The sequence below is a fragment of the Paenibacillus glacialis genome (genome assembly GCF_001637205.1).
Lineage (GTDB): Bacteria > Bacillota > Bacilli > Paenibacillales > Paenibacillaceae > Paenibacillus_AQ > Paenibacillus_AQ glacialis.
Genome location: NZ_LVJH01000070.1, coordinates 461,371 through 519,041, shown reverse-complemented (window position 1 = coordinate 519,041; position 57,671 = coordinate 461,371). Strand labels below are relative to the sequence as shown.

General features: G+C 40.7%; 64 protein-coding genes (2 of these 64 only partly in view). 52 read left to right on the top strand and 12 right to left on the bottom strand.

Features of this window, described 5'->3' with window-relative positions:
- The 4 genes from PGLA_RS25175 to yajC all read left to right on the top strand — a co-directional run.
- Positions 1 to 1,855, top strand: the 3' portion of a protein-coding gene (locus PGLA_RS25175; RefSeq protein WP_068537934.1) for a SpoIID/LytB domain-containing protein. It extends 257 nt beyond the left edge of the window; the window shows 1,855 of its 2,112 coding nt (coding positions 258-2,112); its start codon lies off the left edge, out of view; its stop codon occupies positions 1,853 to 1,855.
- A 6-nt stretch (positions 1,856 to 1,861) separates the two neighbouring features.
- Positions 1,862 to 2,890, top strand: coding sequence for a tRNA preQ1(34) S-adenosylmethionine ribosyltransferase-isomerase QueA (gene queA / locus PGLA_RS25170; RefSeq protein ID WP_068537933.1), 1,029 nt, complete (start codon positions 1,862 to 1,864; stop codon positions 2,888 to 2,890).
- A gap of 77 nt (positions 2,891 to 2,967) precedes the next feature.
- On the top strand, positions 2,968 to 4,107 hold the full coding sequence (gene tgt / locus PGLA_RS25165) for a tRNA guanosine(34) transglycosylase Tgt (protein ID WP_068537932.1): 1,140 nt from the start codon (positions 2,968 to 2,970) through the stop codon (positions 4,105 to 4,107).
- A 29-nt stretch (positions 4,108 to 4,136) separates the two neighbouring features.
- The gene (gene yajC, locus PGLA_RS25160) at positions 4,137 to 4,460 is read left to right on the top strand and encodes a preprotein translocase subunit YajC (RefSeq protein WP_068537931.1); all 324 of its coding nucleotides are present in this window, start codon (positions 4,137 to 4,139) and stop codon (positions 4,458 to 4,460) included.
- 103 nt (positions 4,461 to 4,563) lie between these two features.
- Here yajC and PGLA_RS25155 read toward each other — a convergent pair whose 3' ends face one another.
- Together PGLA_RS25155 and PGLA_RS25150 are read right to left on the bottom strand one after the other, a co-directional pair.
- A complete protein-coding gene (locus PGLA_RS25155) occupies positions 4,564 to 5,406 on the bottom strand; it encodes a phosphatase PAP2 family protein (protein WP_245700318.1) in 843 nt (280 codons plus the stop codon).
- A 74-nt stretch (positions 5,407 to 5,480) separates the two neighbouring features.
- Complete coding sequence (locus PGLA_RS25150) at positions 5,481 to 5,876, bottom strand: TIGR04086 family membrane protein (protein ID WP_068537930.1); 396 nt, start codon at positions 5,874 to 5,876, stop codon at positions 5,481 to 5,483.
- A gap of 217 nt (positions 5,877 to 6,093) precedes the next feature.
- Between PGLA_RS25150 and PGLA_RS25145 the strand changes: the two genes are divergently transcribed.
- The gene (locus tag PGLA_RS25145; protein WP_068537985.1) at positions 6,094 to 6,846 is read left to right on the top strand and encodes a DUF421 domain-containing protein; all 753 of its coding nucleotides are present in this window, start codon (positions 6,094 to 6,096) and stop codon (positions 6,844 to 6,846) included.
- Here PGLA_RS25145 and spoVB read toward each other — a convergent pair.
- A complete protein-coding gene (gene spoVB, locus PGLA_RS25140; protein ID WP_068537929.1) occupies positions 6,839 to 8,437 on the bottom strand; it encodes a stage V sporulation protein B in 1,599 nt (532 codons plus the stop codon). The two genes, PGLA_RS25145 and spoVB, sit on opposite strands and share 8 nt — an antisense overlap.
- 189 nt (positions 8,438 to 8,626) lie before the next feature.
- Between spoVB and PGLA_RS25135 the strand changes: the two genes are divergently transcribed.
- From PGLA_RS25135 to PGLA_RS25110, 6 genes are all read left to right on the top strand, one after another.
- Positions 8,627 to 8,884 (top strand): post-transcriptional regulator, encoded by a 258-nt coding sequence (locus PGLA_RS25135; protein WP_068537928.1) that lies wholly within the window; start codon positions 8,627 to 8,629, stop codon positions 8,882 to 8,884.
- A gap of 149 nt (positions 8,885 to 9,033) precedes the next feature.
- Positions 9,034 to 10,287, top strand: coding sequence for a protein translocase subunit SecD (gene secD / locus PGLA_RS25130; protein WP_068537927.1), 1,254 nt, complete (start codon positions 9,034 to 9,036; stop codon positions 10,285 to 10,287).
- On the top strand, positions 10,277 to 11,173 hold the full coding sequence (secF, locus tag PGLA_RS25125; protein WP_068537926.1) for a protein translocase subunit SecF: 897 nt from the start codon (positions 10,277 to 10,279) through the stop codon (positions 11,171 to 11,173). Before secD ends, secF begins: the two co-directional genes overlap by 11 nt.
- 172 nt (positions 11,174 to 11,345) lie before the next feature.
- Positions 11,346 to 12,293 (top strand): cation diffusion facilitator family transporter, encoded by a 948-nt coding sequence (locus PGLA_RS25120; RefSeq protein WP_068537925.1) that lies wholly within the window; start codon positions 11,346 to 11,348, stop codon positions 12,291 to 12,293.
- A 52-nt stretch (positions 12,294 to 12,345) separates the two neighbouring features.
- Positions 12,346 to 14,745 (top strand): single-stranded-DNA-specific exonuclease RecJ, encoded by a 2,400-nt coding sequence (gene recJ, locus PGLA_RS25115; RefSeq protein ID WP_068537924.1) that lies wholly within the window; start codon positions 12,346 to 12,348, stop codon positions 14,743 to 14,745.
- A 101-nt stretch (positions 14,746 to 14,846) separates the two neighbouring features.
- Entirely contained in the window at positions 14,847 to 15,365 is a 519-nt protein-coding gene (locus PGLA_RS25110) for an adenine phosphoribosyltransferase (protein WP_068537923.1), read from the top strand.
- A gap of 100 nt (positions 15,366 to 15,465) precedes the next feature.
- Here the strand turns inward: PGLA_RS25110 and uraA are convergent, their stop codons facing one another.
- Positions 15,466 to 16,746, bottom strand: coding sequence for a uracil permease (gene uraA, locus PGLA_RS25105; protein WP_068537922.1), 1,281 nt, complete (start codon positions 16,744 to 16,746; stop codon positions 15,466 to 15,468).
- Positions 16,747 to 17,033: 287 nt separating this feature from the next.
- On the opposite strand from uraA, the gene PGLA_RS25100 reads away from it, so the two are divergent.
- From PGLA_RS25100 to PGLA_RS25055, 10 genes are all read left to right on the top strand, one after another.
- On the top strand, positions 17,034 to 19,214 hold the full coding sequence (locus tag PGLA_RS25100; protein WP_068537921.1) for a RelA/SpoT family protein: 2,181 nt from the start codon (positions 17,034 to 17,036) through the stop codon (positions 19,212 to 19,214).
- Between the two features lie 35 nt (positions 19,215 to 19,249).
- Positions 19,250 to 19,699 carry a D-aminoacyl-tRNA deacylase gene (gene dtd, locus PGLA_RS25095; RefSeq protein ID WP_068537920.1) on the top strand — a complete coding sequence of 150 codons (450 nt, stop codon included), beginning with the start codon at positions 19,250 to 19,252 and terminating at the stop codon, positions 19,697 to 19,699.
- Positions 19,700 to 20,120: 421 nt separating this feature from the next.
- Positions 20,121 to 20,546: a hypothetical protein gene (locus tag PGLA_RS25090; protein WP_068537919.1), complete on the top strand. Its 426-nt coding sequence runs from the start codon at positions 20,121 to 20,123 to the stop codon at positions 20,544 to 20,546.
- 567 nt (positions 20,547 to 21,113) lie between these two features.
- Positions 21,114 to 22,358, top strand: a complete 1,245-nt coding sequence (gene hisS / locus PGLA_RS25085; protein ID WP_068537918.1) for a histidine--tRNA ligase — start codon at positions 21,114 to 21,116, stop codon at positions 22,356 to 22,358.
- Positions 22,359 to 22,400: 42 nt separating this feature from the next.
- Positions 22,401 to 24,182 (top strand): aspartate--tRNA ligase, encoded by a 1,782-nt coding sequence (aspS, locus tag PGLA_RS25080; protein WP_068537917.1) that lies wholly within the window; start codon positions 22,401 to 22,403, stop codon positions 24,180 to 24,182.
- A gap of 15 nt (positions 24,183 to 24,197) precedes the next feature.
- The gene (locus tag PGLA_RS25075) at positions 24,198 to 24,953 is read left to right on the top strand and encodes a tRNA threonylcarbamoyladenosine dehydratase (protein ID WP_068537916.1); all 756 of its coding nucleotides are present in this window, start codon (positions 24,198 to 24,200) and stop codon (positions 24,951 to 24,953) included.
- 122 nt (positions 24,954 to 25,075) lie between these two features.
- A complete protein-coding gene (locus PGLA_RS25070) occupies positions 25,076 to 26,374 on the top strand; it encodes an NCS2 family permease (RefSeq protein WP_068537915.1) in 1,299 nt (432 codons plus the stop codon).
- 136 nt (positions 26,375 to 26,510) lie between these two features.
- Positions 26,511 to 28,682 carry a HelD family protein gene (locus tag PGLA_RS25065; RefSeq protein ID WP_068537914.1) on the top strand — a complete coding sequence of 724 codons (2,172 nt, stop codon included), beginning with the start codon at positions 26,511 to 26,513 and terminating at the stop codon, positions 28,680 to 28,682.
- A 389-nt stretch (positions 28,683 to 29,071) separates the two neighbouring features.
- Entirely contained in the window at positions 29,072 to 29,371 is a 300-nt protein-coding gene (locus tag PGLA_RS25060; RefSeq protein WP_068537984.1) for a CD3324 family protein, read from the top strand.
- A 134-nt stretch (positions 29,372 to 29,505) separates the two neighbouring features.
- On the top strand, positions 29,506 to 30,813 hold the full coding sequence (locus PGLA_RS25055) for a replication-associated recombination protein A (RefSeq protein WP_068537913.1): 1,308 nt from the start codon (positions 29,506 to 29,508) through the stop codon (positions 30,811 to 30,813).
- An 80-nt stretch (positions 30,814 to 30,893) separates the two neighbouring features.
- Here PGLA_RS25055 and mnmA read toward each other — a convergent pair whose 3' ends face one another.
- Positions 30,894 to 32,030: a tRNA 2-thiouridine(34) synthase MnmA gene (mnmA, locus tag PGLA_RS25050; RefSeq protein ID WP_068537912.1), complete on the bottom strand. Its 1,137-nt coding sequence runs from the start codon at positions 32,028 to 32,030 to the stop codon at positions 30,894 to 30,896.
- Positions 32,031 to 32,311: 281 nt separating this feature from the next.
- On the opposite strand from mnmA, the gene cymR reads away from it, so the two are divergent.
- Entirely contained in the window at positions 32,312 to 32,731 is a 420-nt protein-coding gene (cymR, locus tag PGLA_RS25045) for a cysteine metabolism transcriptional regulator CymR (protein WP_068537911.1), read from the top strand.
- 93 nt (positions 32,732 to 32,824) lie between these two features.
- On the opposite strand, the gene PGLA_RS25040 is transcribed toward cymR, so the two are convergent.
- From PGLA_RS25040 to PGLA_RS25020, 5 genes are all read right to left on the bottom strand, one after another.
- Positions 32,825 to 34,042: a tyrosine-type recombinase/integrase gene (locus PGLA_RS25040; RefSeq protein WP_068537910.1), complete on the bottom strand. Its 1,218-nt coding sequence runs from the start codon at positions 34,040 to 34,042 to the stop codon at positions 32,825 to 32,827.
- 18 nt (positions 34,043 to 34,060) lie between these two features.
- On the bottom strand, positions 34,061 to 34,936 hold the full coding sequence (locus PGLA_RS25035; RefSeq protein WP_068537909.1) for an ImmA/IrrE family metallo-endopeptidase: 876 nt from the start codon (positions 34,934 to 34,936) through the stop codon (positions 34,061 to 34,063).
- Positions 34,937 to 35,021: 85 nt separating this feature from the next.
- Positions 35,022 to 35,360 (bottom strand): hypothetical protein, encoded by a 339-nt coding sequence (locus PGLA_RS25030; RefSeq protein WP_068537908.1) that lies wholly within the window; start codon positions 35,358 to 35,360, stop codon positions 35,022 to 35,024.
- Between the two features lie 141 nt (positions 35,361 to 35,501).
- A complete protein-coding gene (locus PGLA_RS25025; RefSeq protein WP_068537907.1) occupies positions 35,502 to 36,134 on the bottom strand; it encodes a hypothetical protein in 633 nt (210 codons plus the stop codon).
- A 65-nt stretch (positions 36,135 to 36,199) separates the two neighbouring features.
- A complete protein-coding gene (locus PGLA_RS25020) occupies positions 36,200 to 36,616 on the bottom strand; it encodes a helix-turn-helix domain-containing protein (protein WP_068537906.1) in 417 nt (138 codons plus the stop codon).
- Between the two features lie 161 nt (positions 36,617 to 36,777).
- Between PGLA_RS25020 and PGLA_RS25015 the strand changes: the two genes are divergently transcribed.
- From PGLA_RS25015 to PGLA_RS24910, 22 genes are all read left to right on the top strand, one after another.
- Positions 36,778 to 37,017, top strand: a complete 240-nt coding sequence (locus PGLA_RS25015; protein WP_068537905.1) for a helix-turn-helix transcriptional regulator — start codon at positions 36,778 to 36,780, stop codon at positions 37,015 to 37,017.
- Entirely contained in the window at positions 37,017 to 37,289 is a 273-nt protein-coding gene (locus tag PGLA_RS25010; RefSeq protein ID WP_084411483.1) for a helix-turn-helix transcriptional regulator, read from the top strand. The genes PGLA_RS25015 and PGLA_RS25010 overlap by 1 nt, the downstream gene beginning before the upstream one ends.
- Before the next feature lie 241 nt (positions 37,290 to 37,530).
- On the top strand, positions 37,531 to 37,989 hold the full coding sequence (locus PGLA_RS25005; RefSeq protein ID WP_245700311.1) for a hypothetical protein: 459 nt from the start codon (positions 37,531 to 37,533) through the stop codon (positions 37,987 to 37,989).
- 206 nt (positions 37,990 to 38,195) lie between these two features.
- Positions 38,196 to 38,702 (top strand): helix-turn-helix domain-containing protein, encoded by a 507-nt coding sequence (locus PGLA_RS25000; protein WP_068537904.1) that lies wholly within the window; start codon positions 38,196 to 38,198, stop codon positions 38,700 to 38,702.
- A gap of 10 nt (positions 38,703 to 38,712) precedes the next feature.
- Positions 38,713 to 38,982, top strand: a complete 270-nt coding sequence (locus PGLA_RS24995; protein ID WP_068537903.1) for a hypothetical protein — start codon at positions 38,713 to 38,715, stop codon at positions 38,980 to 38,982.
- On the top strand, positions 38,979 to 39,263 hold the full coding sequence (locus tag PGLA_RS24990; RefSeq protein WP_068537902.1) for a hypothetical protein: 285 nt from the start codon (positions 38,979 to 38,981) through the stop codon (positions 39,261 to 39,263). The genes PGLA_RS24995 and PGLA_RS24990 overlap by 4 nt, the downstream gene beginning before the upstream one ends.
- 19 nt (positions 39,264 to 39,282) lie before the next feature.
- Positions 39,283 to 39,531, top strand: coding sequence for an AbrB/MazE/SpoVT family DNA-binding domain-containing protein (locus PGLA_RS24985; RefSeq protein ID WP_281197467.1), 249 nt, complete (start codon positions 39,283 to 39,285; stop codon positions 39,529 to 39,531).
- A 217-nt stretch (positions 39,532 to 39,748) separates the two neighbouring features.
- Positions 39,749 to 40,000: a hypothetical protein gene (locus tag PGLA_RS24980; protein ID WP_068537900.1), complete on the top strand. Its 252-nt coding sequence runs from the start codon at positions 39,749 to 39,751 to the stop codon at positions 39,998 to 40,000.
- 56 nt (positions 40,001 to 40,056) lie between these two features.
- Entirely contained in the window at positions 40,057 to 40,464 is a 408-nt protein-coding gene (locus tag PGLA_RS29300; protein ID WP_245700309.1) for a hypothetical protein, read from the top strand.
- Positions 40,461 to 40,793 carry a hypothetical protein gene (locus tag PGLA_RS24970; protein ID WP_068537899.1) on the top strand — a complete coding sequence of 111 codons (333 nt, stop codon included), beginning with the start codon at positions 40,461 to 40,463 and terminating at the stop codon, positions 40,791 to 40,793. Before PGLA_RS29300 ends, PGLA_RS24970 begins: the two co-directional genes overlap by 4 nt.
- On the top strand, positions 40,790 to 42,829 hold the full coding sequence (locus PGLA_RS24965; protein ID WP_068537898.1) for an AAA family ATPase: 2,040 nt from the start codon (positions 40,790 to 40,792) through the stop codon (positions 42,827 to 42,829). Before PGLA_RS24970 ends, PGLA_RS24965 begins: the two co-directional genes overlap by 4 nt.
- The gene (locus PGLA_RS24960; RefSeq protein WP_068537897.1) at positions 42,830 to 43,867 is read left to right on the top strand and encodes a recombinase family protein; all 1,038 of its coding nucleotides are present in this window, start codon (positions 42,830 to 42,832) and stop codon (positions 43,865 to 43,867) included.
- Positions 43,867 to 44,574, top strand: coding sequence for an MBL fold metallo-hydrolase (locus PGLA_RS24955; RefSeq protein WP_068537896.1), 708 nt, complete (start codon positions 43,867 to 43,869; stop codon positions 44,572 to 44,574). Before PGLA_RS24960 ends, PGLA_RS24955 begins: the two co-directional genes overlap by 1 nt.
- A gap of 195 nt (positions 44,575 to 44,769) precedes the next feature.
- A complete protein-coding gene (locus tag PGLA_RS24945) occupies positions 44,770 to 44,964 on the top strand; it encodes a hypothetical protein (protein WP_068537894.1) in 195 nt (64 codons plus the stop codon).
- Positions 44,961 to 45,245, top strand: a complete 285-nt coding sequence (locus tag PGLA_RS24940; protein ID WP_068537893.1) for a hypothetical protein — start codon at positions 44,961 to 44,963, stop codon at positions 45,243 to 45,245. The genes PGLA_RS24945 and PGLA_RS24940 overlap by 4 nt, the downstream gene beginning before the upstream one ends.
- A gap of 43 nt (positions 45,246 to 45,288) precedes the next feature.
- Positions 45,289 to 46,260 (top strand): MarR family transcriptional regulator, encoded by a 972-nt coding sequence (locus tag PGLA_RS24935; protein ID WP_068537892.1) that lies wholly within the window; start codon positions 45,289 to 45,291, stop codon positions 46,258 to 46,260.
- Entirely contained in the window at positions 46,238 to 46,582 is a 345-nt protein-coding gene (locus PGLA_RS24930) for a replicative helicase loader/inhibitor (protein WP_068537891.1), read from the top strand. Before PGLA_RS24935 ends, PGLA_RS24930 begins: the two co-directional genes overlap by 23 nt.
- Positions 46,551 to 47,960 carry a replicative DNA helicase gene (gene dnaB, locus PGLA_RS24925; protein ID WP_068537890.1) on the top strand — a complete coding sequence of 470 codons (1,410 nt, stop codon included), beginning with the start codon at positions 46,551 to 46,553 and terminating at the stop codon, positions 47,958 to 47,960. The genes PGLA_RS24930 and dnaB overlap by 32 nt, the downstream gene beginning before the upstream one ends.
- A gap of 11 nt (positions 47,961 to 47,971) precedes the next feature.
- The gene (locus tag PGLA_RS28455; RefSeq protein ID WP_169810211.1) at positions 47,972 to 48,130 is read left to right on the top strand and encodes a DUF6906 family protein; all 159 of its coding nucleotides are present in this window, start codon (positions 47,972 to 47,974) and stop codon (positions 48,128 to 48,130) included.
- On the top strand, positions 48,127 to 48,324 hold the full coding sequence (locus PGLA_RS24920; RefSeq protein WP_068537889.1) for a hypothetical protein: 198 nt from the start codon (positions 48,127 to 48,129) through the stop codon (positions 48,322 to 48,324). The genes PGLA_RS28455 and PGLA_RS24920 overlap by 4 nt, the downstream gene beginning before the upstream one ends.
- 119 nt (positions 48,325 to 48,443) lie before the next feature.
- A complete protein-coding gene (locus PGLA_RS24915; protein WP_068537888.1) occupies positions 48,444 to 48,977 on the top strand; it encodes a crossover junction endodeoxyribonuclease RuvC in 534 nt (177 codons plus the stop codon).
- Positions 48,978 to 48,979: 2 nt separating this feature from the next.
- A complete protein-coding gene (locus PGLA_RS24910; protein WP_245700306.1) occupies positions 48,980 to 50,095 on the top strand; it encodes an ICP22 family protein in 1,116 nt (371 codons plus the stop codon).
- A gap of 371 nt (positions 50,096 to 50,466) precedes the next feature.
- On the opposite strand, the gene PGLA_RS24905 is transcribed toward PGLA_RS24910, so the two are convergent.
- Positions 50,467 to 50,982 carry a DUF3231 family protein gene (locus PGLA_RS24905; RefSeq protein ID WP_068537887.1) on the bottom strand — a complete coding sequence of 172 codons (516 nt, stop codon included), beginning with the start codon at positions 50,980 to 50,982 and terminating at the stop codon, positions 50,467 to 50,469.
- Between the two features lie 171 nt (positions 50,983 to 51,153).
- On the opposite strand from PGLA_RS24905, the gene PGLA_RS28285 reads away from it, so the two are divergent.
- The 3 genes from PGLA_RS28285 to PGLA_RS24900 all read left to right on the top strand — a co-directional run bounded on the left by PGLA_RS28285 (position 51,154) and on the right by PGLA_RS24900 (position 52,170).
- On the top strand, positions 51,154 to 51,297 hold the full coding sequence (locus PGLA_RS28285; protein WP_161487997.1) for a hypothetical protein: 144 nt from the start codon (positions 51,154 to 51,156) through the stop codon (positions 51,295 to 51,297).
- Positions 51,298 to 51,443: 146 nt separating this feature from the next.
- Entirely contained in the window at positions 51,444 to 51,614 is a 171-nt protein-coding gene (locus tag PGLA_RS28280; protein ID WP_161487996.1) for a hypothetical protein, read from the top strand.
- Positions 51,615 to 51,723: 109 nt separating this feature from the next.
- Positions 51,724 to 52,170, top strand: a complete 447-nt coding sequence (locus PGLA_RS24900) for an ArpU family phage packaging/lysis transcriptional regulator (protein WP_068537886.1) — start codon at positions 51,724 to 51,726, stop codon at positions 52,168 to 52,170.
- A 207-nt stretch (positions 52,171 to 52,377) separates the two neighbouring features.
- On the opposite strand, the gene PGLA_RS24895 is transcribed toward PGLA_RS24900, so the two are convergent.
- Positions 52,378 to 53,520, bottom strand: coding sequence for a hypothetical protein (locus PGLA_RS24895; RefSeq protein WP_068537885.1), 1,143 nt, complete (start codon positions 53,518 to 53,520; stop codon positions 52,378 to 52,380).
- Positions 53,521 to 53,547: 27 nt separating this feature from the next.
- Between PGLA_RS24895 and PGLA_RS24890 the strand changes: the two genes are divergently transcribed.
- The 5 genes from PGLA_RS24890 to PGLA_RS24875 form a co-directional block, all read left to right on the top strand.
- Positions 53,548 to 53,736: a hypothetical protein gene (locus PGLA_RS24890; RefSeq protein ID WP_068537884.1), complete on the top strand. Its 189-nt coding sequence runs from the start codon at positions 53,548 to 53,550 to the stop codon at positions 53,734 to 53,736.
- A 432-nt stretch (positions 53,737 to 54,168) separates the two neighbouring features.
- On the top strand, positions 54,169 to 54,309 hold the full coding sequence (locus tag PGLA_RS28450; protein WP_169810210.1) for a hypothetical protein: 141 nt from the start codon (positions 54,169 to 54,171) through the stop codon (positions 54,307 to 54,309).
- A gap of 56 nt (positions 54,310 to 54,365) precedes the next feature.
- Positions 54,366 to 54,932 carry a hypothetical protein gene (locus PGLA_RS24885; RefSeq protein WP_068537883.1) on the top strand — a complete coding sequence of 189 codons (567 nt, stop codon included), beginning with the start codon at positions 54,366 to 54,368 and terminating at the stop codon, positions 54,930 to 54,932.
- Between the two features lie 249 nt (positions 54,933 to 55,181).
- Entirely contained in the window at positions 55,182 to 56,324 is a 1,143-nt protein-coding gene (locus PGLA_RS24880; RefSeq protein WP_068537882.1) for a hypothetical protein, read from the top strand.
- An 89-nt stretch (positions 56,325 to 56,413) separates the two neighbouring features.
- Positions 56,414 to 57,671 carry the 5' portion of a site-specific DNA-methyltransferase gene (locus tag PGLA_RS24875; RefSeq protein WP_068537881.1) on the top strand. 41 nt of this gene lie beyond the right edge of the window, so 1,258 of the gene's 1,299 nt are visible here — the first part of the coding sequence; the start codon lies at positions 56,414 to 56,416; its stop codon lies off the right edge, out of view.

Below are 57,671 nucleotides of genomic sequence, written 5' to 3'. Positions count from 1 at the left end.
CTCGCAATCTACACAAGCGCGTTTCAGTATCGATTCATTTCGAGTTAAAGTGTTAGAGACGAATGATTGGAAAACAGCGGCGGCAGCATCACAGAAGCTGTCTGCAACAAATGATAAACCGTTACTATTCAGTTCAACACTTGGAGGAAGCACGGTATATCAACTGTATACGGGAACTTATGCAACTGAACAAGCGGGTAGAGAGGCTGTAAACCGTGTAACACAAACCGCATCCGCTCAATTGAACGGTCAAGTGCCTTCTCTTAAGGGTAGTAAACATTGGTCTGCTGGTGTATATAATTCGCAAGCTGAAGCGCAGGCTCAACAAAGGGTCATTCAAACTGCTGGATATGATGCTATGACGGTTATCCAGAGCGTGCCTACAGGCGGAACTCAATATGCTGTATGGGTAGGAGAAGCTGCCAATGATAATGAACTGGCGGGTATTCAACAAGAGATGAGTCAACTTATACCTACCGTGACTTTATCGAATGTAGATCCTTCCATTCCAGCAATTATCTTGCGTCAGGATGTTGGAATTAATCTTACTTCACTCCAAACGTTAGATCATTATCAGATAAGTGGCGACTCTTCGAAACTATGGATTCCAGATCAATCGAATGGCATACAAGTCACCGAAAGATCCAAGCGTATCTATCGTGGTAATTGGGAAATAAGTTCATATAATGGACAGCTCGCGCTGGTAAATGAACTTCCTCTAGAACAATATTTGTACTCTGTTGTTGGAGCAGAAGTACCTTCATCATGGCCTAGTGAGGCATTGAAGACACAAGCAGTAGCCGCTCGTAGTTATGCTATATTTCAGAGAAATAAATATAAAGTAGCAGATGTAGTCGATACGACGCTAAGTCAAGTATATAATGGAACAAGTTCTGAAGCAGCCAGTGTTACCAAAGCTGTTGATGATACTAAGGGAGAAATCCTTATGAAGGATGGTAAAGTAGTTGAGGCCATCTTCTCATCCAATAGCGGTGGGGTAACCGCAGATTCTAGTGAGGTATGGAATAGTAACAATAATACCTTTACAAGTGTCACAAGTGAAGGTGATTTATCTGCACAAAAGAGTCTTAAAATGTGGTATCATGTTTTGTTGAATAATGGACTATCAGGTTATGTTCGTGAAGATAACGTGAAGGAATTGACCAGCACAACAGCCTCGGGACTTGCTCAGTTAACCGTAACATCCAAGGATACGAATGTTCGTGTAATTCCTTTAGTTCAATCCAATGTACCAGCAGTTAGTAAACTTAATCCGGGTAATACGGCGGTAATTCTCGATAAAGTCGCAGAATCTAATACCTATTCTTGGGTAAGGGGTCCTTATACATCAGCTGAATTACTTAAGGCAATGAAGGGGAAGGGTACATTAGTATTACCTTCTACCATTAAGACACTGGACGTTACGAGACGAGGACCATCGGGACGGGTTGTGGAACTTCAGGTAAATGGACAAATCTTGGATGTGAAGTATCCAGATATGTTCCGATCTGCATTAAATGGATTGCCAAGTACATTGTTTGATATTGCATCAACTGGAAGTTATACTGTATTAGGTTCAGATGGTACAACGGTAAGAGCATCAACATCTTCTAATACTTCTGTAATCTCAGCTTTGGGGACAAGTAGTCTTAATGGCACCGGAATGGTCATCATGAATAGTGAATCCAAGGCAACGGTATTAGATGCTAGTGATAAGTTTATTTTTATCGGGCAAGGAAACGGTCATGGTCTAGGTCTTTCTCAATGGGGAGCCAAAGGTATGGCAGATGCAGGGAATAGTTATCAGGATATTTTGAAACACTATTATCAAAATGTCACTATCGCTAAGGAATGACGACACATGGATGTAGAGTTATATAATTTTGATCTACCAGAGGAATTGATTGCCCAGACACCGCTTCTAGAACGAAGCTCATCTCGATTGCTAACGTTGAATAAAGAAGATGGCAAGACGGAACATCATACTTTTAAAGATATTACGCAATACCTTAAGTCAGGTGACACACTTGTATTGAATGATACTCGGGTTATCCCTGCAAGACTGTTTGGTGTGAAAGAGGATACGGGTGCTAAAGCAGAGGTTCTGCTACTTAAGAATCTGGGTGAAGATCGCTGGGAAGCGTTAGTGAAGCCAGGGAAAAAGCTGAAACAAGGAAATATTATTGTATTTAGTGATGAACTTAAAGCGGTAATTGAGTCTGAAAGTGATATGGGAGGTAGAGTACTCAAGTTTACTTATAACGGAGTATTTCAAGAAATCCTTGATCGACTTGGACAAATGCCTCTTCCGCCATATATTAAGGACAAGCTGGATGATCGCGAGCGTTATCAGACGGTGTATGCTCGGCATGAAGGTTCGGCAGCGGCACCTACAGCAGGGCTTCACTTTACAGAAGAATTACTCGATGCAATACGTGCCAAAGGGGTTTCGGTAGCCTTTATTACATTGCATGTGGGGTTAGGGACCTTTCGACCGATGTCGGTGGATCGTGTAGAGGACCACGTGATGCATGAAGAATATTATTCCTTGTCTAAAGAAACGGCAGATCTTCTGAATGATACTCGTCGAAATGGGGGCAGAATTATTGCTGTGGGTACTACAACATGTCGAACGCTAGAGACGGTTGGACGGCAATGCGCTGGCGGGTCTTTGAAGGAAAGTAACGGTTGGACAAGTATTTTTATGTTCCCAGGGTATGAGTTTACGGTAGTTGATGCTTTAATTACCAATTTTCATCTTCCCAAGTCTACATTGGTTATGCTAGTTAGTGCGTTAGCAGGTCGAGAACACATTCTCGAAGCTTACAAGCAAGCTGTGAAGGAGAAATACCGGTTCTTCAGCTTTGGTGATGCCATGTTTATTTATTAAAATATAGGAATGATAATATTAAGTTTCTACTTGAGACCAGAAGAAATGTTATATACGGAAAGGAATACAAATACACTATGGTAGCAGCAATTACTTACGAACATATTAAAACGTGTAAACAATCAGGAGCTCGCTTAGGTCGTGTTCATACGCCTCATGGCATTATTGAGACACCTACATTTATGCCTGTTGGGACACTGGCTACGGTAAAAACGATGAGCCCTGAAGAACTAAAGAAAATGGATGCGCAGATTATTCTCAGCAACACCTATCATTTATTTCTACGTCCAGGTCATGAGATCATTCGCGAAGCGGGTGGACTTCACAAATTCATGAATTGGGATCGCCCTATCCTGACTGACAGTGGTGGATTTCAGGTGTTCAGTCTTAGTGAAATGCGTAAAATTACGGAAGAAGGCGTTCATTTCCGTTCTCATCTGAATGGTGATAAATTGTTCCTGTCACCTGAAGTTGCAATGGAAATTCAGAATGCACTTGGATCAGATATTATGATGGCTTTCGACGAATGTCCTCCGTATCCTGCAGAATATGACTATCTGAAGAAATCGCTTGAACGGACATCTCGCTGGGCTGAACGTTGTCTAGAAAGTCATGCACGTTCGAAAGATCAAGGTCTATTCGCTATCGTACAAGGCGGGATGTATGAAGATTTACGTAAGCAGAGTGCTCGCGATTTGACTTCCATGGATTTCCCGGGGTATGCTATTGGAGGACTCAGCGTAGGTGAATCTAAGAAATTAATGTATGATGTATTGGATTATACAGTTCCACTACTTCCAAGCAATAAGCCTCGTTATTTGATGGGTGTAGGATCTCCTGATGCTCTAATCGAAGGATCTATTCGTGGAGTGGATATGTTTGACTGCGTTCTTCCAACACGTATTGCTCGTAATGGGACAACAATGACAAGCGAAGGAAGAGTTGTGATCCGTAACGCTAAGTATGCTCGTGATTACGGTCCATTAGATCCAGCGTGTGATTGTTACACGTGTAAGAATTATTCGAGAGCTTACTTGCGACATTTAATTAAGGCAGATGAAACCTTTGGTTTGAGACTGACTACATACCATAACCTGCACTTCTTGCTAGAATTAATGCGCAAGGTCCGTCAGAGTATTATGGACGACAGACTACTTGATTTTCGTGATGAGTTTTTTGAACAGTACGGGCTCTATGAGAATCTTAAAGGTTTCTAGAACGATAATTTAGTTAAGGGGGAAATAAGATGTTTGAGAGTTTTGATTTTGCAGCAGCTTCAGGTACTGGAGGAGCGGGTTCACTGGTTCAGTTACTTTGGCCGTTTGTTCTGATGTTTGCGATCTTTTATTTTTTGTTAATCCGTCCGCAACAAAAGAAACAAAAAGCACGTGCCACAATGCTAAAGGCTCTTAGCAAGGGAGATAAGGTAGTAACCATCGGTGGTCTTCACGGTACGATTGTAGAAATCACAGATGACATCATTGTACTTCTTGTTAATGATGCAACAAAACTTACGTTTGACCGTAGCGCAATTAGTCAAGGTGTACGCTCAGATTCAGACAGTAAATAATCCTTGATCCTAAACTTTCGTTAAACATAAGAAGAGGTTGTCCATGTTGTCGATTTGACAACATGGACAACCTCTCTTCTTTTATAAGTCTACTGTTTCTAGTTTAGTAGGATAGATCCACAGCTTTAGAACGTTTCTTGTGAAGGCCCTGTTCTTTATTAAGGGTCAATCTAGCCCAATAAATACCTAAAGTAGAAGCTGTAATGCCCAGTAATGATCCTGCTATCATATCAGTTACCCAATGAATTCCAAGATAGAATATACTGAATACTACAATAGTTGCACTGATTGTTGTTATTAATCTCCAATGAAGATTACCAGAACGTACTGCTAACAGCATAATTGTCACAGAGATAGAAGTATGAAGACTTGGGAAGCAATTGTCTAGACCAGAAAGGGGTCTGTATAATTTCTCGAATAAAGGAAATACATCTAACATATGAAAAGTGACTCCTGATAGTGGATAAGACCAGACCTCATTAACTGGAAAAAAGAGGTAAAAAGGGATAGCTACTACATAATTAATAACTATAGCGAAGCATGTTGCATACACGAATAGCTTATTTTTATTCAAAAGGTAAACGCCGATAGAGGCAATCAACAAAGATTGAAAAACAATAACATAGAAAAACACACATATTTCCGTAATTATTGGATTATAGAAGAATTCTTGTAGATTCTTCACGAAGTGACCTTCTATACCGAAGATCCAAGGCGTAAAATCAGCCTGAAATTTCATACTTTTTTCAATCGTGAGTTCATATTTATTAATAAATAGAATACCTGCTACTGTTATAAATAAAATTAAGAATCTTCGTGAAGAGATAAGTGTGGATGCAAACTCTTTGATTACGTGAAAGGGATTACGTAGAGACCCTAACCAGATTAGTATAATAACTGTTGCTGTTGAAGCTAAAGTAATTGTTCCCATGGATTGGTAAAGCACCGAAACAGCCTCCTCTTTATAAAATGACTTTATCTAGTGTACCACATATATAAGGAAGAGACTATTGTTGCGAATTACATATTTTGTCTTAAGTTCACACCAAACATGCCTCCAATGGCACCAAGTACAAATGCTATTCCTATCAGGAAAATATGCTCTAAAGTGATCGAATTATCTAAGGCGAGAAACCCAATAATTACAATAAATACACCATAAAATATTCCAGTTATCCCCCCGTTGTACCATCCTTTTCGGCCTGATCGCTTACCTGACACGATACCTCCTACTACTGCGGAGAAGATATGAATCACATAAGTATACACACCAAGATCATGTTCTTGCAGACCACTTAACCATAAGAACAAAGATAGAATAAATGACCCTAGCATCATCCAGAAAAAAGCATAACAAAGTCCAGCAAGGATTGGGTTGGTAATTCTGAAAGAGATAAATTGACGAATAAATTGCATATAAGAAACCTCCTTTATAGTCCACATGTTACTGTCATTGTATGATAGGGCTTGCCCCAGTAGTACAACAATGAAGCATAGGGTTATTGCTTATATGGATTGCCATTAATTAATAATGAAGAGTATTGCATGACCTTAATAAGATAAGGTGACAATAGCAATACAAACATGTCCAATTGTGACAAGGTTAAGGGAGTAGATATAAGTGACAACCGATATGACAACTCACATTTTTAGAACATTACTGATGTATTTCTTTATCTATTTCACCATTCGTATTATGGGTAAAAGAGAAATTGGAAAACTGTCCCTATTTGATTTTGTAATCTCGATTATGATTGCTGAACTTGCCGTGTTTGTTGTAGAAGATATGAAAGAACCCCTGTTGGACGGGATACTTCCTATGGTAACGCTTGTCATTTTACAGATTGTCATTGCAAAAATCAGTTTGAAGAATCGGAAACTACGATTGTTATTTGATGGAAAACCAACCGTTCTCATTTCAAATGGGAAACTCCATCGAGATGCCATGAAGAAGCAACGTTATAATCTTGATGATCTTATGCTTCAAATCCGTCAGAAAGATATTGATAATATTGCAGATGTAGAATTTGCGATTCTAGAGACAACGGGTCAACTTACGGTACTTTCCAAAGATTCAAAGCCTGATGAGGAATCGTCAGATGAAGCTTCTCCGAATGGAAGGAAAGGCAGAGGGAGGAGCAGGAGAAGAATATTGGTACCAGCAGGTAAACTAACTGAACAGGGCTTACCCGTGCCTTTAATTATGGATGGTAGAGTCCAAGATGAAAATCTACATTTGATCAAAAAGACACGATTCTGGTTGAAGAATCTGATTCTAACGAAAGGGGCAAGTGATTTCAAAGATGTTTTTCTATGCAGTATTGATCATAAAAATCGTATATACATTGATTTAAAGGAAAAAATAGGTGGCGAACCGGTTAAGTGAATTTCTGTTTGGAGCGAAACCAATCGCCGATTAAAGGTGTTTTCTCTAAATCCCGTAAGGATACGAGCTTGATACTAAATATAATGATGATATAAATTATGATACCGACAATGCTTGCTGCGATGAATTGTAACCATGTTAGTTGATGAAAAGGAAGATAGGTATATGCAAATTGTGTACCTCCTGCCATTACGATCATAGCTACACCCATCTTAAGGAAGTCGAGAATCTTGTATTTGAAAGATAGCATTCTAGCTACGCTGAAACCATGTAACAACGTGACGATGATACTGTTAGCAATAATGGCAATTACAGCACCCAGTATTCCGTATTGAGGCTGAGAGGCTAAGTACCAAATCAGAAATAACTTAATAGCAGATCCAATTAATGTATTGCGAAGAGCCTTGCCAGGATGGTCTAATGCTTGAAGTGCGGCCATTAAAGGAGCTTGAACATAAATAAATAAGGCAAAAGGCGCCATGAGCTTTAACATACTTGATATATTGTGGTCGTTATATAGAAGCAAACATAGTGGAACTGAAAGAACAAACATAAGAACAGAGAAGGGAGCACCTGTTACAAGTGCTAACCTTAAGGTTTGGTTGAGTCTTTTGTGAATCGTAACCATATCCTTACGAGTTGCTGCTTCTGATAAGGAAGGAACGAGCGAGACTGCTAATGCAGCGGTTAGTGCCCCTGGTAGCAACAATAATGGGATGACCATACCTTGTAATGCTCCATACTGAGCAGTCACAACGGAGGTGGCGAAACCGGCTAAGGCAAGACTTTGTGCTGTAATAATAGATTCGAACAAATAGGAGAACGATCCAACAAGCTTACCTGCAGTGACAGGGATCGTAATCTTCAGCAATCGACGAAGTACCTTTTTTTGAGGAATGATAGCGGGTTCAACTTCTAAGATGTTATCTATATCAGGATATTCTCCCTTTTTATTCTCTGCATGATATTGCCATAATAAAATAAGTAGACCGATAAATTCACCAGCCATAACACCTAACATGGCTCCAGCTGCTCCAAATTCAATTCCTTTGGGTAGTAGAAGAAATGAGAACCAAAGTACACAGACAATTCTAGCCACCGTCTCTACAATGGAAGATACGGCTGATGGAATCATATTCTGTTTCCCTTGGAAATATCCTCGATAGACAGAGGATGCTGCAACAATGACTAGCATTGGACTCATACTCACAAACGTATGATAGACTCTGGGGTCTGTCAGAATATTATGAGTTATCCAAGGAGCAAACAAGATAGACAACAACATAAAGATAATACCAAGTCCAAGTGTTAATCCGAGACTAATTCGTAGGACTGTTTGTGAAGCTTTTGGGTTATTGGCTGCCTCAGCCTCTGATACAATCTTGGATACAGCAAGGGGAATACCTCCCGTGATGATCGTCATTAATACAATAAAAAAGGGGTATCCTAGTTGGTAAATTCCAACACCTTCTGCTCCAATAACACGGGGCAAAACAATGCGAGGGATAAACCCTAATATCCGATTAATTATACCTGCTGTCACTAATATTAAGGTTCCCTGTATAAACGTTTGTTTCTTACGCTTATTCAACTCTTCACTCCCTCTTCCCGAGTCAAGCTTAGCCGGTTGTCCAGCATGACCATTACTATATGGATATGCTCAACCTGTCCCTTCTCATGCTTAGCTTTGCAATTCCTTTCATAGAAAAAGGAAAATAGGGTTTATGGGTCGAATTACATTTGTTAAGAGATATAGACATCGTAGAGAGGAGGGGTACGCGTGGGAGTAGAAGATATAAGGAGTATCGAGTTCGATGAGGATATTCAAATGATGTGTAAGAGCAAGGCTGAAGAATTTAGACTTATCGGATATGAGCACGTGACTGGTAAAGATATATGGAATTGTGTTAGTTCAAAATATGAGAAGGAAGGCTTTCCTCCAATCTATAAGTTAGTCAATGATATTTTATCCCTGAAAGTAACGGGGTTTATGAATTTTATGACGATGTCAGCCTATAAAGGATCTACTTTTGAATAAGAAGTGATCCTTTTTGTCTTGGAAAAGATAGGAGAATGATAGTGTCGAATTATGCGGCGACACGAATTTTACAATATTGATAAATTGACTGCATTTTATCGCATGGCTATAATAGGAATATTGAGAACGAAAGGGGAACTAGGAACGGCATGAAAAGAATAATTAGTTTTTTCGTTACAGTGATCGTGTTAACTGGCGTAATGGCAGTTTCAACTCCAGGATTACTGGATAAAGTCCGATTGGGTCTTGACCTTAAGGGAGGATTTGAGATTCTCTATGAGGCTAAACCATTAGAAGAAGGACAAACTGTTACTAAAGAATCTTTGAACCGTACAGCCCAGAGCTTAGAGAAGCGGGCTAACGTGCTAGGAACAAGCGAACCAGAGGTGACTACAGAAGGATCTAACCGAATTCGTCTGAAGATCGCTGGAGTAACCAATGAGGCTGAAGTTAGAAAGAAAATGAAAGAACCTGCGAATCTGACATTTCGTAGTTCGCCGGGTGGAGGCACAGAAGCTGCTGATTTCACTAAAATAGAGCTCTTAGGAAGCGATTTTAAAGAGAATGGTGCAGAAGTGGGTTATGACTCTCTAAACCAACCTGAGATTAGTATCCAAGTGAAGGACAAAGCTAAATTTACAGAAATTACAAAACGTCTTATCGGTAAAGAATTAGGTATTTTCTTAGATGAAACTATGCTGTCTGCTCCTGTTGTAAGAGCCGAATTAACCGATGGGAAAGCTTCCATTAGCGGTAGCTACACCAATGATGAAGCTAAGAATCTTCGGGATACAATTAACTTAGGAGCGTTACCGCTCAGCCTAACAGAGAAGTATTCCCAAAGTGTAGGGGCAACGCTTGGTAAACAATCATTGGATCAAACGATAGTTGCGGGTCTAATCGCATCTGCCTTTATTCTTCTTTTCATGATCGGAATATATCGTTTACCAGGATTATTAGCGAGTTTTGCTTTGATTTTGCACACATGGTTACTAATTTTAGTATTCGTGCTGGCTGATTTCACGTTAACCTTGCCTGGTATAGCAGCATTTATACTCGGGATAGGGATGGCTGTAGATGCTAATATCATAACCAATGAACGAATTAGAGAAGAAATGCGAAATGGGAGAAGTGTTTTGTCTTCCATTAAATTAGGGAATAAATCTTCATTCCGTACGATAATCGATTCTAATGTCACGACTATTATTGTTGCTGGTTTTATGTTTGCTTTCGGAACAGGTGCTGTAAAAGGATTCGCATTAGTACTCATTGTTGAAATCGTATTGAGTATTGCAACGAACGTTTACTTCTCCCACTGGTTGCTTGGCCTCTTGGTTAAGTCAGGCCTACTTAAAAAGCCGAAGCAATTTGGTGTGAAGGAGAGTGAAATCCGTGAACTTTAAGAAAGAAATTGATTTTGTTCATATTAGCAAGTATTTCTATACAGTTTCGATTATTTTAACCATAGTAGGGATTATCTGTCTTTCTGTCTTTGGTTTGAATTTTGGAGTAGATTTTCGCGCAGGTTCCAATGTAGATATAACTCTCTCTAAGTCGCTAACACAGAATGAAGTTCAACCGATTCTCAAGAAAATTGGGATCGATGAAGGTACAAGTATTACCCCAGGTGAAAAACGGATGAATATTCGCTTCACCGAAGTCCTAAACGAAGAGCATGATCATCAACTAAGAGCTGAGATTCAAAAGTTGGATAGCACAGCATCTTTTGAGGTCAATACAGTAGATACTGAGATGGCTAAGGAACTTGGGAAAAATGCCATTTATGCAGTATTACTCTCTTGTATTGGTATTATAATTTATGTAAGCATTCGCTTTGAATGGCGCTTTGCGTTAGCAGCGATATTGTCGCTCATTCATGATGCTTTCTTGGTTGTCACTGTGTTCTCCGTATTCCGTTTGGAAGTGGATTTGATCTTCATCACCGCCGTCTTGACAATCATTGGTTATTCGATTAATGATACGATTGTTATATTCGACCGGATACGTGAGAATTTACGTTTCGCTAAGCTCAAGACGAACGAGGATCTTGTTGTCTTGGTGAATAAGAGTGTGAATCAAATGCTTAAACGTTCCATTTATACGGCACTCACTGTCTTTATTGCAGCACTCTTCCTGTACCTATTTGGAGGAGAATCCATTAAAATGTTCTCTTTTGCTATGGTTATTGGACTTGTATTTGGAGCATATTCAACGATCTTTATTGCAAGCCCATTCTGGTTCTTCCTTAAAAGTAAAGAAAAGAATAAGAAAATTGGCAAAACATCATAAGCCTAAGGGAATTGGAATAAAACAAAGAAAGCCGCGGTCTATGATGACGCGGCTTTCATAATGATTAGATATGTTATGGTACATCATTAGACTCCATTGATATTGTGAGATGGGATGACTATTTTATGGAGACTAGAGATATAGGAATTGAAGTTGCTAGAGGGGGGCTCATGTGACTACACAACGTTCAGCATTAGTGGAAACCGTAACTTGGACGGGAATTATTTGTGAATTCGGACTTGCTTTCTTTAAAGGAATTGTTGGGTATTTCTCGGGTAGTAAAGCTTTACTAGGGGATGCTTTGTATTCAGCGACGGAAGCTTCTACTTCACTAGCAGATAAAATGCCTTGGAAGTGGCAGGCCGCTGTAAGAGGTAATCGGAAAACCGCAAAAGCAACACCTATGATAACTATTCTTTTTTCTGTCTTAGTTCTTATGGGAGGATTACAAATTGCTACGAATGCGATTATGAATCTTTCGAAGGATGATTTGAAATCACCGGGACTATTCTCAGTGATTGCCATCTTTGTCTCTCTTGCTGTAAGAGAAGCTATCTTTCAATTTCAATACCGTGTATCGAAAAAAAGAAATGAAGGTAAGCATACGGTATATGCTGCAAACCACCGTCTAGGATTATATTCATCTTTTATCGTATTGCTAGGTGTAATTCTTTCGTTTGCAGGAGATATGTTTGGATGGCCTGGATTACTATACATGGACTCTATTGCAGGGTTAATTGTATCGGTTCTTGTTCTTAGAAAAGGGTATCTTCTTATCGTGAATTCTGTCTATGGAAGGATTGCTCATCAGGAAATAGAAGAAGAAAATTCTGCTAATTTTATTGATACGGTCCAACGTGTCCACGGCATAATAACAGTAGATGATCTGAAGTCACAAGAGCACGGACATTATATTGTTATTTATGTAAAAGTTAGTGTTAATCCACGTATTACGGTTTTGGAAGCGCAAGATATTGCTGATCGAGCTAAAAAACTTTTGATGAATCGTTTTCTACATGTGAGTGACGTAAATATTCAAGTTGTTCCATATGATCCTGGGTATCCTTATAAGTCTAACCATGAATTAACAAGTCGGGATACACCGACATTTCTCCAATAAACACAATGTTGAATGAAATTTGAACAAGGTTGGGAAAGAAAGGTGAATACACGTGCTCCATTCGAAGTATAAGTGGCAGCCACAGGCATACGATGCTAATGCAAGTCAACAATTTGCTGAAGTATTGTCTATTTCCCCGCTGCTCGCTTCCCTGCTTATCACAAGGGGGATTTGCACCGTTGAAGAGGCTAACATGTTTATAAAAGGTAACATGGATGATTTGCATGATCCTTTCCTGTTACACGGAATGAAAGAAGCGGTTCCAAGAATTCTCCATGCTATTGATAGTGAAGAACATATTTTAGTATATGGGGATTATGATGCCGACGGAGTTTCTAGTACATCTTTGATGATTCATCTCATGCGCCACATGGGTGCCTCATTCGATATCTATATACCACATCGTTCCAATGAGGGGTATGGGCTTCATAATCATGCTATGGATTGGGCTCATCAACAAGGAGTCTCTCTCATGATAACGGTTGATACGGGGATTAGTGCAGTGGAGCAGGTAGCTTACGCGAACTCCCTTGGGATAGATGTTATTATTACGGATCACCATGAGCCTCCTGAGGTTTTGCCTAATGCTTACGCGCTCATTAATCCTAAGCTATCCGTTTGTTCGTATCCGTATAAAGGCTTAGCTGGTGTTGGGGTGGCATACAAGCTGTGTCAGGCCTTATTAGGCAACCCGCCTATGGAATGGACGGAACTCGTTGCCATTGGAACGATAGCTGATTTAATGCCCCTGACGGGCGAGAATCGTATCTTAGTTCGGACAGGGCTTGCCTCGATGCGCAAATCTACTTTTCAAGGGATTCAAGCATTACTTGAGGTAAGTGGAATTGTTAAGGAGACAGTAACTTCCACCAACATTGCATTTGGTATGGCTCCTAGAATTAATGCAAGTGGAAGATTAGATCATGCAGGTAGAGCTGTGTCTTTATTGACTACTGAAGATTCTACCGAAGCTCTGGGTCTTGCCCATGAGTTAGATAGCTTGAATAAACAGAGGCAAAAGGTTGTCGAAGATATTCTGCAAGAAGCGCTTGCACAGTTGGCGTTGAAGATACAGAATGCTGGTCTACCTTCTGTGATTGTGTTAGCAGGAAAAGGCTGGAATGTCGGTGTTGTTGGTATTGTAGCATCCAAAATATTAGAACGTTACTATCGTCCAGTCCTCATATTAGGTATTGATGAAGAGACGGGAATATGCAAAGGTTCTGCTCGTTCAATCCCTGGACTTGATATGTATGCAGCTCTAACTTCTTGCAAACATTTAATGGATCACTATGGTGGTCATCCGGCAGCTGCAGGAATGAGTTTGCATATAGAACAGCTAAGTGAATTTGAATGTGCTCTAAATCAATATGCGAAGTCTATTCTAATACCAGAGGATCTCATTCCTGTAGTAGTGGCAGATGGGGAATGGAAGGTATCAGACTTACCTATTTCTGTTATTGAAGAAATAGAGTTATTACAACCTTTCGGGATGGATAATCCAATACCGCGCTTCATCATTAGGGATATAGAGCTTCGGGAAAGTCGCACAATGGGTCGTGATCATAATCATCTTCGACTTACTATGCAACAAGAAAATAGTAGGTTGGAAGCTGTCGCCTTTGGACAAGGTGACTTAGCAGAGCTATTGACGACGGGAATCCCATTGGACGTTATTGGAGAATTGTCAATTAATGAGTGGAATGGTTCTCGTAAACTGCAATTGATGCTTCATGATTTAGCGGTTTCTGAACCCCAAGTGTATGATTTACGTGGCGTCAAAGAACCCGATGTGGAGATGAATCGTTTCCTACAACTCATGGGTCCTCGCTTACGTGGTCAATCTACGCAAATTGGCGTACTATCCGAAGAAAATACACTGCGGGATGTTAGAAATCATTTGAAAGAACTATCCCTTTGGGTATATGATAAGAACGGCGGAATGACAAGCGCTAATACAGTTGCAGAACAAGATGGGAAGGAAGATATTACGACTTTGTTTGTTTTGGACGCACCACAGTCTCCACGTCAGTTAGATGAGATGATGACAGCATATAAGTCATTACGTAATATTGTCTTACTACATGCCATGGATGTTCGAGAGAAACTTCAAGTTCCTGATCGAGAACTGTTTAAAAAGTTGTATATTTTGTTGTCTCGCATTGGTTCTAAACCTGTATCTGAGAGGGACGTATTATCCCAAATTAGCCGTCAATCATCAACTTCTGTAAGGATGCTTTCCAAGATGATGGATGTATTTGAAGAGTTGTCCTTTATTGAACGAAGTAATGGTTCTATAACGCTTGTGCCTAAACCTCCCAAGAAGGACCTGGATGATTCACTGCACTTTCGTGAGCTAGGAAACCTTGCGGAGATGGAGCAAAATTTATTCTATACTAACACAATGCAATTGACAAATTGGATGATAACCCTGTTGAAAGGTGCTTCATAATATCAAATGGTACGCTCAAAACATTGGGTTATGCTTCCGATGTATGTTTTACGAAGTATATTCAAGAAGTAACGCTTAAAACATTTTAGGAGGAAATTAACTTGAATTTAAAAGATTATATTCGTGTCATTCCTGACTTTCCAGAGCAGGGAATTAGCTTTAAAGATATAACAACGTTGCTTAAAGATGGTGCTATGTATAAGAAAGCCATTGATGAACTGAAGGAGCTTGTTAAGCATCTTGAAATAGATCTTATTGCCGGTCCAGAGGCTCGTGGGTTCGTTGTGGGAGCACCTCTTGCTTATGCACTCGGCGTTGGATTTATTCCGATCCGTAAAAGTGGCAAGCTTCCTTATGAGACCATCGAATTGGGATATAATTTGGAATATGGAAAAGACAGTCTAGCAATGCACACGGATGCGATTGAAAAAGGTCAAAAAGTACTAATTGCAGATGATCTGCTTGCTACGGGTGGAACGATCTCAACTTCAGTAAACTTAGTTCGTCAACTAGGTGGAGATGTTGTGGGTGCTGCTTTCCTAATTGAGCTAGATCAATTAAAAGGACGCGACAAATTAACGGATGTAGAAGTGTTCTCACTTCTATCCTATGAAGACTAAGAGATAAATTTCTCGGGAAATAGTCGGATAAATGACTCTAAAAAAAACCTCTTTCCTTTATAAAAAAGGAAGAGGTTTTTTTGGGGATAACAGCGATATACTATTTCTCGTTAGATAACCCAAGCACTTCTATCAACTTGATAAATAAGCTAAGCGCAATTCCTACAATGGTTGCTAATGCCATGCCTTTAAGTTCAACGCCGCCAATATGAAGAGTGGCTCCACTTAGACCAATAACCAACACAAGAGTAGCTAAAATCATATTAGATGCTTTAGAGAAATCAACTTTCTGCTCAACAAATATACGAAGACCTGAGGCTGCTATAACGCCGAACAAGAGAAGAGACACGCCCCCCATTACAGCAGGAGGTATTTCTGAAATCACAGAGGAGAAGGTTCCAGAGAAAGATAGGAGGATGGCAATAATAGCAGCTCCACCAATGACAAAGACGGAGTAAACCTTAGTGAGTGCCATAACCCCTATATTCTCGCCGTAGGTTGTATTAGGCGTTGAACCAACAAAGCCAGAGAAAATGGTTGAAATTCCATTCCCGAGTAGTGAGCGATGAAGACCTGGTTCTTTATTGAGATCTTTACCGACAATATTACTTGTCACAAGTAGATGACCTATATGTTCGACAATAACCACTAGAGAAACTGGAATTATCGTAAAGATGACAGATAAGTTCCAGCTAGGTGTTGTGATGTGTGGTGTGGAGAAAAAATTAGCGCTAGCTATCGCAGATGTGTTAACTTCACCCATGAAGTATGCCAAGCCATACCCTGTTACAATACCAATCAAGATATGTATAATTTTTGGGAACCCACGGAACATGAGGGCACCGATGATAGTAACACCCAAAGTTGTCATGGATATAATGATGGTAGGCATGTTGGGAGTCCAACTGGCAGTTGCTACATTCTCTGGCGCAATAAGGCCAGCCATCCGTGCGGCTACCGGTACGAGTTCGAGTCCAATCGTCGCCACAATAGCCCCCATCACAGCTGGAGGGAACACGACATCAATCCAGGACGTACCTACAAATTTTACAATTAATGCTACGATACAAAAAATAACCCCCGTAACAATAAACGCACCCAATGCTAACGAATAACCTTGATCGGGATGTTTATCTAGTACCATGACAACGGGAGAAATAAAAGCAAAGCTGGAGCCCAAGTATGCGGGGATCTTCCCTTTACAAATCAGAATATAAAATAAAGTGCCGATACCATTCATTAAAAGAATCATCCCAGGATCGACATGGAACAGATTTGGTACTAACACGGTGCTACCGAACATTGCGAATAAGTGTTGAAGGCTAAGTAGAAAGCCTGGACCTAGAGGTAATCGTTCATTAACTTGAATTTCTCGTTGCAAAGATTTTCACTCCTAATTGATTTTGTATTTTAACTTTTAAAAATGATCTTATATAGATTAATTAGATTTGGTGAATATTACAATAACATTTTCGAAATAATCACTTATATGTGTACTTTTATGTTGAAAATAGTACATCAATGTCATCCTTTGCATTCGATTGGCTGAAGTGTTGACGTATTACGTCACAAGCGTCATAATTAATAAAAAATCACACGGAGGGAACCTGCAAAGATTATTGGAAATGCGGGTTCCATTTTATATAGAAGGGAACCGGAATAAAATAGATGGGCATAGAGCGATTACTTGAAAAGGCTGAAGCCTATATAAAAGAAAATGATCTTATCCGCATCCAAGAAGCATATGACTTTGCGGAACAGGCTCATCACGGCCAGTTGCGTAAATCAGGCGAACCTTATATTCTGCATCCGCTAGCGGTTGCAGATATTGTCGTGAGCATGCAGATGGACTCCTTGTCTGTTATAGCGGCTCTCTTACATGATGTCGTTGAAGATACAACAGTCTCGTTAGCTGATATTCGTAACCAATTCGGAGATACCTGTGCGATGCTTGTAGATGGACTTACTAAGCTTGAGCGTATTAAGTTCCGTTCCAAAGAAGAACAGCAGAATGAGAACTATAGGAAAATGTTTATTGCTATGGCACAGGATATCCGTGTTATCGTGATTAAATTAGCGGATCGCCTTCATAATATGCGAACATTGAAGTTCCAATCCGAAGAGAGTCAACGTCGGATCGCATATGAGACGTTGGAGATCTTTTGTCCTATTGCAGATCGTTTAGGTATTTCTGCGATCAAAGGTGAAATGGAAGACCTTTCTCTAAGATACTTAAATCCACAACAGTATTATCGTATAGCGAATCTGATTCACAAAAAGCGTGCTGAACGCGAGGAATTTGTTGATCGTGTTATTTTGAGAATTAAAGAAAAATTGGACGAAATGGGTATTGAGGGGGACCTTTCTGGTCGACCTAAACATATTTATAGCGTGTTCAACAAAATGACGACTAAAAACAAACAATTCAATGAAATATATGATTTGCTTGCTATCCGTATCATTGTAGACAATATCAAAGACTGTTATGCGACATTAGGAATTATCCATACCTTATGGAAACCGATGCCGGGGCGCTTTAAAGATTATATAGCTATGCCAAAAGCGAATATGTATCAATCCCTTCATACTACTGTGGTTGGTCCTAATGGAGAACCTACAGAAGTACAAATTCGTACATTGGAAATGCATCGTACTGCGGAATTTGGTATTGCTGCGCATTGGGCCTATAAGGAAGGTACTTCCGCTGTAGGTACTTTTGAGAATAAAATGACATTTTTCAGAGAGATTCTCGAACTACAACATGAGGCAAAGGATGCGTCAGAATTCGTGGAATCACTGAAGATGGACTTTTTCTCTGATCTTGTCTTTGTATTTACACCTAAAGGAGAAGTGGTTGAACTCCCTTCAGGATCCGTACCGTTAGATTATGCATACAGAATCCATACCGAAGTTGGGAATCGTACGATTGGTTCTAAAGTCAATGGTCGTATCGTGCCGTTGGATCATAAGCTCAAGACGGGCGATATTGTCGAAATCATGACTTCTAAGCATTCTTACGGTCCAAGTCAGGATTGGCTTAAGATTGCCCAGTCTTCTCATGCTAAAAGTAAAATTAAACAATGGTTCAAGAAGGAACGCCGAGAAGAGAATGTTGAAAAAGGACATGATTCTATTGAGCGGGAACTGAAGCGGCTTGGTTTGGAACCTTCGGAATGGATGACTGAAGATAAGTTAATGGAAGTAGCTAAGAAGTTTGCTTTCAATGACCCAGAAGACATGCTCTCGGCTGTAGGTTTCAGTGGTATTACCGCATCTCAGATTTGTACACGTCTGACGGAGAAGTTGCGTAAAGAGCAAGAAGAAGCGAATCAGATCGAATTGACCTTGGAAATCAAGGAAATCAAGGCGCCTACTGTTGAAAAGAAAAATCGCCCTACGAATGGTGTTCGTGTTAAAGGGATAGATAACTTATTGATACGATTTGCGCGTTGCTGTAATCCAGTACCTGGTGATGAAATTATTGGTTATGTTACGCGCGGAAGAGGCGTGTCTATACATCGTACAGATTGTCCGAATATTCCATCAGAAGGTGATGGAGAGGAAGCAGCACGTGTTATTGAAGTGGAGTGGGAAGGGCAGCTTGAAGCTAATTATAGTGTAGACATCGAGATTACGGGTCATGATCGTAACGGACTCTTAAATGAGGTGCTACAGGCTGTGTCTGAGATGAAGACGAATATTTCTGCGGTCACGGGACGTTCTGATAAGAACAAAATGGCACAGATGCATATGACCATCCTAATCCGTAATACGGATCACCTTCATTCCGTCGTTGAGCGAATCAAAAGGGTGAAGGATGTGTACACAGTGCACCGAATTATCCAGTAATGATGGTTGATTGACAAAGGAGCGAGTAAGTTCATATGAAAGTGGTTGTGCAACGCTGTAAAGAGGCGTGTGTTACCGTTGATGGAGATATCGTGGGCAAGATAGATCAGGGCTTAATGGTGCTCGTAGGGGTCACTCATGAAGATACAGAGAAGGACGCTAAATACTTGGTTGAGAAGGTAGCGGGCTTGCGAATTTTTGAAGATGATCTTGGTAAAATGAACTACAGTGTTGTAGATATAGGTGGAGCGATATTGTCCGTATCTCAGTTCACGCTTTATGGGGATTGCCGTAAAGGCAGAAGACCGAACTTCATGTCTGCAGCAAAACCTGATATTGCAGAAGAACTTTATGAATACTTCAACCGTGAATTAATAGCCAAAGGGATACAGGTTGAAACAGGTACGTTTGGTGAAATGATGGATGTTTCGTTTACGAACTGGGGACCCGTGACCTTGATTATCGATAGTCGATTAGACGCATAGAAGGTGGAACTAGAGGGAATGATTTAAAATAGAGCTCAAGATATGCTATTTCTATCTAACCAAAGGAGCACTGAATCATGCGTCAGTCATCCAAACAATGTTCTTCTCAAGTATTACCTATGATATCGATAGGGAGCTTTAATGAAATCCTTCAAAGTGATCGTGCTTCAAAGTGTGTGTCATATCCAATGTGGGCGGTCTGCCCCAAGGGTAACCATCGAGACGATATACCTAGAATGTAGAACGATTGATACGATAATTGCATGTTGAACATGGACAACCCTTGAGGGTTGTCTTTTTATATATACCGGATTTTCAAACGAGTGTGGTGAGTCTCAACGTGTTACTGGATGTTGGTGTGTTATAAAATACGCTAGTTAGGGTAATAACAATGACATTCTAAGAGAAAAGAGGATTTAATATGTCTAGACAAATCCAAGCGTATTTTCAAACAGAAGACCAGGCGGAAGGTGCTAAAACGACGCTACATACGTATGAAACTGAACATGTAGAGGTTAGTAAGTTAGTGGAGTCCATTAAAGGAAATAACAATCTCTTATTGCCTTTAGTGGCAATCAACCCTGTGGGGAGTATAAATACGGCAGGTATTATGGGAGCGGGTGGCGTTGCAGGAATCAATCTAGTACCATCTTTAGAAGTAAATGATGACGTTGATTCTAATATGCAGCGGGAATCAGTTGTAATTAAAGATGAGGTATCGTTTGACTCCGCAGATGATTATGGAGATCTTAATTATGTTCTTGTCGCAAAGGTCCAAGCTGAGCAATATGATGACATTGTTCAAAAACTCCGTGAACATCATGCATATGTTGAAAAAATAGATTAAAACCCTCCGGTAATAAAACGCTTACTTAAATGTAATATAACTGTAATATAGAATTCATGTTCTCTTAACATAGTCTGACTATAATGAACCCATGACCCCCTTTTTTAATATAATTTTGGACCTACAATATCGATTGTGGGTTTTTTTTTGTCGTAAAGTGAGGGTAGCTATTGACTTTAGTACGCTAGTTCATTACAATCTAAAAATAGTTAAAAATCGATTCAATGACGGGATTAAGTAATCCAGGCTCCACAAGATCAGAGAAGAGTCCCTTGGCTGTAAGGATTCTCTTGATGACCGGATGAATGACTTCCTCGAGAACAGTTGGCGAAACAAGCGACTCTCATTTGAGAATTCGTCTGATTGTAGTAGCCATACTGCGCTGAACGGGCGTTAATCGTATAAGCGGATGCTTGCAACAGTCTAAGGACAGTAAGTTATCCGAAATGTGGGTGGTACCACGGGTGATTACTTTAATAATAATCTCTCGTCCCGGTTCTTTTTGAACAGGGCGGGGGATTTTTCTGTTTTTAAAAATGTTTAAATTTGTAAAAGGAGGTAGTTGTAATGGCCTTTCAAAAACCTACAGGAACGCAAGATTTATTGCCGGGTATGGTAGAAAAATGGCAATATGTTGAGCAAAAAGCAAGAGATTTATGCAGACGCTTTAATTATCGTGAGATACGTACGCCACTATTTGAACAGACAGATTTATTTGTACGTGGTGTTGGGGATACAACCGATATCGTTGAGAAGGAAATGTATACGTTCAATGATAAAGGTGACCGTAGCATGACGTTACGTCCTGAAGGAACAGCAGGCGTAGTCAGAGCGTACGTGGAGAATAAGTTATACGGCGAGCCTGACGTTAGCAAGCTATATTATATCGGACCTATGTTTCGGTATGAGCGTCCTCAAGCAGGGCGGTATCGTCAATTTCATCAGTTCGGTGTAGAAGCTTTCGGCGCAGTTGATCCGGCAATTGATGCGGAAGTGATTTCACTTGGTTATCAATTTTGTAAGGAGTTAGGAATGCAGGGTGTGAAGGTAGAAATTAACTCTGTAGGTACTCCTGAGACTCGTACAGCATACCGTGAGCAATTACTTGCATATCTAACACCAATGAAGGACAGTCTTTGCAAAGATTGTAAATCTCGGATAGATCGCAATCCTATGCGCGTACTGGATTGTAAAGTGGATCAAGATAAATTTCATGATGCACCATCTATTTTGGAAAGCTTAGATGAAGAATGCAGCACTCTTTTTGAGAATGTAAAGCAGCATTTGGATGTTATGGAAGTTGACTATGTTGTCAATCCAAGACTCGTTCGAGGACTGGATTATTATACGCATACTGCTTTCGAATTCAAGGCAGAAGGTATTGGTGCTATTGATACCATAGGTGGTGGAGGTCGTTATAACGGTCTTGTGAGTGGTATTGGTGGACCAGACCAACCAGGTATTGGTGTAGGAATTGGTTTAGAGCGTATTATACTTATTCTTGAGAAACAACAGATCGAACTAAATGCACTGAAACCTTTGGATGTTTACTTCGTTGCTTTAGGCGAGGAAGCAGACAAAGAAATTACGAAACAATTGTTTAAGCTTCGTCAACTTGGCTTCTCAGCTGAACGCGATTATTTGGGCCGGAAGATGAAAGCACAGATGAAATCTTCAGATCGTTTCAAGGCTCGTTATACGGCTATTCTTGGAGAAGATGAGCTACAGCGTGGTGAAATTGCTCTGAAATCGATGGAAACTGGTGAACAGCTTACTGTGAAACTGGATGAGATCCATCTGAATCTTGTATAAAATGCCTATTAGGCCAACTATAGAAAAGGGGAATGATTAAGAATGAGTAGAACACATCAATGTGGACAACTTACGACAGGCCATATCGGAGAGACAGTTACTCTGAATGGTTGGGTGCAGACTCGTCGTGATTTGGGAGGCGTTTTGTTTATAGATTTCCGCGATCGTAGCGGGATCGTACAGATCGTATTTAACCCAAGCTTCTCCGGTGATGCGCTTGCTATTGCAGATAAAGTTCGTAGTGAATATGTACTGTCTGTAACAGGTGAGGTTGTACTACGAGATAAAGAAACGGTTAATGCAAATCTCCCAACAGGAGAAATTGAAGTTCGTATTACAGAAATTGAAGTGTTGAATGCAGCTAAGACACCTCCATTCTTTATTGAAGATGGTGTTGAAGTGGATGAATCACTTCGCTTGAAATATCGCTACTTAGATTTGCGCAGACCTGAAATGCAGAAGACGCTTATGTTACGTTCAAAAGCAACTAAAATTTTCCGTGATTTCTTGGATGAAGAAGGTTTCATCGACGTGGAGACGCCAATCTTGACCAAGAGTTCTCCAGAAGGTGCACGTGATTACTTGGTTCCAAGTCGAGTACATGCTGGTGAGTTCTTTGCACTACCGCAATCGCCACAAATTTACAAACAATTATTGATGGTAGGTGGACTTGAACGTTATTATCAAATCGCACGTTGTTTCCGTGATGAAGATCTTCGTTCAGACCGTCAACCCGAATTTACGCAAGTCGATATTGAGACTGCTTTCTTAGATCGGGATACCCTTCTAAATATGATGGAGCAACTAATGGTTCGTCTATTCAAGGAAACCGTAGGTGCGGAATTACCAACACCATTCCAACGCATTAGTCATGCCGATGCTATGAGCAAGTATGGTTCAGATAAACCGGATCTTCGTTTTGGATTAGAGCTTGTAAGTTTGAGTGATATCGTAGCGAACAGTGAAGCTAAGGTATTTGCGTCCGTTATTGAAAAAGGCGGAGAAGTGAAGTGTCTCAACGCTAAGGGATGCGGAACATGGAGTCGTAAAGACATCGATGAACTTGGAACTTATGCAAGTCGTTATGGCGCGAAGGGACTAGCTTGGGTTCAAGTGAAAGATGGCGAATTTAAAGGTCCGATCGTTAAATTCCTCTCCGAACAAGAGATTGAAGCAATCAAAGAACGTACGGGAGCTGAAGAAGGCGACCTTCTATTATTCTCTGCGGACAATAGTAAGATTGTTGCTGATGTTCTAGGTGCGTTACGTCTTAAAATTGGTCGTCAATTAGGATTAATTAACGAGAAAGAATTTAAATTTGTCTGGGTATTGGACTTCCCACTACTTAGCTATGATGATGATCAGAAACGTTATATTGCAGAACATCACCCGTTCACACGTCCGAAGGATGAGGATTTGGAATTATTCGATACAGATCCTTTGAAGATGCGTGCTGAAGCTTATGATATCGTATTAAATGGCTATGAAGTCGGTGGCGGTTCGATGCGTATCTTTAAACGCGAGATTCAGGAAAAAATGTTCAACGCTCTCGGTTTGTCACCTGAAGATGCTTACGATAAGTTTGGATACCTACTGGATGCTTTTGAATATGGAACTCCACCTCATGGCGGTATCGCCTTTGGATTGGACCGACTGATTATGTTACTGGCTGGTCGTACGAACCTTCGTGAAACCATTGCGTTCCCGAAAACAGCTAGCGCAACAGATCTGTTGATGGATGCTCCTTCACCGGTAGAAAATGTGCAGCTTGAACAGCTTCATATTAAATTGTCGAAAAAACCAGGTGAAGAAAAGAAAGCTTAAAGGAGGTTTCTGTACATGCTGCATCAATTTTCGCGTACAGAACTCGCGATTGGATCAGAAGGTCTTGAGATCATGAAGAATAGCACGGTAGCCGTCTTGGGTATCGGGGGAGTGGGGTCCATTGCGGTGGAGGCCCTTGCTCGTACAGGTGTTGGAAGAATCATTCTGATTGATAAAGATGTCGTGGATATCACGAACATTAATCGGCAGATCCATGCTTTGACTACGACAGTAGGTCAGGAAAAGACGGAATTGATGGTCGATCGGGTGAAGCTAATTAATCCAGACTGCGAAGCTATCGCGCTCAATATGTTTTATACGGATGAAACGTATGAGGAATTGTTCAAATATGACTTGGATTATATACTGGATGCATCAGATACGATCATTTATAAAATCCATATTATTAAAGAATCTCTCAAAAGAAAGATTCCGATGATTTCTAGCATGGGTGCTGCAAACAAGATGGATCCAACACGGTTTCAAGTCGCGGATATATCGAAGACAACCATGGATCCGATCGCAAGGGTCATTCGTACAAGGCTTCGCAAAGAGGGTATTAAGAAGGGCGTGAAAGTGGTATTCTCCACAGAGACACCGATGAAGCCCCGTGAAGATATCACGCAGAAGATTGTGCCTGAGAATGCGCCAGATAGACGTAAAGCCAAGCAACCACCTGCAAGCAATGCTTTTGTACCGCCAGTAGTAGGATTAATTATGGCTAGTGTTGCGGTTCGTGAGTTACTTGCTAACAAAGGGATTACTACATGAATGAATTTTAAAATAGGGGTGTGTGGTTTCCGAATTTTCGGTGTCCACGCCCTTTTTTTTGTGATTATAGGTTATGCTACATAGTAGAAATAAATTGTGAACAGAGATAGGGGAATAAGTAGATGAAAATAGGATATTGGCACCGAAGTCTAGGTATTACGCCTCAAGATGATTGGAAGAAAGAGATGATTGCAGGAATGGTATCCTACTTTGCAGTCGTTTATATTGTTATGGTTAACGCGACGATTCTTCATGATGCAGGCATGCCGCTAAAAGCTGCAATGGTAGGTACACTACTAACATCCATTACGGGCTGTCTGCTCATGGCATTTGGTGGAAAGTCACCTATTGTTGTTGTTCCGGGTATGGGAATCAACGCATTTTTCACATATACGCTCGTTCATTCCATGAAGCTTAGCTGGCAGGAAGCCCTTGCTGTTGTAACGGTAACGGGTGTTTTGTTCTCCATTGTAGCATTCACATCGCTTTACCGAATCATTAGTGAAGCTATTCCTAAAAATCTTCAACATGGTATTACGGTAGGAATTGGACTTTTTCTGACGTTTATTGGTTTGCAAAAAAGCGGGATTGTGATTGCCCATCAAACGACGTTTGTCGCTATTGGACATTTCTCAGACCCTACCGTCATCGTATCCTGTGTCACGTTGCTCCTAGGGCTGGTTCTTTTTGTGCGGGGAGTGCAGGGTGGAATGCTTATCACAATGCTAACAGGAACAGGACTGGCTTATCTTCTGGGTGCAGGTCCAACGGCTTCTAAAGCCGAGTCCGGTCATGCATTTCAAGCCTATGGTGAGGTATTTGCAGGTTTATCGTTGGCTAATATGGGGAACATTGTGTTCTGGATTGCTGTGTTTCTTCTATTATTAATTGTTGTTTTTGAGAATATTGGTTTAGTGGCTTCTCAGACTGCTATGATCGGTCGTCCTGAGAACTTCAAGGGAAGTCTTCGAGCATTGTCGGTAACGAATATATTTGCGGGTATATTTGGTTCAAGTCCTGTGGTCGCTGCTGCAGAATCTAATGCTGGAATTGCGGCTGGGGGGCGTACTGGACTAACTTCCTTAGTATCTGCTGTTTTGTTTTGCGCTACATTTTTCTTTATTCCGCTACTGACATGGATTCCTGATAGTGCAATCGCACCGATTCTGATCATTATCGGTGGGCTGATGGTACAAAATGTGCAAGAGATGGATTTCTCTGATCTTACTGAAGCTTTTCCTGCGTTCTTGATTATGGTGATGATTCCTTTTACTTATAGTATTGTAGATGGAATGGCTTTTGGCTTCATTGCGTACCCCATTGTGAAGCTAGCACAGAATAGAGGGAAAGAAGTTTCTCCAGTCCTTTATGGAATTGCAGCTTTATTTATAGCTAACTTCGTTCTTAATTCCCTGTTGTAAAAGACTTATGGTTTCTCTAATACCATTATGATATACTTAATTTCCTTTTCTATAAGGAAATATTTTGAAGCAAGTTTTTTTTGCGAAGCAACACAGGAAGCGAAAGCTCCAAAAAACTTTTAGGAGGTAACTGAAAATGGAAGACAACTTTCAAAGTGCCTATCAAGAGGAAGAGAAAAGGCTGAATGATGCGATCACAGAAATTGATCGCCAACTGCAATGGCTACAAAGTGTAGATGTCTATACAGGACATGATTTCACTGAGCAAATCCTCGAAGAGGCGCGCAAAGAGAAACGTATAGCACTAGCCAAAAGCGTACAGGAGCCCTATTTTGGACGCTTGGATTTCCAAGGTACAAAGGATCAAAGAAAGCCACTTTACATTGGTAAAATAGGTGTCGATCGGGAGGTTGTGACAGATCAACCGCTTGTGATTGATTGGCGTGCACCTGTAGCGAGTCTTTTTTACTCTTTCACGGGTGGTGATGAGGCAACATCGTATGAAGCGCCTGAAGGATTGATTGAAGGGCTCGTGTTTTTGAAACGCAACGTCGTTATTCGAAAACAAATATTAGAAAGAGTCTCCGATACCTATAACAGAGAAAATGAGCAACCTGCGGTATCAGATGAATTTCTAGTCTATCGTCTTGGAGAGAACAAGGATAATAAGCTACGTGACATCGTATCGACGATTCAAGCTGAGCAGGATCAAATTATTCGTGCAGTCAAAAATACAGCACTTATCATTCAAGGCGTAGCAGGGAGCGGGAAAACGACCGTTGCGTTACATCGACTGGCCTATTTGTTGTATCAATATAAAGAGCAGGTTACGGCAGAAAAAATGATTATTTTTGCTCCGAACCATATGTTCTTGGATTATATTTCTGATGTGCTGCCTGAATTAGGTGTTGGTGATATTCAACAGAGTACATTTGCGGACTGGGCATTGGATGTGCTAGAGCTGAATATGCCTCTTGCAGATGCGGCAGAGACACTTCATTATTGGTTCGAACAAGCTGGTGGGACTCGTGAAATAAATGATGAGGTGCCTGGTCGGTTTAAAGGATCTTTGACACTCATGAAGATGATCTCAAGTGTTATTGAGTCGTTGGAGACGGTTTCTGTTCCAGAAGGCGATTTCAGCCCATGGGATGGCAAGGTGTTGTCGCATGACAAAATACTGTATTGGTATAATGAAGAATACAAGCCTTATCCTCTTGCCAAAAGAAAAGAACGTGTTATGGCGAGAATTCATCGCTGGGTGGAAATGGAGCTCAAGAAATCTCCTTCTGAAGCCGTGTTTAAGGATCGGAAGAAAAAGGCAACACAACGTGAGAAAAGTTATGCTACCAAGTGGCCTAAGTATGAGCCTTTGACATTATATAAACAAATGTTTCGTGCTTTAAAAGCACCTACTGGATGGTCAGATGATTGCTTACAAGGAATTCCGGCCACTGTGCTGAAATCAACACAATCCGATCTTAAGAAGGACATTATCCGTGAAGAAGATCTATCGCCACTTCTTTATATTCATTATTTATTGAATGATGTAACCAGTGAACAGCGATTTGATCATATTGTCATTGATGAGGCACAGGATTTCTCTCCATTCCAGGTAGCTGTATTGGATTTCTTTGTCCGAGGACATTCCTTCACCATTCTAGGCGATCTCTCACAAGGAATTCATGCTTACCGGGGAGTTCATCAATGGGAAGAGATGAGTTCGTTGTTCCAACCAGAACATACAGCTTACTTCGCATTAACTCGAAGTTATCGCTCAACGATGGAGATTATCGAATTTGCGAACGGGATTTTGGAAAAGGGTGTCCAAAGTGATCTGATGGCTGTTCCCGTATTCCGTAGTGGAGATACTGTTCGGTTAATTCCTTATGGTAAGGATGAAGGATCGAGAATAGACGATCTACAAACGGCATTAAATCGATTATCTTCCAAAGAATATCGGACGGTAGCCATTCTGACACGAACCCTTAGTGAAGCTAAAGATTTGCATCATCAATTAGAAAAGAATACAGCGGATTTACACCTCATAGATGGAAGCAAACAGGCCTACCAAGGTGGATTATCCATACTTCCCGTGTATCTATCAAAAGGTTTAGAGTTCGATGCTGTTATTGTAGCAGATGCCGATCTAGACCATTACGGTCCTAAACCATGGGATGCTAAACTGATGTATGTGGGATGTACGCGCGCTTTACATGAGTTATGGATTATGCATGGAGAAGGTGTTCCAGATTACTTGGGAAATCAGGACGAAGATATAGCCGTTCGAGGTTGGCCTGAATCATAATGAATTGATGAAGATTACCCTTAGGGAGAGTCCCTTTTTAATGGTTGAGGTAAAAAATAGTTATACTTATTCTTTCACTTGATTAGATACCTGATTATATGAGTTAATAAGGATGTCGGAACCGACCATTATGCCGCGAAAGGAGGCTGATTGAATTGATCAAAGCATACGAGGTGGTTTCCGCGTAAGCGGAAAACCTGTTAAATAAGGGGGATCGCGGCAAGCGGTCTCCCTTATTATTTTTTATAACCACGAGGGCATTAAATGAGGTATAATAAATTTAGTTGGGAAAAAAATACATAGTCGAAAGGAGGCGAAATCAATGGTATTTAATAAAAAAGTCTTAAACGTAGCAGTAGTTGGACAATGGTTTAAGGAGGACGTTGGTTATCGCGAATTACAAAAATGGCAAGGATGTGCTTCCACCTAATTTGTTGAAAGAGCTTCAACAGTATATTCATGGTGAATTGATATACATCCCGAAGAAGAACAAACAGCGTGTAGGCTGGGGAGAACTTAGTGGAACACGGAAGCTGATCACTCGTAGGAATGAAGAGATTTTTGGTTTGTATTCAGAAGGTCGCTCTGTTGAATATTTGCAGCAAGCATATCATTTGTCCGAAGACAGTATCCGTAAAGTGATTGTCAAAATGCGAATGGAGCTTAAGCAGTCTGCAAATCTTCAATAAAGAGTTAGCATAGAGTGTTCAAGAGAACCGTCAGGCGAATGAAGCCGGGCGGTTCTTCTTGTGTTCACTACGATTGTGATATGATAGATAAAGATATTTATAATTTTGATGGATGGTAAGGACGTGAATTACGAATGGATTTATTCTCTTTTCAGCAGGAATCGGACACCGTCTCGCGGCTACTTGCCGATCGGATGCGCCCGGTGAATCTGGATGAATATATTGGACAAGAGCATATTGTGGGTCGAGGAAAGTTATTGCGACGCGCAATTGAAGCCGATCAAGTCTCATCGATTCTTTTATATGGGCCTCCTGGGTCGGGTAAAACAACGTTAGCACATATTATTTCTCATCATACCAAGGCTACGTTTGTACGACTAAATGCAGTAGAGGCTTCTGTCAAAGACGTGCGAGAGGTGATTGATCAGGCTCACACCAGCAAGTCTTTATACGGAACCAAGACGATTCTTTTCTTAGATGAGGTACATCGCTTTAACAGTTCTAGGCAAGATGCATTGTTACCTGCTGTTGAGAAAGGCACCATTGTTTTTATAGGAGCGACAACGGAGAACCCATTTCATTACGTCAATGGCGCTTTAATGAGTCGAGCAACATTATTCCAATTAAACGCGTTGACGAAGGAACATTCCTTAATTGCTATGAAACGTGCACTTCTAGATTCGGAAAAAGGGCTTGGTTATATGAAGCTCGATGTGGATAAAGATGCATTAGAGCATATCGCAACGATGGCAAATGGGGATATTCGCAGGGCACTTAATGCGTTAGAGTTAGCGGTGTTGACGACAGCTCCAGAGGATGATGGTACGATTCACGTTACGATTGAAGTAGCGGAAGAATCGATTCGTAGACCCATCGTAAAAGCAGATGAATCCACACAGTATGACATCATTTCGGCATTTCATAAGAGTATTCGTGGTTCAAGCGATGCTGCACTATTCTGGTTTCTGTATGGAGTGGAGAAACTTGGGATGGACCCGATGGTGTTCATTCGACGCTTAATTGCAGCAAGCAGTGAAGATATAGGTCTTGCTAATCCCCAAGCATTGGTTCAGGCCGTGAGTGCACTTGATGCTTATCGGAATAATGGCTGGGCTGAGGGGAAGTTAAATATCTCGCAAGCGATTATTTTTGCGGTTGAAAGTCCTAAATCCAATGCAGTTTATCTTGCTATTTCGAAAGCGATGACCGCTATGGATGATATCAGATCAGCGGAAGTACCTCTACACTTAAGAGATAGTCACTATAAGGGCGCTGTGAAGCTTGGACACACAGGATATAAATATCCACATGATTTCCCGAACCATTATGTGAAACAAGATTATTTGCCTAAGGAGATCTCACGACGGGTATTCTATCAAGCAACGGAGCAAGGGAATGAATCTAAGATCAAGTTGAATCAAGAACGTCGGCGTGAATTGTAGCTTTAGAGATTGCTACCCACCACCAACTTTTATAAGTACAAAATGCCCCTCTCATCAATAATGAGAAGGGCATTTTTGTTTTATTTTTTTAAAATTTGGGGAATAGTGTAAGGTACCTTATCGACTTTGTCGATGGTACCACCACCGAGGCATTCTTCACCTTGGAAGAAGACAACAGCTTGTCCTGGTGTAATAGCCTTTTGTTGCTTATCAAATACAACGTTAACCGATCCATCGGGAAGCCAGTTCAGCGTCACACCCTGATCAGGTTGACGATAACGGAATTTGGCTGTGCAAGTAAAAGGTCCTTTGGGCAAAGATCCTTCTCCTTCAATCCAATTCACTCCCGTTGCTATAAGCCCATTAGAATAAAGACTAGGATGATTGTCGCCTTGCACGACATATAGAATGTTATGCTCTAGGTCCTTATCAGCTACAAACCAGGGTTCGCCTGAACCTGAACCACCAATACCAAGACCTTGACGCTGACCTAGCGTATAATACATCAGTCCATCGTGATCGCCTTTAACTTCGCCCGTTGCAATGTCCACCATTTTGCCAGATTGAGCAGGTAAGTATTGGCTAAGGAACTCTTTGAAGTTACGTTCACCGATAAAACAGACACCTGTGCTGTCTTTCTTCTTCGCAGTATAAAGTCCAGCTTCTTCAGCAATACGTCGTACTTCCGGCTTAGGAAGATGACCGATCGGGAACATAGCTTTGGAGAATTGCTCCTGATTTAATGCATTTAGAAAGTAGGTCTGATCTTTATTGCTATCAATACCGCGTAATAGTTTATAAACGCCCTTCTCTTCGACTACTCTGGCATAATGCCCTGTAGCAACATAATCCGCACCTAAATTGAGAGCTTTATTCAAGAATTCCCCGAATTTGATCTCTCTATTGCACATTACATCAGGGTTGGGTGTCCTTCCGGACTTATATTCATCAAGGAAATAGGAGAATACTTTATCAAAGTATTCCTTCTCGAAATTGACGGTATAGTAGGGAATATCGATCTGTTCACAGACGCGGCGTACGTCTTCTGCATCATCTTCTGCCGTACAATTACCGAATTGATCGGTATCATCCCAATTCTTCATAAAGATCCCGATTACGTCATAACCTTGCTGTTTCAGAAGCAGCGCAGTTACGGAGGAATCGACACCTCCAGACATGCCGACAACGACACGTATACTGCTATTATCTATTGACATCAGAATCACCATCTTTATATTAAAATTGTGCCCATACTGTATTTTAACATAATCGTCATGACTTCACATACTGAGAAATGTCCACTCTGGACGAACATTCCACCAATTTGTAACGGTTTGTTTTCCATATAGGAACTGAATATGTTACCATAAGCAAAGGGTAATGATCGGAATAGATAGAAATAGTATGAATTAATATGCTAACCTGCCGATTATGCTTACAATAATGAACAGTAAACAATCATACTAAAGTTTTATATGAATAGAAAGAGGTGCTAGGGATGAAAATATCAACAAAAGGACGTTACGGCTTAACCATTATGATGGAACTATCTTCTAAGTTTGGTGAGGGACCTACTTCATTGAAAAGTATTGCTGAGAAAAATCAATTATCAGAGCATTATCTTGAACAATTGATTGCACCTCTTCGTAATGCAGGTTTGGTGAAGAGTGTTCGTGGAGCTTATGGTGGTTATATTTTATTTCGTGACCCGTCAACGATTACGGCAGGTGATGTAATTCGTGTCCTCGAGGGACCCATTTCCCCAGTGGACTTTACGGAAGAAGATGATCCAGCGAAGCGGGATTTATGGCTCAGAATTCGAGATGGTATCGCTAACGCACTAGATTCTACAACATTGCAAGATCTTATTTCTTTTGAAGAAAAAAGTGCTGCTGACAATTACATGTTCTATATTTAGTTATAGTTTATTGTAATTCTTAGAGAAATACTGATATATCAATGTTTTGGCCTCCATTTGGAGGCCTTTATAATGAGAAAATCACATAAAAAATCACATATCCTGCAAAGTACTGAGATTGAGAACATCAGCGTAATGGTTTTTTATCTTCAAGTCGGCATTTTTCTGCATCTTTTGTGTTACATGCGTATAAATATTTAAAGTTGTTTTTTCATTTTCGTGACCTACTCTTTGCATGATTGTATTTAAGTCGACTTCTGCTTCAGCGAGCATACTGACGAAGGTATGTCTAAAGATGTGTGGAGTGGCATGTTTAGTGATTGAAGTGTCTTTAATAATTCTTTGCATCCTAATGCGAATGTGTTGCGCATTAAAAGGATATCCATCGTTATTACGAAAAACAAATTTCTTGTCATGGTAATCTTTGAAATAATCTCGCTGCGATTTCATTTGAGTAGCTTGCCGCTCTTTATGTTCCATCAGCATGATCATTACATTTTCATCGATGGGTACCAGTCGAATAGATCCTGTGGTCTTAGGTGTCTCCAGTTGATAATTACGCATGTTATCGCTATCCATTGTTTTTGTGATTCTTATTTGATTAGAAACAAAATCAATATCGGTCCACTTCAATGCACACAGTTCACCTGATCGAACCCCCGAGAAAGCAAGCAGGTAAAATATTTCTTTATCCTGCAGCTCACCATGTTCATTAATCGTCGAGAAAAAATCTAGCAGCTCAGATCTATTCAAATACTTGTCTTCAATGAGTTGGTCCTTGTTCTCGATCTCTTCAACGGTTGTGACCTTTTGCGGTATGACTGCATCAATGGTGGGGTTATCAATTCTTATTTTATGTTTTATCGCATACTTGAAAATCATGTTTGCTGTATTATTTATTCCTAGCATAGTGTTATGAGCATATTCCTGGTCATCAAGATCATTTAAAAAGTTCTGATAATCTCGATGAGTAATTTTGCTGATAGGTTTCTTTTTGAAGTAATTATTTAAGTTATTTATCTGAACTCCTCGTTGTACAACACTTCTACGTTTAACTTTTCCTTTTGAATAGGTTTTGAGCCATTCCTCAGCGACATCAATGATTGTTATCTTTTTAGTTTTCTTTGAATCTATTCCTAGTTTGCGCTCATTATAGACAGCCTGGGCACGTGCCAAAGCCTCTTTTTGTGTATCAGCTCTTCTAGGGATCTGATTTCTTTTTCCAGTGGTAGGATCCGGAGGGCCTTCTATTGTACAAATCCACTTATACCCCTGCTTGTTGTTAGCGGGGATTTTAGTGTAGCTAGCCATAAGATATTTCTCCTTCCGTTAAAAATTAAGAGCATCCTCTATCGTATCTACCGATAAGAAGAGTTGGTCTATAGATTTGCCATGTCTCCATGCGATTTTAGATAGATTAATAGATACAAAGCCAGGCTTATCATGAATAACTTGGATATCTTCAGAGAGTACAGATGCAGCAGATCCAGGTAAGTATGGTGGAATATCACACTGCCTATAGTTCTTATCAATCTGAATAGGCAACTGACTGTCCCAATTGAACCCTGCTGGCTGCTCTACGACCAAAGTATGTGGACGTGACCAATCGCCATCATAGTCATAATAGGCACGAATTCGAACCCCTAGCGAGCTATCGTTATTTAGGTCCTCATCAAAAGTTAAAGAAGATCCATTAAATGTAGAGTTGTTTTCCAACATTAATTTCGATTGATAATTATCATGTTCAATCTGTTCGATTCGCCTTTCTGCAAGTTCCAACGGTACCCGGAATTCATGTGCGACAAAAGCTATAGCATCACTTTTACGAGTAGGTAAGGTCAATCTATTGAGCATCGAGAATGGAATAGCTGCATAAAGCACGAATCTTTCAGCTTCTTTTTCTTGGGCATCGGTAAATTGTTTTGGCATCAAGGTTTGGTTTCCTGCGTGACGTAGCAGGTGGCAGAGCTCGTGTAAAAATTCGAGCCACTGTTTAACAAGGTTATTACGATCGTCTATAAACATCGTGGACAATCCTTTTGCGGAATCTATAGCTCTGCTTGGAATACTCGCATAATGAATCCAAATATTCAGGAGCTGTGATAGCTCATCAATTTCTAACTGATGTGTTTCGGTAATCCCTATTTCTTGGTATAAGTCATTTACAAATTGCTCGGTTTTAGTTATTTGATGACAGCATGACAAGTTAAAAACCTCCATAGTGGGAATGTACGTTCTGTTATGTAGTAAAAAGAAAAGCCATTGCTGGCTTGAATGATTTTGAAGACGGCTATTTATTTTTTAATTTGTCGACATCCATTTCTAGAGCGACAATGCGATGACTTAAGAAACGCACATCACCATGAATATCAACTAAGTCTTCATTAATCTTTTCCTCGATGCGAACGGTATTTCCTTGAATCTTATTCACATCCATGCTCAAGGCTTCTAGTTTTGCGTCTGTTTCTTCCTGGCGATCACGGATCGCACTGGTGATCTGATGGAGTTCGGATTGACCAGACTCAAGACTGCCTATTCTCGTGTTCATTGTTTTCATTTCTTCCTGTATAGGCTTCAAAGCTTCAGTAATGACTGATTGAAGTATATCTTTTAATTCTCTATTATCCATAAAGTATCAACTCCTTATTTATTTTTTGAGAGACTCCGTATCGGCTTCAAATATTCAATATTATTTTGTTCAAATTTGTGCAGCTTTTTTAAAGCTTGGAGGAACCTTCGTAACCTTTTCTCTATTTAAATTAATCTTTATTTACTGAGCTTCGGTAGCGCTGAACATTGTCATTCCATCTTTAATGGCCAATTTGTACTTTATGCCATTGCGTACCGTAGCTTGTCTAAAATTATTCATATCAGTAGATGATTCGAACAAGCCTAAATCTTTCAAAGTATCTTGTATATCATCAGATGAATATCCATAATTTGTTGCCATAATAATAAGTCCCACTGATGCTAATATATTCTCGCCCGTTTCATTGGTTAGATCGCCATCCCCTAAGGTTGACACTTCTTTGATTGTCCCGTCTTTATTTGTTGTTCCAATTATGTGAAGGTTATCTGAAAATGAATATTTAAAAGAGTCAAGATTATCACCTATTGTTAATGAAAAGTTGTTTATTATTTGATCGTTTAAGTTGTAAGTGGTAGCCAATTCATTATAAATCTGCTTGAAATCCTCAGGAGTAATGCCATTAAACCCAGAAGTTGTTGGAGAGCTTTCTTCAAGTGCACTAGAATTGTTTTTGGATGTAGAACCAGCTTCATTATTAGCATTCTGCTCTAAAGGCTGCGTAGAAGAATTTGCACTATCATCAGCCAAATTGGAACTATTGTTGCATCCGGTTAAAACTAATACCACTAATACTATAAGTAGAGTTTTTTTCATTAAACTTACAGTCCTTTGTCGTTATCCCCATCGGCTGAGGTATTTGCTATTACATGCTAAGTAAATTACTCTCCTTGACGATCCCCAGGTTTACGTCCTTTTTCTTTCTCTTGCAGTATCTTAAAAATCTGTCGCATTTCTTCACGGCGTTCTTCGGGTGCACTTAGATAGTCCTTAAAAAAGATACCGTGTTGAGGATTGTTTATGAAGGCTTCGAATTCAGCCTGTTCTTCTGCATCTATTCCATCAACTTGAGGACGCGGATTACCTGTTCGACCCATAAGGAAATCAGCCGAAACTTCAAATTGATCTGCAATTTTGTTGAGTGTGTCCATGGGAGGTAACTTTGTCCCGTTTTCATAGGCAGTATATGTAGACCTAGCAACCCCTATTAGATCCGCAATGTATTCTTGAGTCCACTTTGAATCACGTCGCTTTAGGTTCTCTCTTTCGGCCTTTAGCCTTTTCGCAAAAATATCCATAACTTTAACACCAACTTTTATAGGATTACCTAATTATAATGTTCCTTAAAGAAACTTTAAAGTGATGTTCCTAAAAGAGACAAAACCTATTGACATGTTCCTTAAAGTAACATATTATAGATTTATAAAGTTACTTAAAGGAACATTAGGGGGTGGACAGATTGAGAACTTGGCTTAAAGAGACTCGTGAGAAAAAAGAAAAGACGCATGAACAAGTTGCAGATGAAGCAGTTATCTCACGTAGCTATTACACAAATATTGAAAATGGCGCTAAGACACCTTCTGTAAAAGCAGCTAAATCAATTGCCGCAGTATTGGGTGTTCCTTGGGAATATTTTTTTAAAGATGAATGTTCCTTTAAAGAACAATCAACAGCAACCGAGCGGAAGGAGGTGAGCTAATGCGTGTTTCAGCAAAGAAAGCAAAATCTAGAAAAAAATCAAAATCTCCAAGTCAAGAATGGAGCAACATTAAAGGTGTAAAATGTGACCGATTGATCATTGAACGCAAGAAAAGAGGACTCACTCAAGGACAATTAGCATCGCTAATGGGTGTTGCAACTGCGACTATCTCACATTTGGAGAATGGGCGTTCAAAACCCGGAATCGATCTAGCATTACAACTTCAAGATTTTTATGAGTTATCATATGAAATTTTATTTCCAGACATTTAATAAAAAATACTTGACAAGGGGTATTCAGTTTATTTCCAGTTCGTATGTGAAAAACGATTATAAATGAATGTGTACGAATTGTATTAAACATTTTATAACAATCAATAGTTCGCTTGTGTTCGTGCTGAGCCGTTCTGTTTTAGAAATTGGAAAAAACACGAATCTTTATAATTGAAAGTATCCAAAACGGAAATGTTTAGTTTTAAAATCCACAACAACTGAGCGTAAGGAGGTGATCTAAATGAAAAAACATATTTGTTCACGCTGCAAAAATAGCGAGATATTTGAGGGAGATAGCTTCTGCAAAATCTGCGGTTTGAATTTGAAAGATGAAGACCCCGATGAAAATTTGAAATCATTCAGTATGGACCCTGGCATTTCGATGTTCAAAGTGGATATGGATTTCAGTAAATTGCAAGAAGCTATTAATACGGCAGTAGACCAAGCATTAGAACGCCATATTTTTAAATTAAGTCTGCCACCATTACTAACCAAGAATCAGTTGATGGATATGTTAGACATTAAAAATACAAAAGCTTCCGAGTTATTGAATCGTGAAGACTTTCCAGTAATTCGTGAGTTTGGTAATCCGAGAGTACCAACGCAATCTTTACTTGCGTGGATCGATGAACATACAGAGTGGGTTAGGCAGAATGCTGGTGAAGCATGGGTAAGGAACAGAAAGGGTGGCGTTGCATAGAAGAAAGCCGCCGGAGCTGTACTGGCTGCCAGCGGCTAAGGGGATGACGATGAGGGGGGAAGGGAATTACTCATAACTAAATTTTATCCCGAACGAACGCCACAAAACAACTATAGTAGCGAGCCATATTGTCCAATTCGAAGTCTTAAATGGAGCGATATTGTCCAGTTTATCGGATGCTATCGAACAGAGGGAGGTGAGATAATTTGTCTATAGGAGATGTATTTCATGAGTTTCGTAAGCAGCAAGGTTTGACGCAAGAAGAATTCGCTGAGCAAACATTTCTAGATCGCTCTTCCGTCGCCAAAATCGAGAATGGAAAGCGTCCAGCACCGAAGGATTTCATGTTACGGACGGCCACCACTTTTGATGAACCGCGCCTTTACTTGGCAGCACAAGAGGAGGTCACCGACGGTGCCTGCGTTCCATGGTTGGACAACTCAGACTTACATAGAGCTGCTACACATTATAAATCGATGGAAGAAGCAGAAGAGGCACTGGCCGCAATGAAGACTGCACCCATCATGAAACGGCCTGATCAATTGACTGCGGCGGATCGTGAAGCGATCAAGGTCACAATTTTTGAATGTGTTGAGGCAATAACAGCCCTCACTCATCATGTTGCAGTACTTTGTAAGGAATACACATTCAGTTGGTTGGGGATTTGGAAGGAACATCGTGCCGAATTAAAAGCCAAAAAATATATGAAATGAGGGAATCGATGTGGATAGAACTCAATTGGTTGAAGAAGCAAAGCAGGCTGGAAGAAACGCAAACTATAACCTGGAGGTAATCCGGAAGAATCCAACAAAGATGTTGCCAGATAAAGTGGAGAATGCAGAAGCGTACTTGAACATGATGATTAGATTTGCAGAGGCAGAAATAGAAAATGCCCGCCGGCTAGGGCGGACACAATTGAGAACCCGATTAAAGAATCTCGTTACGTCTATTTTAACCCCTGAGAGTCATAAGGGCAAGGGGGAAACGGCATGATGGATCGTCGTTGGGCTTCAATGCTTCATTTATTCAAGAACAATGGTAGATTATCACCTTTGTTAACCACGAGGTACGTTGACATAGATAAACGTATTGTACACATTCGTAAGTTGCGAGAGGTATCAAAGCCGTGGTCTCAATCGGAAAAATTCATGCTCAATCTTGCGCTTCATCTTTTCAATGAAAGCAACAAACTAGCAAATCTATCTGATATGGACTATTTGGACTCTTACAACTTAAATCTTGCGATAGAAGCGATTCGAATTCGTTTCAAATAAAAACTATTAAAAGGAGCTAATTTATATGAAATCAACTGGAATTGTTAGAAGAGTGGACGAGCTAGGACGAGTGGTTTTACCGATAGAATTACGACGGACGATGGGCATTGGTGAAAAAGATGCTTTGGAAATTTACGTGGATAAGGAACGAATCATTTTGAAGAAATACGAACCTGCTTGTATCTTTTGTGAAAATGCGGAGGATACGGTGAACTTCAAAGGAAAGATCGTTTGTAAATCTTGTTTGGAAGAAGCTCCATCTGTTTGATCTCAGCTGGTGAGGGTCCACTATGGTGGACCTTCGGAGGTGCGATTAAGCATCCAAGGTGGTGGCGGAATATAGACGCTATTAGGTAAGGAGCGGCCTGCAACAGAAACTAGGCAAAGTATCCGCACTAGATATACAGAAACTGGCTACCTAAAACGCTCCATGCAAGGGTGAGAGTCCCTTGCCTACTTTGATTCAATTAGAAAGGAGAATAGCCATGCAAGTTATTCAAAAGTTAACAGTGGTTAGCAATCCGACACGAGTGTTTGAAGTCGGGACTGAAATCGATGGGCAAGAAATTATTGAGATCCAAGATGATGGCGTTAGATTGGACAACAGCGTTCATTCCGAGTACCTGATTCTAGGGGATGACAATCAACTGATCGCAAGTATAGAAAATGCTCCGGTGATCCTGGATTACAAGCAGATCGCAGTACATGACGATGAGGTGGTGCAAACGAATGGGTGAGGTTACAGAAATGATTTTGAACGGCCTGCTGTGCGATGTGTGCGGTTCTTATATGGATGACATGGAAGAACCCGGATATCCGAGAAGTTGCGAGGATTGTGAAAACGAAAAATGACCCTTACCAGAGGGTCATCGGCATTAAAAATTCACTTGCCCCCATATTAGCAGATTGGGGGCGTACTACACAAGAGGGAGTGATTGGTTTGGGAATTGCAGCATCTTTTAATTCCAACGGTGAGTCAATTGACGTAGGGATCACACCTAAAAATAACTATTCACCTGCAGTTGTATCCTTTAGGACGTTTACTGATTGTATTAATCTCCATCTAACGGATGAACAGATTGCGGAAGCAGCTTATGTATTTAATCAATACTTAGATGGCATTCGTTACCCGGAAACACCAGATCAACAGCAGATATTGAATGCTGAGATAAATCAATCTATAGAGGAGGCAATCGCATGAATAAGCAAGAGATTGTGAACAGACTGTTGTCGCTGCCTGCGGAGATCGCAACAGCTGAGGAAGTAGTGTTACAGGCAAATGCAACTTTGGTATCAGCAAAGGAGTTGCTTCAGCAAAAAGAGGATGACTTATTACTTGGCAATATGATTGATGGTAAGAACGCAGAGATCAGGTCGGCTCAGATGCGCTTGAATACTTTGAATGAGCGTGAGGGTTTAACAGATGCTGAAATGGAGTTGAAGAACGCAGTAACTCGCCTTGGAAGGTCCAGAGATGAATTCCGAGCACTGCAAGCTGTAACTTCTTTGCTTAAGGAGGACGTCGCATGAAAAAAATTATATTGGAACGTTTGACGTATCGTAATTTTAAGGGATTTAGAGATTATATCTTTGATACCAAAGGCTTCAATACAGATGCATTTGGTGATAACGGCACTGGTAAGACAACCTTGTTCGATGGCTTCATATGGTTATTGTTCGGTAAGGACAGTAGTAATAAATCTGATTTTGAGATTAAGGAATTAGATGCTGCTGGTAAGGTAAGGCAGCACAAGTTGGAACATGAGGTAGAAGGTGACTTATTGATCAATGGTCGTCGAAAAACCTTTCGTAGAGTATTTAGTGAACAATGGACAAAGAAGCGTGGAGCACTAACCTCAGAATTCACAGGACATACAACGAGCTATCACATCGATGGGGTGCCTTACAATGCAGGTGAGTATAAGGCGGAAGTTGATTCGATCATCAAAGAGGATTTGTTCAAGCTTCTCACTAGTCCTACATTTTTCAACGAGCAATTGAAAAAGGAAGAGCGTCGCAAGGAATTACTGAAAATTTGTGGAGATATCTCTGATGCAGAGGTTATTCATTCGAACAATGCCCTAGAACGTCTCCCATCTATTTTGGATGATCGAGACGTTGAAGCACATCGCAAGGTTGTGACAGCTCGGTGTAAAGCAATCAACGACGAGATTAAGGATATTCCAATCCGGATTAGTGAAGCTCAACGGAGTCAGCCTGACGTTACTGATCTGGACCAGGAACTATTGCAGGAAGATATAGATCATATACGTACTCAGATTAAAAGCAAGGAATCGGAGATCTTACGAATTCAGAATGGTGGAGAGTCAGCTGTTAAAGAAAAACGACTGCGTGAAATCGAGGGTGAGTTGATCTCCATTAAGAATTCCCTGCAGTCGACAGTCCTGGATAAGGTATCTGTAAAGCGTAAGGAAGTTGGCCAATTACAATCTGAAGTCGATAGATTACGTCGGGAGATAGACGATAAGCAACATCGTATTAAGACAAACAAAAGAACGATTGATTCTAATAAGCTGGAATCAGAACGGTTAAGAGCCGAGTGGACAGAAATAAACGGAAGAGTATTTGAGGGACATGATCACGATGAGAATTGTCCGACGTGTAGACAAGCTTTACCCCAAGAACAAATTCAAGATGCTTTCCAAAAGGCAGTCGCTTCTTTCAATAAAACTAAATCTGAAAGACTTGAACAAATCAATGCTAAGGGTAAGGCTGCCACTGAGGAGACTAATCAACTTGAACAGATGAATAGCCGGTTGCTAGCTGAAATAAATGGTTTGGCTGATATGTTAGCTATTCAACAAACGGATCTGACTACAGCCGAAGCTCAACTTACAGAACTACGGTCTGGAATTCAGGACCCTGGAGCTGATCCAGAGTATCAAAGGTTAACTGAAGAGTCAGCAAGGATTAAGCAGGAGATTGTTTCTCTACAGGACTCTGCAAAAGAAACAATCTGTAAGGTACAGACTGGAATTTCATCTCTCAATACTGACCTTCTCAAACTCCAAGAGGAGAATGCTAAATTTGCGCAGATTAGTAAGACTGAAGAACGGATTGCCGTATTGGAGCAACAAGAGAAGAAATTGGCTATTGAATACGAGCGACTGCAAGAAGAGTTGTTCTTAACAGAAGAGTTTACTCGAACTAAAGTATCTCTGCTAGATTCTAAAATTAACTCGAAATTCAAATATGCACGGTTCCGATTGTTCGAAGAACAGATCAATGGAGGGCTGAAAGAAGTCTGTGACACGCTATTTAATGGCGTTCCTTACGGTAGTGGGCTAAACAACGCAGCTGAGTACAACGTTGGTCTGGACATTATAAATACGCTAAGTGAGTACTACGAAGTATCAGTCCCAATCTTCTTCGATAACGCTGAGTCGGTGACGAAGCTGATCGACACAGATGCTCAAGTAATTCGGTTGGTAGTATCTGAGAAAGACAAGGTACTTCGGGTTAAACCAAGCAATGAAGAGCAGGCCTTCAATAATGAACTTGGTGCCATTGTACGTACTTTAAAAAATGCCAAGGAGGCGATCTAATTGACTACCGAGAACGAACAAGCAGTTGCAAAAAAAGAACCAACACAATCTGAACGCTTCATGACTAAAGTTATTTCGGAATTTGGATCCAACGTAGGTGAGGTTGCATTAACTAACTTTCAACAGCGTCTTGCGCAGAACTATTTCATTGCTCTTGACTCAGTCTTGAAGACGACCGAAGAGAAGCGTTTAAAGAAAGCTGAGAAGTACCGTGATGCAGTGCCTGTTACCTGGGCTAATGTGAATATGGACAAGCTTGCCCGTGATGTGGTGGCTATGGCAAGAGTAGGATTTGACCCTTCACAACCTAATCACATCAACCTTATTCCCTTTAAGAATAACAACACCAACAAATATGATATAGCCTTCATTGAAGGCTATCGTGGCATTGAACTTAAGTCAACTAAGTATGGTATGGATGTACCTGACCACGTTGCAGTGGAATTGGTCTACTCGTCCGATAAATTCAATCCGATCAAGAAGGACATGAACAATAAATACGAAGGTTATGAATTTGAAATTGTGAATGCCTTTGATCGTGGAGAGATAGTAGGTGGGTTCTATTATCACCTTTACTCAAGTGCTCCTGAAAAGAATAAGCTCGTCATCATGACGATTAAGGATATTGAAAAGCGTAAACCTGACCATGCTAGCCCTGAGTTTTGGGGTGGCGAGAAAGACAAGTGGGAGAACGGTAAGAAGGTCGGTAAGGAACAGGTTGAAGGCTGGCGTGAAAAGATGTGTTTGAAAACAGTCTATCGAGCTGCTTACAACGATATCACGATTGACTCACAGAAGATCGATGACGATTACCTTCGCTTGAAACAAATGGAGAGTGATTTGTCCGAAGCTGAGGTTGCACAGGAGATTAGAGCCAATGCCAATGGAGATATCATCGACATTACTCCTGATCCAGTAACTAAGACTTCACAAGATCCTGATCCTGACCTACAGCAAGAGGGATCTAATCAGGATGAAATGGACTTCTCTGATGATGTACCACCTCTGAAAAAGACCGGTGAAGGTCCTGACTTCTGATGATAAACATTACTTGTCTCGGATCCAGCAGCGCTGGTAATGCCTATCGCATTAGCGATGGTCAAACTCACCTACTACTGGAAGCTGGGTTCACATTTAAATCACTCCAACGAGCGTTGGAGTTTCGCATGTCGGAGATCGCTGGTTGTCTGATTACACATGAGCATGGAGATCACAGCAAGGCTGCAAAGGATGTTATGAAGGCTGGTGTTAACATCTACACTAGCCAAGGCACGGCCGATGCATTGAAGCTTTCAGGGCATCGATTGAAGACTATTAAGGCGCACGAGCAATTCGTGATAGGCACATGGACTATTAAGGCGTTTGAGATTGAGCACGATGCAGAGGAGCCATTGGGGTTCGTCCTAGCTAATACAGTAGGCGATAAGCTGGTATTCCTTACAGACACTTATTACTGCAGGTATCGATTTGCTGGGCTAACTCACGTAATGGTCGAATGTAATTATTCCTTGGATATCGTTAACCGTAGGGTCACAGCAGGTGATCTGCATCCAGCACAAAAGAAACGTTTGCTTCGTTCTCACTTCGGTCTAGAGCATGTTAAGGGGTTCCTTCGCGCTAACGACATTAGCAAGGTTCAAGAGATATGGCTACTCCATCTATCAGACGGAAATTCAGACGCAGATAGATTCAAAAGTGAAATACAGGAGACAACAGGCAAGTTGGTCTATGTGGCTGATAGGTAGGTGATACACCTTGATAGAGGACAAGCCTCTGATGAAGAGCATGATGGGTGATCGAATTTGGCGGTTAATGCAGACGGATCCGGAAGAGTTTAAACGGGAGACTAGGGCGTACTTCGCCCTTGGATATCCTGGATGGTCAGTTGTAAGGGTCAAATATCCAATAGTGTTTTTACGAGACGATAGGGGGATAGGTCGATGAGTAATGTTGAGCAGCTTGATCTATTTACACTAACTGATCCAAGTCCTGTACTGAACGGCATGTATTACGAGCAAAGCACTAATAGATTTGTGTCTTACGTGCTTGGTCGTCGGTACTTCGAAGTTACTCCAAGTCGTTGCTTAGGTGATAAGGACTGGAAGGAAAGAACCATGAGGGAGCGTGCTATATGACTACGACTAAGCAAGAGGTTAGTAATGCAGTATTTGACCAGTTAGAAACATTACTTGATGCAGCCACTGAACAAGGTGATGAAGCTGTTGCTGAGCACTTTAAAGCTCTCGCATATGCTTTAGGGGCTCATGTAGCAGTTAAAGGTAAACCGGACCACATGCCTGATTTTATTAATGCAGTATTAGAAAAGTTTGGACAGGGTATTAAGGTAGGAATGCAGATTGCTCATGGTCTCAATGGCCGCTTAGATGTACAGGTTCATAGTGTACGAAGAGACTAACTAATAATCAAGATTATTGCAATATAGGCAGGGGATGAAGAGTATGCCCAAAGATAGTTACCCTTTTCCAATCTACTCCGGTTTATTAGAGCCAGAACACTACAACAAAATAAGCACAGCGATATGGCTATTCCTTTGGTGCATCAGCTCCGTAACCAAAGATAAGGAAGATGAGGAAGGGGTATCTTGGGGCATTGTCCTTGGGAATAAGCCTATCAAACTTGATGATCTATCAGAACAGTTCGGAGTGGCGAGGAAGACAATTTCAAGATGGATTGATACGCTCGAAGATCATGGTTATATACGAGTTACTAGAGCACCATATGGTCTCATTTTCACCGTTAGGAACTCTAAAAAATATCGAAATAAGATGGACAAAAATGTCCACTCTGAAGAAAGAGAAGAGACAGATATGTCCACTCTGGAGGGTAGAGAAGAGACAAAAATGTCTACTCTCTTGGACAAAAATGTCCACTCTAATAAAGATATTATAAAGATCTTGATTGATAGATTGATAGATGGATTAGATGACCATCGATTTACAAATGAGAGATGCGGGGTTCTAACAACCGTTTTGGCTTCCATGCCATTGAACGAAATACATCTCGATGAAAAATCCGTTTCCAAGCGGTTTAGTGAAATCGATCGTTATTACCTTAATCGGAAAGGCAAGCTTTCATCATCAACTGCTGATTATAAACCTATGATGCTACTTGCTAAGATAGCGATTCCGATAGAGTTCATTTTCTTTGGGATAGACCTTTCATTTGCAAGGCACGACAAACAGAAGCGGTGGGAGTCAGCCGAGATCAACCTTTTTTCTTATTGTCAGAAGGTAATCGACGGGATATGGAATCAATTACTGAATGATATTAAAATTGCAAATTCCGAATCTTCCGGTTCGGTAAAGAAATACCCCGAACGGAAACAAAGTAAGACAAAACAACAGCGTGATTTGGATGAACTTGAAAGAATGCGAGAGGAGATACGGCGTGAACAAATTGCAGGTCATTGACCTCTTAGAGTTACTTAGACGTGCTTATCCTAGCATTGACACTAGCAAAGAAAGTGTCGATCATCACCACAAATACCTAAATGATTTCCCATTTGACACTGCTCGAGCGAATGTTGAACAACATATCCTCACGGAAAAGTGGCCACCAAACATTGCGGAGATCCGCGGCAGACAGGGTGAACAACTGGAGCGAACTCGGATGCGTAAAGAAACACAAGCCTATTTTGCACAACTCGAATTGTGGAAGAAGACCGCTGTTCCACCACCAACAGGAATGAGGGAGGCATTATATGCAAAGCTTGGCAGAACTCGAGAAGATTGATCCACCGAATAGCCAAGACGCTGAAATATCTGTATTAGGCGCCGTCCTGATCGATGCAGCAGGGGAAGCCATGGAAGAAGCATCCTTGTTGCAACCTAAGTCATTTTTTAATGTAGCCCATCGGAACATCTTTGAATCCATGATCGAGCTATCTGAAGCAGGTGAGTCAATAGATATCGTCACTTTATCATCACACCTGAACGATCGAGGGAAGTTGGACACAGTTGGTGGGGTGAGTTATTTATCCCGTATGGCTCATTCTGTTCCTACCGCCGCAAACATTGAGCAGTACATATCGATCCTGCAGGATAAATACATGTTGCGCCAGCTGATCGAAGCGGCCAGGAAACAGTTCATCGATGCGGTTGAGAGCGGTGATGCACAGCAAGTGATCGCCAACATGCAAGTGGCAGCGGCTAAGTTATCCGACCAGGCAGCTCCTACACAAGAATTCAAGCCGATACGCCAAGTGATGATGAACTCCTATGACGGGATAGAGCAACGGTTTGCCAATAAGGACAACGGGAGTGTCACAGGCATACCTAGTGGATTTAGTGATTTGGATGCTATGACAGCTGGGTTCCAAAAAAACGATCTAATTATCGTCGCTGCTCGTCCTTCGGTGGGTAAGACGGCATTCGCTTTAAATATTGCACAGAACGTTGCAGTTAAAACGAACGAGACCGTGGCAGTTTTTAGTTTGGAAATGTCAGCTCCACAACTGGGAGATCGTATGATTAGTGCAGAGGGTAACCTGGACGCTAGCAAGATCAAGACAGGGAAATTCGAGGACGGAGATTGGGAGCGGACAGCGAGTGCGGTTAGTGTGTTGGGTGAGACAAACATTTTTATCGATGACTCTCCAACGATTACGGTCCACGAAATTCGTAACAAATGTCGCCGACTTAAGAAAAAACATGGACTAGGACTTATTGTTATCGATTACCTGCAGCTGATTGCTGGATCTGGTAAACGTGGTGAGAACCGCCAGCAGGAAGTGTCTGAAATCTCTCGTACCCTCAAGCAGATTGCTCGTGAGCTGGAAGTTCCGGTGGTGGCTTTATCCCAACTAAGTCGGGGAGTAGAGCAACGACAGGACAAGCGCCCTATGATGTCTGACCTTCGGGAGTCAGGATCCATTGAGCAGGATGCGGATATTGTTGCCTTCTTGTACCGGGATGACTATTACAACCAGGACACAGAGAAAAAGAATATCATCGAAATTATTATCGCTAAGCAGCGTAATGGTCCAGTCGGAACAGTAGAGCTCGTATTCCTGAAGAACTTCAATAAATTTGTGAATTACGAACGAGCACATGACAGTCAGCCAAAACAACCTGAGGTGAAGGATACAAATAAACGCCGGTGGGCGAATTAGGGGGAACAAAGATGAAAAGCGGTAAGCGACCTACACGTAGGCAGAAGATAGACATAAAATTAGCCGGTTTAATTGTTGAAAACTGGTTGGTGGAACGAGACACTACGACAGAATTAGTAATTATTAACCGATTCTCAGGGAAGCCGAGAACGTTACGGAGGGGTGCATGATGGGGAAGATTTGGAGTTGTTGGTCTGTGTATGAGTATATGAAGATTTGCTTCATGAACAGCGGACAAGTGCCCACTCATGATGAGCTGGAAACTAAATTCAAGGGGATTGATGCTTCGGTGTTGCTCGAGGGAATTGCGGAATTTGAGTCTGTGATTTGTGATCGAAGTGGCGGTGTCCAAAATGTTGGTTGATCCATTCTTCCAAGAGATTCCGTGGGAATTGATATATGACGATGAGGGACGGCAGATCGGAGAGGTATATATGATCCACCCGTGGATGAAACCGGTTCGGAAAGAGGGGAAGCAATTACATGAAGACAATGGGAATAGATCACGGCACCAACTATGCAGGATGGGCCACGATGCAAAACGGAAAGCCTATTGATTTTGGATTAAGAGATTATTCAAAGATAGAGATGCCTAAAGTGTTAGATGCTATCTACCAGGATACATTTCGACTGATAGAACAGGAAGATCCGGATATGGTGGTGTTGGAACGTCCGGTTCACTTCAAAAATGCAAATAGTGTACTGGCACTTGTCGGAGCATATTCGATGGTCACGTTAGCTGCACTCCATCTTGGAAAGCCAGTAGAAGGAATACGACCGACAGAGCTTAAGATGCAGACGGGTAAGGGTAACGCAGATAAGGAAACCGTGGCATTAGAAATGCAGATGTTATTTGACATAGATTATGACGAAATTGCTGTGCCGGTGTTGTACAAGCTTAACCATCCGAAAGGCAAGTATAAAGCAGGCGATGTTAAAGAGCGTCGCTTTGATCCTTCGGACGCTATCGCACTTTGCTGGGCCTATCACCAAAAATTCATTAAGGGAGTGGCATAATCATGAGTTTTATAAATTTCAAAGGAACACTTAAAAAGATCAATCTAAAGTCGGCTGAAGAAACAGAAGTTACAATCAGCATCCCTGCATATGTGCTGGACGGTCAGTACAACACACTTCAAAGCATGTTGGAGCAGCAGGTTATTGGGGGTCTAGATTCCCAGGTCGTGACGTATAAAGTCATGAAAAATGCAATGACAGGTAAACCGATTACCAGGTATGCGATCAATAGTAGCGGTGTTGTCACAGTAGCCAAGCCCGAAGGCGAGCAACTTTCTCTTGATCTGGGACTTCCTGCCGAGAGAATTGAAACTAAGGAAGAAGCCGCTACCATTGATCTTAACATTATAAATGACTTTATCTTGAGTGGTATGGCTCCACATTATGATGATCTGAATCATGATTTCCTTGAGATCACAGAACGCCTTAACGAAGGCGACACTTACCTGAAGCTTGCTGGTGAAGAAGATATGGGTGTTGGTATCTTTGTAATGATGGTAGATGAGTACCGAAAGCGTGTGGCACCATTAGCTGCTAAATGGGATGAATGGCGTAAGGGTAAAGTTCAGGCGGAGCCTACGGCCAAGGATGACCATAACACTAAAGTAGAGAATGCCCCAGGTGTAGAAGACAAAAATGGCGCGGGTGATACGCCTGCAGAAGAAAATCCAGAAAATGCAGAGAGTGAAGTGAAAACCGAACCTGCTACTGAAGATGGTTCCGATATTCCTGATCAGACGCATGAGGGCGATGGTTCCTCTGGTAATAAGGAATTAGATTTCGAAGATCCAATAGGTCTGAATGGCGAGGATAAGTACAACGATGGTGCTCAAAGTAGCGGTAATGGCGAATCAAACGAACAAGATAGTTCAGGGGCGGATCCGGCAGTAGTAGTAATCGATAAAGATGAGCTGGAGCATTACATTCTAACCAATCGTCCTACATTCGAAGATATCCCGTTCGATTTCCCATCGCTTCTGAAACAACGTAAAGAGGATGGTAAGACGTGGATGGATATTTCGAGGGAAACAGGAGTGCCTAGTACTCAGATCAGTTCGAAGTATTCCGCTTATAAAAAGCGTGTAACACAAATGATGAAAGATGGTGGAGCAGCTTAGGCTTCTTCCTTACAATCTGGGTCACAGGGATCCGGAACGGGCAAGTTACGGCCTTGTGACCAAACATACATTCTATTTTGAGAGAGGACTGAAGATATAAATGCCACTGGAAGGTTTATGTGTCCGGACTAAGTGGGTCCGGTTTAACTAATGCGTAAAAGACACATAAAGTGCAACAAAGGAGAGATTACAATTGAAGCCATCTATGTATTGTTCGGAATGCCAAGAGTGGACAAAGGAGCGGTAGTGGACAGCCTTACAGTACGAATAAAGCGCAACAGCATTAAGGGGATACCGAGTCATGACACAATTATAGGGTGTAAAACCTAAACAAAGAAATCCTGCTCAATGAGCAGGACTATAAATTACATTTAAGCTTCTGATTCAGGTCTCTTCACTTGAAGAGGAGGAGGGATTAGCCAACCTTTTTCCTTGCTGATTTCAAGGATCTTAACTCCCAAAGCTGCTGTAGTGAGATGGTATTTAGCGAATAAAGCACCAACATCCACTCTAATTGATTGACCCATAGCTTGGCTACAAGCAACCAGCCCAATAGCAGCATCTGCGCCAATTTTAGCAGCTATTTCAGGATCAGTAAATCTTGCGCCAGCAGGGATATCTTCAAGTTTTACTGGTGGTCTTTCAGGCATGATTGGTGCGGGAGCAATTCCGTTTTCAGTAAGTAGTTTATCAAATTCTTTAATCTCTAGGTTTGCTTGATCAATAAGATCATTAAGTATTTTTTTAAGGTCCTTGTCACCAGCGTGGTTTAAAAATGCTTGGTAGCATGATACAGCTCCTCTGGCAACCACAGAGCCACTCCATACACTAAAAATTTCACCATAATGCAATGGTTCATCTTTCGGATTGCCGTTTAAAATACCCATTATTTTAGCTCCTTCAATTCATAATTTTCAACGTAGTTATTATGTCCAAGAAAATAATTTTAATGTAAGACTGATAGTGTTACCCGAATAACCTAGCCAAAAGGTCCGTATTAGGAAATTGAAATCGGGATTGAGGTATAGCCTCTCCCAACCTAAGGAGGATGAACGGTAATGGCACGAGACGATAATAAAGTTCTAATACAAGTTAAGCATCAAATTCACCCTGAGTGGGGCATAGGAAATTGCTACGACGGTATGCCACAAACAGATATGGCTCTAATAGCATTTGAAAACATAGATAACGAACCCGTTTGAGAAAGTGGTATCCCTGAATCACCTAGAAGGAGCTAATCCAAGAGAGCCGTAGACCACGATAGGTGATGACTCTACAAGCGGGGTAGGCTCTCCTACACCACTTGTACTATGTATTACAAATATTTAGGTAGACTGGGAGGGAAGAAATGAAAACTGAAGGATATAAAAATATAACTTTGGGCCAACTTGATGGAATTAGATTAATGAGAGAAAAATGCAAAACGGTAGGGGACTTCAAAAGACTTGGACGAGAGATAGCAGAAAAATATGGACTAACAGATCGGGAAGCAATTGATCTACTAAATAATCGATCGTAAGGATTAATGCATAGTCACAAAGCAAAGACCCCCATTACCTGGCCGGGCGCGGGGGTCAATCAGTAATTGTTACCTCTCATGAATTATAACACATGAGGGGATGAGGGGAATGGGAGCTCAACAATTATCATTCGATATCCACCGGATCGACGAGGAAGCCACTAGAGACGCTGTTGAAAAATATCTGCAGCAGGCTAGAGAATATATAGTTACAGAATATATCCCGGATGAACCAACTATGACGGCAGTATATAGCGACATGCCTCGAGGAAACACGGGTACCACAAGTGATCAGACAGGGAATATTGCGACTCGTAATGTGGATGAACCGGATCGAAGACGGAGGCATATTGAGCGTGCGGAGAAAGCAATTGGTCGCCTTGGGGGAAGGCAACAAAAGCTTATCCGTAATCGATACATGGATGATGACGATGTTTGGGATTATGATGTAGCGGAAAATTTAGGGTATAGCGATCGGCATTACCGTCGTATCAAGTCCGTGGCAATTTACCGTTTGGCAGGAATGCTTGGACTGGTTATGCTACAAGACGACTAGTAGAGAGAGTGTCCGCTTTTTGTCCGGTCTATGTCCGATCTTTGGACTTTTTACATGTTATATTTGTATTGTAGAAATAGGCGAGAATGACACGCACAGCTGCTTGAATGTAGCACTAAACTGGGGCGTAAATCTTCTCGCCTTTTCTATGCTTCATGTAGATTTTACTTTTAAATGATCTATCCTTGACAGGGAATAATGGATGATTTAATTCTTATCTTTTTTGTACTTCTCAAGGAATTTCCAAAACAACACTTTCACTTTTATTGCTTGATCTTCATCGGAGACATTCATTTCATTAAGACGACCAAAAAATTGAAGAAGATTAAATGTATTGTTGGAAGAAATTTCAGTAAACTTGTTAGAAAATTTATCAAATTCACGTTTACCAATAATACTGATTATCTCTTGCTGAACTCTATAAGCAAAAATATCATCAATTTTAGTTTTGTGTGCAATTTTTATTACACTAATTACCCAAGTTAAATGATCTTTAATGTCTTTAATTTCTTCTAAACTCCTAATAATTGGGTCAATTGTTTTCCCGCGATGAACAATCGTTATTGGTTTATCCATTATTAACGTTGCGGAAGTACCATCATTGTTAACTAAATCAAATGTTGGGTAAAAACCTACAGTTCTAGATTTGTCTTCACTATTAACCAAAGTGAATCCATAACTAAGCTTTCCGATACCATCAATAGTCAATTCTTCATCTGAAATAAAGTCTAATTTCATACTAGAGTGACTGATTCTAGGTAATGCTAAACGGAATGTCGTATCAAGCTGTTCAAGCGCCCATAGAGCGGTGTAATAAAGAACATGGTTATCAATCGGTTTATAGGCAGCTGTAGCGAAACAGCGAACTATTCTCTTCCCATCTTCAACTACTGTTCTTATTAGTATTGGATCGTTTGGATTAACCTCCTTAAACCAATAATTAAAATTATAAAGTAGTAGTTCTAGATGTTCTTCGGAATCATCTAATAGATATTTCGCGTATTGGATCATTTTAATAGGCGTAAACAAATGTCCTATTGCTTCTGATGTAGTTGTAAAGGTATCTGTAACTCCATCTAGTCCAATAATGAGTTGAGTAAAACCATTTTCATCTGTTTCAGTACCGATAATAGTAACTTCACTGTTTTTTTTGGTGTAATCTTCTTTTGTCCATGTTACTCGGGGTATTAAAAGATCAAATATATTTTTGATACCAGTGGTATTCAAGTACTCATCAAGTCCCGCGTACTCTTCACCAGAAAAATTATCGAAAATAGCTTGTTCAAACTCTTGACCCTTATCGAGTAATTGAATGATTTCACTTTTTTTAACTCTAGTGTCTTTTAACATAGAAACCTCCTAGAAAGGATTTTGAGTATGATTAGACAAGGTGATATTTTGGAATTGAAGGGCGGAAGAGCATATAAAGTTCTTCTTGGTCACACTGATTCACTAATCGAGGGCAACCTTCTTGTGGTTGAACTAGATGAAGATAACAACAAGATCGGGGAACCCTTTGACTTTGAAATCAATGCATCAACTCCAATAATAGACATTATTAGATAAAGAGACTCCTTTCTACCTACTACTTTCGACATATTTCATGGGAAATCCTTCCTATATAATGGGCATCAATAGTCAAAGAAATAAGAGGGAGCTGAAGTGGTCAAGACGGACAGCATGTTTAGTGAAAGAGTAAGTAAACAAGAGAACCACAGGGGACCAGTGGCATAGAGTATCTATAACTGGTGTTGAGATGTTTGACTCCGATTTTAGCAACTTGTTAAAATGGTCTTGTCCTTCTTTGTAACAAAGTACGTACGCTTTAAAGCAAAGAGCAAAGCGCATTTGCTGCGGACGTTACGGACGCCATTCTTTAGTAATAATATTATCGATTATCGTAATGAAATCATGAAATAACGTACATATTCAGACGAAGTCGTTCCTTATGGGGCGGCTTTTTCTATTTTATAATTTAGGATTTTAGGAGGAATAGTGATGAAGAAGTTAAAGAGGCTTAAGGATCCACCGGTGTATAAGCAACCAGTTAAGTGCAAGGGATGCGATTGGGGTCGTTGGGATGGTATGAAGCAAGTATGTATGATGCCGCGTTGTATTAAGTGGTGGCGTAGGGTTTAGAAGGGAAAACCTTCCTAAATGTCGAAATGTGTTCAAATAAGGGAGGTTAAAATGGCATGAGTATCAATACACTTTCTCTAAATATTAGTCCCGATGCATGGATACAAACATTTGGAGGTTTTTTTGGAGGTCTACTTGCAGGTGGAATTGCAATTTATTTGTTTAAGAGACAGGTTAATCTTGAATTAAAAAGGAGTAGAGTTAATGAACTGCAAAACTTTTTAAAGAGTTATTATGTTTTAAATGAATGGTTTGTTCGAATTCTAAGTACAACTGAAAGACTTGCTGAGATAATGGAAACTGATACCTATAGTATTCATGATCGAATGGAAATTTTGCCTTATAATATTGAATCATTAAATACTTCTATATACCAATTAAACCAAATAAATGACGACTATATTCCTCAAGATATATACAAGGCGTACTTGGAGATGAAGTCGTTAATAACATTTTTTAAGAAGCAATGTGAAATTGATTTGAATAGATATCAAGAAGGCCATCTCAATGAGCCATTTAAAGGTACATATCGTACTAATTATAATTTGTTAAATCTATATAAAGAAGAGATTGAACGATATGCCAAGAATAATGAAGAAGAGCTAAAAAAGCATATGAAATAAAAAAAAGAGGGCACATTGTAAGATGCTTCTATATGCCAGCAATTGTCCTTCTGTGAGCCATTCTCAGCCCTTGTCATAGAGAACGTGCTTATGTGTGATGGGAGCGATATAAGGGCAAGGCGGGTATGATTCCGTTGGACTGTCGCTGAGTCTACGCCAAACCCAAGATGAAAAACCAACTCAACTCAAAATAATTCAGTATAGAGTTTTACATTTTTCCGAATACTTATTTAAAAAAGGAGGATTCGGATGAAAATTGGAGGAAGCTTAGGCCAAATATCTAACAAATTAAAAAGTGAAACTAAAAACTTAGAAAATAAGGGGAAGAAGATTTGGAATCAGACTTTGGATGATATTGAGGCTATTCTTGGACACACCTCAAATTGTCATGCCTCAATGGATCAAATTCGCATCATTGCGATGAAAAGGTACCTAGAGTACCAGACTACCAGCTTAAGAGTCATGTGGAATTCGAACTATATTACAAAAGAGGTTGTTAATGAGGTTTGGAAAATTGTATCCCCGAGATTGAAAAAAGGGGCGGATCCAAAGATATTTTATTTAAAGAACTATAATCGTCTTGAATCAGCCATCGAAATAGATCCTAATAATTTTGAGTTTGCTGATCAGAAACACCCTTGCTTGTTTGTGCACGGAATGGACTATGAGTCAGGTATTAATTCTGCCTATAATTTCTTTAAAGATTTTAATGGTCGAGTAAGCCTATTTAATCATCCAAAATATCAGAATCATGAGCTCTATTTAGTGAGTTACGATTCAAAAATTACTGATGAATATGAAACTATAATTAAGGCAGCTTTTGAGTCACTAATTGGAGTCAGTCAAGATGGTGATTCTGGACCACTAATTCAAGCAGTTTTGTGGAGAGAGTTAGAGGATAGAGCAAGAGAAACAGGAGATTATATAGTTCCATTTCTTAGAAAGTTATCTGAGCACAACAAACAAACGAATAATAAAGGCTTTGCTTTGAGTCATTCATTAGGGTGTTTTACTTTGGCCTCGGCTGGACAGATTTTTATCGAGGAGGATTCGAGCACACAACTATTTGCTTTATGGCTATGCATGGCAGCGGCTTTGCCGGCTAATGCTTTTTCGAGTTCAGGAGATTTCGAACTAGCTCCATTTATAGCGGGTCCTACTGATGATAAAGTTAAATATGGCACAAGCGTTTGGTATTCAAGATTGGATTATGTGCTAAATATAGCATACACATTAGCTACGGGGCATTTAGCTATGGGAGTAACTGGACCATTAGAAATTTCCAGGAATCATGTTTACCCAACGGATGTAACTGACATTGTTGGTGAGCAACATAACACTCATTACTTTCCGCGTTTAAAGAATACTCTGCGAAACATGTTTGAAATATGAGTGTTTAAATTCTCAAAACATTAATTTTTGAGGACGAGCCAAGTAGCTGGTCCTTTTTTTGTTGATATATAACCAATGGAGGTATTGAAATGAACATCAGATTCGTGCCAATAGATCAGATTAATGCAGCAGCTTACAACCCCCGGGTCGACCTTCAGCCCGGAGATCCAGAGTACGAGAAGCTTAAGCAATCTATTGAAGCATTCGGCTATATCGATCCGATCATCTGGAACGAGCGTACTGGAAATATGGTCGGCGGTCATCAGCGTTATAAGATCATGGTCAATGAACAGGGCCGTACAGAGTTGGCAGTGTCCGTCGTGGACTTGGACGATCAACAAGAGAAGCTTCTGAACATTGCATTAAATAAAGTCTCTGGTCGTTGGGATGATGAAGCGCTGGCCCGACTACTGGATGATCTGCAGGTGAGTGGAGCTGATGTATCTCTATCCGGATTTGAGTTTGAGGAAATAGAAGAGTTGATCAATAGCCTTCCTGGTACTCCTGATATACAGGAACCAGTAATTGAGGATGATTTCGACGTTCAAAAAGCTTTGGACAATATCAAAGAACCAGAAACGCAGCGGGGCGATGTATGGCAGCTTGGCCGGCATATCCTGATGTGTGGGGACTCTACTAGTGAGGAAGATGTTACGCGGCTGATGGACGGTAAGAAGGCGGCACTGGTTGTTACGGATCCACCTTACAATGTCGCAGTAGAAAGCAGTTCTGCTCGTTTATCAGCCGATGGTCGCGGCTCCATAATGAATGACGATATGCCTGCAGAGGAGTTTGCAGGCTTTTTGCATGCTGTCTTTGAACGTTATGCTACTGTCATGGACCCGACTGCAGCTATTTACATTTTCCATCCCTCATCATATCAGCGGGAGTTTGAAGATGCTATGAACGCTGCTGGCATTATCGCTCGCTGTCAGTGCATTTGGGTTAAGAATGCGGCCACCTTTGGATGGGCACAGTATCGATTCAAACATGAGCCAGTGTTTTATGCCCATCTTAAAGGCAAGGCTCCTGCTTGGTATGGGGATCGTTGTCAGACTACAGTATGGCGTTCTGGGTTACCAGGGGAGGAACCTGTACCTGATACGGTATGGGAGGTTTCAAAAGGTGACGTTAGTAAATACGTTCATCCTACACAGAAGCCATTGGAGCTTCTGGCCATTCCAATTAGAAATAGCAGTAAGCAAGGCGATGAGGTTCTAGATTTCTTTGGCGGTAGCGGATCCACTCTTATGACTTGTGATCAACTTGGCAGGACATGCCGGACAATGGAGCTTGATCCGATCTTCTGTGATGTCATTAAGAAGAGGTACCATGAATCTACAGGTG

Bases quoted from the DNA above. Each gene is read 5' to 3' on its own strand.
- PGLA_RS25090 (WP_068537919.1), top strand. From the start codon at position 20,121: ATGTCTAGACAAATCCAAGCGTATTTTCAAACAGAAGACCAGGCGGAA.
- PGLA_RS24910 (WP_245700306.1), top strand. From the start codon at position 48,980: ATGAGTTTTATAAATTTCAAAGGAACACTTAAAAAGATCAATCTAAAG.
- PGLA_RS24945 (WP_068537894.1), top strand. From the start codon at position 44,770: ATGAGTAATGTTGAGCAGCTTGATCTATTTACACTAACTGATCCAAGT.
- PGLA_RS24890 (WP_068537884.1), top strand. From the start codon at position 53,548: ATGATTAGACAAGGTGATATTTTGGAATTGAAGGGCGGAAGAGCATAT.
- tgt (WP_068537932.1), top strand. From the start codon at position 2,968: ATGGTAGCAGCAATTACTTACGAACATATTAAAACGTGTAAACAATCA.
- PGLA_RS24905 (WP_068537887.1), bottom strand. From the start codon at position 50,982: ATGGGTATTTTAAACGGCAATCCGAAAGATGAACCATTGCATTATGGT.
- PGLA_RS24940 (WP_068537893.1), top strand. From the start codon at position 44,961: ATGACTACGACTAAGCAAGAGGTTAGTAATGCAGTATTTGACCAGTTA.
- PGLA_RS25010 (WP_084411483.1), top strand. From the start codon at position 37,017: ATGCGTGTTTCAGCAAAGAAAGCAAAATCTAGAAAAAAATCAAAATCT.
- PGLA_RS24965 (WP_068537898.1), top strand. From the start codon at position 40,790: ATGAAAAAAATTATATTGGAACGTTTGACGTATCGTAATTTTAAGGGA.
- dtd (WP_068537920.1), top strand. From the start codon at position 19,250: ATGAAAGTGGTTGTGCAACGCTGTAAAGAGGCGTGTGTTACCGTTGAT.
- PGLA_RS24935 (WP_068537892.1), top strand. From the start codon at position 45,289: ATGCCCAAAGATAGTTACCCTTTTCCAATCTACTCCGGTTTATTAGAG.
- PGLA_RS24900 (WP_068537886.1), top strand. From the start codon at position 51,724: ATGGGAGCTCAACAATTATCATTCGATATCCACCGGATCGACGAGGAA.
- yajC (WP_068537931.1), top strand. From the start codon at position 4,137: ATGTTTGAGAGTTTTGATTTTGCAGCAGCTTCAGGTACTGGAGGAGCG.
- PGLA_RS24920 (WP_068537889.1), top strand. From the start codon at position 48,127: ATGATGGGGAAGATTTGGAGTTGTTGGTCTGTGTATGAGTATATGAAG.
- PGLA_RS25040 (WP_068537910.1), bottom strand. From the start codon at position 34,042: ATGGCTAGCTACACTAAAATCCCCGCTAACAACAAGCAGGGGTATAAG.
- PGLA_RS24915 (WP_068537888.1), top strand. From the start codon at position 48,444: ATGAAGACAATGGGAATAGATCACGGCACCAACTATGCAGGATGGGCC.
- PGLA_RS24970 (WP_068537899.1), top strand. From the start codon at position 40,461: ATGAATAAGCAAGAGATTGTGAACAGACTGTTGTCGCTGCCTGCGGAG.
- PGLA_RS28455 (WP_169810211.1), top strand. From the start codon at position 47,972: ATGAAAAGCGGTAAGCGACCTACACGTAGGCAGAAGATAGACATAAAA.
- PGLA_RS25065 (WP_068537914.1), top strand. From the start codon at position 26,511: ATGGAAGACAACTTTCAAAGTGCCTATCAAGAGGAAGAGAAAAGGCTG.
- PGLA_RS24880 (WP_068537882.1), top strand. From the start codon at position 55,182: ATGAAAATTGGAGGAAGCTTAGGCCAAATATCTAACAAATTAAAAAGT.
- PGLA_RS25055 (WP_068537913.1), top strand. From the start codon at position 29,506: ATGGATTTATTCTCTTTTCAGCAGGAATCGGACACCGTCTCGCGGCTA.
- PGLA_RS25150 (WP_068537930.1), bottom strand. From the start codon at position 5,876: ATGCAATTTATTCGTCAATTTATCTCTTTCAGAATTACCAACCCAATC.
- mnmA (WP_068537912.1), bottom strand. From the start codon at position 32,030: ATGTCAATAGATAATAGCAGTATACGTGTCGTTGTCGGCATGTCTGGA.
- PGLA_RS25100 (WP_068537921.1), top strand. From the start codon at position 17,034: ATGGGCATAGAGCGATTACTTGAAAAGGCTGAAGCCTATATAAAAGAA.
- PGLA_RS28450 (WP_169810210.1), top strand. From the start codon at position 54,169: ATGAAGAAGTTAAAGAGGCTTAAGGATCCACCGGTGTATAAGCAACCA.
- PGLA_RS24895 (WP_068537885.1), bottom strand. From the start codon at position 53,520: ATGTTAAAAGACACTAGAGTTAAAAAAAGTGAAATCATTCAATTACTC.
- dnaB (WP_068537890.1), top strand. From the start codon at position 46,551: ATGCAAAGCTTGGCAGAACTCGAGAAGATTGATCCACCGAATAGCCAA.
- PGLA_RS25020 (WP_068537906.1), bottom strand. From the start codon at position 36,616: ATGGATATTTTTGCGAAAAGGCTAAAGGCCGAAAGAGAGAACCTAAAG.
- PGLA_RS24990 (WP_068537902.1), top strand. From the start codon at position 38,979: ATGATGGATCGTCGTTGGGCTTCAATGCTTCATTTATTCAAGAACAAT.
- PGLA_RS28285 (WP_161487997.1), top strand. From the start codon at position 51,154: ATGGCACGAGACGATAATAAAGTTCTAATACAAGTTAAGCATCAAATT.
- PGLA_RS24980 (WP_068537900.1), top strand. From the start codon at position 39,749: ATGCAAGTTATTCAAAAGTTAACAGTGGTTAGCAATCCGACACGAGTG.
- PGLA_RS25145 (WP_068537985.1), top strand. From the start codon at position 6,094: ATGACAACTCACATTTTTAGAACATTACTGATGTATTTCTTTATCTAT.
- PGLA_RS25005 (WP_245700311.1), top strand. From the start codon at position 37,531: ATGAAAAAACATATTTGTTCACGCTGCAAAAATAGCGAGATATTTGAG.
- PGLA_RS25075 (WP_068537916.1), top strand. From the start codon at position 24,198: ATGCTGCATCAATTTTCGCGTACAGAACTCGCGATTGGATCAGAAGGT.
- PGLA_RS28280 (WP_161487996.1), top strand. From the start codon at position 51,444: ATGAAAACTGAAGGATATAAAAATATAACTTTGGGCCAACTTGATGGA.
- PGLA_RS29300 (WP_245700309.1), top strand. From the start codon at position 40,057: ATGACATGGAAGAACCCGGATATCCGAGAAGTTGCGAGGATTGTGAAA.
- queA (WP_068537933.1), top strand. From the start codon at position 1,862: ATGGATGTAGAGTTATATAATTTTGATCTACCAGAGGAATTGATTGCC.
- cymR (WP_068537911.1), top strand. From the start codon at position 32,312: ATGAAAATATCAACAAAAGGACGTTACGGCTTAACCATTATGATGGAA.
- secD (WP_068537927.1), top strand. From the start codon at position 9,034: ATGAAAAGAATAATTAGTTTTTTCGTTACAGTGATCGTGTTAACTGGC.
- PGLA_RS24885 (WP_068537883.1), top strand. From the start codon at position 54,366: ATGAGTATCAATACACTTTCTCTAAATATTAGTCCCGATGCATGGATA.
- PGLA_RS25070 (WP_068537915.1), top strand. From the start codon at position 25,076: ATGAAAATAGGATATTGGCACCGAAGTCTAGGTATTACGCCTCAAGAT.
- aspS (WP_068537917.1), top strand. From the start codon at position 22,401: ATGAGTAGAACACATCAATGTGGACAACTTACGACAGGCCATATCGGA.
- PGLA_RS24955 (WP_068537896.1), top strand. From the start codon at position 43,867: ATGATAAACATTACTTGTCTCGGATCCAGCAGCGCTGGTAATGCCTAT.
- PGLA_RS25025 (WP_068537907.1), bottom strand. From the start codon at position 36,134: ATGAAAAAAACTCTACTTATAGTATTAGTGGTATTAGTTTTAACCGGA.
- PGLA_RS25030 (WP_068537908.1), bottom strand. From the start codon at position 35,360: ATGGATAATAGAGAATTAAAAGATATACTTCAATCAGTCATTACTGAA.
- hisS (WP_068537918.1), top strand. From the start codon at position 21,114: ATGGCCTTTCAAAAACCTACAGGAACGCAAGATTTATTGCCGGGTATG.